Annotated in this window: 46 protein-coding genes and 1 pseudogene (1 of these 47 only partly in view); 22 read left to right on the top strand and 25 right to left on the bottom strand. The window is 65.9% G+C overall.

Translation table 11 applies throughout. The features are described 5' to 3' along the window. Both AC1RQK_RS16160 and pepN read right to left on the bottom strand, forming a co-directional pair. Positions 1 to 14, bottom strand: the 5' portion of a protein-coding gene (locus AC1RQK_RS16160; protein ID WP_416047949.1) for a class 1 fructose-bisphosphatase. Its footprint begins 1003 nt before the window's first position; only the first 14 of its 1017 coding nucleotides appear in the window; its start codon is at positions 12 to 14; its stop codon lies off the left edge, out of view. 134 nt (positions 15 to 148) lie between these two features. Next, the gene (gene pepN / locus AC1RQK_RS16155; RefSeq protein WP_492809835.1) at positions 149 to 2848 is read right to left on the bottom strand and encodes an aminopeptidase N; all 2700 of its coding nucleotides are present in this window, start codon (positions 2846 to 2848) and stop codon (positions 149 to 151) included. A gap of 330 nt (positions 2849 to 3178) precedes the next feature. Here pepN and AC1RQK_RS16150 point away from each other — a divergent pair, with 330 nt between their 5' ends. Continuing rightward, positions 3179 to 3805: a DUF4136 domain-containing protein gene (locus AC1RQK_RS16150; RefSeq protein WP_492809991.1), complete on the top strand. Its 627-nt coding sequence runs from the start codon at positions 3179 to 3181 to the stop codon at positions 3803 to 3805. Positions 3806 to 4067: 262 nt separating this feature from the next. Continuing rightward, entirely contained in the window at positions 4068 to 6389 is a 2322-nt protein-coding gene (locus AC1RQK_RS16145; protein ID WP_492374104.1) for an NADP-dependent malic enzyme, read from the top strand. 133 nt (positions 6390 to 6522) lie between these two features. On the opposite strand, the gene AC1RQK_RS16140 is transcribed toward AC1RQK_RS16145, so the two are convergent. Continuing rightward, on the bottom strand, positions 6523 to 6768 hold the full coding sequence (locus AC1RQK_RS16140; protein ID WP_492374105.1) for a hypothetical protein: 246 nt from the start codon (positions 6766 to 6768) through the stop codon (positions 6523 to 6525). Between the two features lie 344 nt (positions 6769 to 7112). On the opposite strand from AC1RQK_RS16140, the gene AC1RQK_RS16135 reads away from it, so the two are divergent. Continuing rightward, on the top strand, positions 7113 to 8225 hold the full coding sequence (locus AC1RQK_RS16135; RefSeq protein ID WP_492374106.1) for an aromatic ring-hydroxylating dioxygenase subunit alpha: 1113 nt from the start codon (positions 7113 to 7115) through the stop codon (positions 8223 to 8225). 80 nt (positions 8226 to 8305) lie between these two features. Here AC1RQK_RS16135 and AC1RQK_RS16130 read toward each other — a convergent pair whose 3' ends face one another. Then, the gene (locus AC1RQK_RS16130; RefSeq protein ID WP_492809832.1) at positions 8306 to 9865 is read right to left on the bottom strand and encodes an MFS transporter; all 1560 of its coding nucleotides are present in this window, start codon (positions 9863 to 9865) and stop codon (positions 8306 to 8308) included. Between the two features lie 150 nt (positions 9866 to 10015). Between AC1RQK_RS16130 and AC1RQK_RS16125 the strand changes: the two genes are divergently transcribed. Beyond that, positions 10016 to 10897, top strand: coding sequence for a LysR substrate-binding domain-containing protein (locus AC1RQK_RS16125; protein WP_492374108.1), 882 nt, complete (start codon positions 10016 to 10018; stop codon positions 10895 to 10897). 63 nt (positions 10898 to 10960) lie between these two features. Here the strand turns inward: AC1RQK_RS16125 and AC1RQK_RS16120 are convergent. Further along, positions 10961 to 11344, bottom strand: a pseudogene (locus tag AC1RQK_RS16120) (MFS transporter); the annotation flags it as partial. Between AC1RQK_RS16120 and AC1RQK_RS16115 the strand changes: the two are divergent. After that, on the top strand, positions 11231 to 11491 hold the full coding sequence (locus AC1RQK_RS16115) for a hypothetical protein (protein WP_492374133.1): 261 nt from the start codon (positions 11231 to 11233) through the stop codon (positions 11489 to 11491). The pseudogene AC1RQK_RS16120 and the gene AC1RQK_RS16115 overlap by 114 nt on opposite strands. A 95-nt stretch (positions 11492 to 11586) precedes the next feature. Here the strand turns inward: AC1RQK_RS16115 and AC1RQK_RS16110 are convergent, their stop codons facing one another. The 5 genes from AC1RQK_RS16110 to AC1RQK_RS16090 all read right to left on the bottom strand — a co-directional run bounded on the left by AC1RQK_RS16110 (position 11587) and on the right by AC1RQK_RS16090 (position 16735). Next, entirely contained in the window at positions 11587 to 12672 is a 1086-nt protein-coding gene (locus AC1RQK_RS16110; protein WP_492374109.1) for a porin, read from the bottom strand. 200 nt (positions 12673 to 12872) lie between these two features. Continuing rightward, positions 12873 to 13391, bottom strand: a complete 519-nt coding sequence (uraD, locus tag AC1RQK_RS16105) for a 2-oxo-4-hydroxy-4-carboxy-5-ureidoimidazoline decarboxylase (protein WP_309408741.1) — start codon at positions 13389 to 13391, stop codon at positions 12873 to 12875. A gap of 44 nt (positions 13392 to 13435) precedes the next feature. After that, positions 13436 to 14386 carry an allantoinase PuuE gene (puuE, locus tag AC1RQK_RS16100; protein WP_492374132.1) on the bottom strand — a complete coding sequence of 317 codons (951 nt, stop codon included), beginning with the start codon at positions 14384 to 14386 and terminating at the stop codon, positions 13436 to 13438. A gap of 48 nt (positions 14387 to 14434) precedes the next feature. Continuing rightward, positions 14435 to 15841 (bottom strand): nucleobase:cation symporter-2 family protein, encoded by a 1407-nt coding sequence (locus AC1RQK_RS16095; RefSeq protein WP_492809829.1) that lies wholly within the window; start codon positions 15839 to 15841, stop codon positions 14435 to 14437. 150 nt (positions 15842 to 15991) lie between these two features. Beyond that, positions 15992 to 16735 (bottom strand): GntR family transcriptional regulator, encoded by a 744-nt coding sequence (locus AC1RQK_RS16090; RefSeq protein ID WP_174423888.1) that lies wholly within the window; start codon positions 16733 to 16735, stop codon positions 15992 to 15994. 313 nt (positions 16736 to 17048) lie between these two features. Here AC1RQK_RS16090 and uraH point away from each other — a divergent pair, with 313 nt between their 5' ends. Further along, positions 17049 to 17402 carry a hydroxyisourate hydrolase gene (gene uraH / locus AC1RQK_RS16085; protein ID WP_043344662.1) on the top strand — a complete coding sequence of 118 codons (354 nt, stop codon included), beginning with the start codon at positions 17049 to 17051 and terminating at the stop codon, positions 17400 to 17402. A 31-nt stretch (positions 17403 to 17433) separates the two neighbouring features. Next, complete coding sequence (locus tag AC1RQK_RS16080) at positions 17434 to 18639, top strand: urate hydroxylase PuuD (RefSeq protein ID WP_174423889.1); 1206 nt, start codon at positions 17434 to 17436, stop codon at positions 18637 to 18639. 350 nt (positions 18640 to 18989) lie between these two features. Here AC1RQK_RS16080 and AC1RQK_RS16075 read toward each other — a convergent pair whose 3' ends face one another. Beyond that, the gene (locus AC1RQK_RS16075) at positions 18990 to 19607 is read right to left on the bottom strand and encodes a c-type cytochrome (RefSeq protein WP_492374110.1); all 618 of its coding nucleotides are present in this window, start codon (positions 19605 to 19607) and stop codon (positions 18990 to 18992) included. An 18-nt stretch (positions 19608 to 19625) separates the two neighbouring features. Next, complete coding sequence (locus tag AC1RQK_RS16070; RefSeq protein ID WP_492374111.1) at positions 19626 to 21374, bottom strand: pyrroloquinoline quinone-dependent dehydrogenase; 1749 nt, start codon at positions 21372 to 21374, stop codon at positions 19626 to 19628. Between the two features lie 285 nt (positions 21375 to 21659). Here AC1RQK_RS16070 and AC1RQK_RS16065 point away from each other — a divergent pair, with 285 nt between their 5' ends. The 12 genes from AC1RQK_RS16065 (at position 21660) to AC1RQK_RS16010 (ending at position 34808) form a co-directional block, all read left to right on the top strand. Next, positions 21660 to 22328, top strand: coding sequence for an ankyrin repeat domain-containing protein (locus AC1RQK_RS16065; RefSeq protein WP_492374112.1), 669 nt, complete (start codon positions 21660 to 21662; stop codon positions 22326 to 22328). Positions 22329 to 22490: 162 nt separating this feature from the next. Next, a complete protein-coding gene (locus tag AC1RQK_RS16060) occupies positions 22491 to 22871 on the top strand; it encodes a response regulator transcription factor (RefSeq protein WP_492374113.1) in 381 nt (126 codons plus the stop codon). A gap of 163 nt (positions 22872 to 23034) precedes the next feature. Continuing rightward, a complete protein-coding gene (locus AC1RQK_RS16055) occupies positions 23035 to 23595 on the top strand; it encodes a lipid-binding SYLF domain-containing protein (protein ID WP_492374114.1) in 561 nt (186 codons plus the stop codon). 14 nt (positions 23596 to 23609) lie between these two features. Then, on the top strand, positions 23610 to 24083 hold the full coding sequence (locus tag AC1RQK_RS16050) for a glycine zipper domain-containing protein (protein ID WP_492374115.1): 474 nt from the start codon (positions 23610 to 23612) through the stop codon (positions 24081 to 24083). Positions 24084 to 24132: 49 nt separating this feature from the next. Further along, the gene (locus AC1RQK_RS16045) at positions 24133 to 25386 is read left to right on the top strand and encodes an efflux RND transporter periplasmic adaptor subunit (RefSeq protein ID WP_492809824.1); all 1254 of its coding nucleotides are present in this window, start codon (positions 24133 to 24135) and stop codon (positions 25384 to 25386) included. 13 nt (positions 25387 to 25399) lie between these two features. Beyond that, a complete protein-coding gene (locus AC1RQK_RS16040; RefSeq protein WP_492809822.1) occupies positions 25400 to 28636 on the top strand; it encodes an efflux RND transporter permease subunit in 3237 nt (1078 codons plus the stop codon). Between the two features lies 1 nt (position 28637). Next, a complete protein-coding gene (locus tag AC1RQK_RS16035; RefSeq protein WP_492809820.1) occupies positions 28638 to 30116 on the top strand; it encodes an efflux transporter outer membrane subunit in 1479 nt (492 codons plus the stop codon). Then, complete coding sequence (locus tag AC1RQK_RS16030; RefSeq protein ID WP_492809818.1) at positions 30113 to 31375, top strand: paraquat-inducible protein A; 1263 nt, start codon at positions 30113 to 30115, stop codon at positions 31373 to 31375. Before AC1RQK_RS16035 ends, AC1RQK_RS16030 begins: the two co-directional genes overlap by 4 nt. Then, entirely contained in the window at positions 31368 to 32996 is a 1629-nt protein-coding gene (locus tag AC1RQK_RS16025; protein ID WP_492809816.1) for a PqiB family protein, read from the top strand. The genes AC1RQK_RS16030 and AC1RQK_RS16025 overlap by 8 nt, the downstream gene beginning before the upstream one ends. Continuing rightward, positions 32996 to 33592, top strand: coding sequence for a PqiC family protein (locus AC1RQK_RS16020; RefSeq protein ID WP_492809814.1), 597 nt, complete (start codon positions 32996 to 32998; stop codon positions 33590 to 33592). Before AC1RQK_RS16025 ends, AC1RQK_RS16020 begins: the two co-directional genes overlap by 1 nt. Before the next feature lie 73 nt (positions 33593 to 33665). Then, positions 33666 to 34427, top strand: a complete 762-nt coding sequence (locus AC1RQK_RS16015) for a bestrophin-like domain (protein WP_492374122.1) — start codon at positions 33666 to 33668, stop codon at positions 34425 to 34427. 96 nt (positions 34428 to 34523) lie between these two features. Further along, entirely contained in the window at positions 34524 to 34808 is a 285-nt protein-coding gene (locus AC1RQK_RS16010; protein WP_477132932.1) for a hypothetical protein, read from the top strand. Positions 34809 to 34844: 36 nt separating this feature from the next. On the opposite strand, the gene AC1RQK_RS16005 is transcribed toward AC1RQK_RS16010, so the two are convergent. The 4 genes from AC1RQK_RS16005 to AC1RQK_RS15990 form a co-directional block, all read right to left on the bottom strand. Continuing rightward, a complete protein-coding gene (locus AC1RQK_RS16005) occupies positions 34845 to 35516 on the bottom strand; it encodes a response regulator transcription factor (RefSeq protein ID WP_492809811.1) in 672 nt (223 codons plus the stop codon). Then, positions 35513 to 36949 carry a sensor histidine kinase gene (locus AC1RQK_RS16000; RefSeq protein ID WP_492809809.1) on the bottom strand — a complete coding sequence of 479 codons (1437 nt, stop codon included), beginning with the start codon at positions 36947 to 36949 and terminating at the stop codon, positions 35513 to 35515. The genes AC1RQK_RS16005 and AC1RQK_RS16000 overlap by 4 nt, the downstream gene beginning before the upstream one ends. Positions 36950 to 37403: 454 nt before the next feature. Beyond that, the gene (locus tag AC1RQK_RS15995; protein WP_492374126.1) at positions 37404 to 38744 is read right to left on the bottom strand and encodes an ArsB/NhaD family transporter; all 1341 of its coding nucleotides are present in this window, start codon (positions 38742 to 38744) and stop codon (positions 37404 to 37406) included. 62 nt (positions 38745 to 38806) lie between these two features. Further along, positions 38807 to 39856, bottom strand: coding sequence for an amino acid ABC transporter substrate-binding protein (locus AC1RQK_RS15990; RefSeq protein ID WP_492809806.1), 1050 nt, complete (start codon positions 39854 to 39856; stop codon positions 38807 to 38809). Between the two features lie 407 nt (positions 39857 to 40263). Between AC1RQK_RS15990 and AC1RQK_RS15985 the strand changes: the two genes are divergently transcribed. Then, positions 40264 to 41913, top strand: coding sequence for a hypothetical protein (locus AC1RQK_RS15985; RefSeq protein ID WP_492809804.1), 1650 nt, complete (start codon positions 40264 to 40266; stop codon positions 41911 to 41913). A gap of 96 nt (positions 41914 to 42009) precedes the next feature. On the opposite strand, the gene AC1RQK_RS15980 is transcribed toward AC1RQK_RS15985, so the two are convergent. Together AC1RQK_RS15980 and AC1RQK_RS15975 are read right to left on the bottom strand one after the other, a co-directional pair. After that, complete coding sequence (locus AC1RQK_RS15980; protein ID WP_492809802.1) at positions 42010 to 43062, bottom strand: beta-propeller fold lactonase family protein; 1053 nt, start codon at positions 43060 to 43062, stop codon at positions 42010 to 42012. 115 nt (positions 43063 to 43177) lie between these two features. Then, positions 43178 to 45541: a TonB-dependent receptor gene (locus AC1RQK_RS15975; RefSeq protein ID WP_492809800.1), complete on the bottom strand. Its 2364-nt coding sequence runs from the start codon at positions 45539 to 45541 to the stop codon at positions 43178 to 43180. A 231-nt stretch (positions 45542 to 45772) separates the two neighbouring features. Between AC1RQK_RS15975 and AC1RQK_RS15970 the strand changes: the two genes are divergently transcribed. Continuing rightward, positions 45773 to 46564 (top strand): NADPH-dependent F420 reductase, encoded by a 792-nt coding sequence (locus AC1RQK_RS15970; protein WP_492376845.1) that lies wholly within the window; start codon positions 45773 to 45775, stop codon positions 46562 to 46564. Between the two features lie 66 nt (positions 46565 to 46630). Here AC1RQK_RS15970 and AC1RQK_RS15965 read toward each other — a convergent pair whose 3' ends face one another. From AC1RQK_RS15965 to xdhA, 7 genes are all read right to left on the bottom strand, one after another. Next, positions 46631 to 47062: a hypothetical protein gene (locus AC1RQK_RS15965; protein WP_492376844.1), complete on the bottom strand. Its 432-nt coding sequence runs from the start codon at positions 47060 to 47062 to the stop codon at positions 46631 to 46633. A gap of 229 nt (positions 47063 to 47291) precedes the next feature. Continuing rightward, on the bottom strand, positions 47292 to 48392 hold the full coding sequence (locus AC1RQK_RS15960) for a fatty acid desaturase (protein ID WP_492376672.1): 1101 nt from the start codon (positions 48390 to 48392) through the stop codon (positions 47292 to 47294). A 169-nt stretch (positions 48393 to 48561) separates the two neighbouring features. Further along, on the bottom strand, positions 48562 to 49893 hold the full coding sequence (gene guaD / locus AC1RQK_RS15955) for a guanine deaminase (RefSeq protein ID WP_492376673.1): 1332 nt from the start codon (positions 49891 to 49893) through the stop codon (positions 48562 to 48564). Positions 49894 to 49956: 63 nt separating this feature from the next. Continuing rightward, positions 49957 to 51003 carry an adenosine deaminase gene (locus AC1RQK_RS15950; RefSeq protein WP_416047989.1) on the bottom strand — a complete coding sequence of 349 codons (1047 nt, stop codon included), beginning with the start codon at positions 51001 to 51003 and terminating at the stop codon, positions 49957 to 49959. Further along, positions 51000 to 52034: a xanthine dehydrogenase accessory protein XdhC gene (xdhC, locus tag AC1RQK_RS15945; RefSeq protein WP_492376674.1), complete on the bottom strand. Its 1035-nt coding sequence runs from the start codon at positions 52032 to 52034 to the stop codon at positions 51000 to 51002. Before xdhC ends, AC1RQK_RS15950 begins: the two co-directional genes overlap by 4 nt. 143 nt (positions 52035 to 52177) lie before the next feature. After that, a complete protein-coding gene (gene xdhB, locus AC1RQK_RS15940) occupies positions 52178 to 54538 on the bottom strand; it encodes a xanthine dehydrogenase molybdopterin binding subunit (RefSeq protein WP_492809796.1) in 2361 nt (786 codons plus the stop codon). Between the two features lie 12 nt (positions 54539 to 54550). Beyond that, positions 54551 to 56065, bottom strand: a complete 1515-nt coding sequence (gene xdhA, locus AC1RQK_RS15935; protein WP_492376676.1) for a xanthine dehydrogenase small subunit — start codon at positions 56063 to 56065, stop codon at positions 54551 to 54553. Between the two features lie 221 nt (positions 56066 to 56286). Here xdhA and AC1RQK_RS15930 point away from each other — a divergent pair, with 221 nt between their 5' ends. Further along, positions 56287 to 57231: a LysR substrate-binding domain-containing protein gene (locus tag AC1RQK_RS15930; protein WP_492809794.1), complete on the top strand. Its 945-nt coding sequence runs from the start codon at positions 56287 to 56289 to the stop codon at positions 57229 to 57231. The last annotated feature ends 165 nt before the right edge of the window (positions 57232 to 57396 follow it).

Below are 57396 nucleotides of genomic sequence, written 5' to 3'. Positions count from 1 at the left end.
CTGATGCGACTCATGGGGATTCTCCTTGAATGGCCGCAATTCTACATGGGCGCCAGCCCGCCAGGCCAATGCCACCGGCCTGTGGGGTACTGTCGGCGGGGCCGGGGCGCGGTGCTGCCAGCCGCGCCCCGGCCAGCCCGGCGCTGCCTTACGGCGCCAGCGCCTTGCTCACGATCTCGCGCACGTCGCGGGACAGGTCGCTGGCCGCCGCCACCTGCTCCAGCGCGGCGCGCATGCGGTCGCGCAGCGGCAGGGCGTACTTCTGCCAGCGATCCATCACCCGCGCCAGGCGGGACGCCACTTGCGGGTTGATGGCGTCCAGCGCCAGCACCTGCTCGGCCCAGAACGCGTAGCCCGAGCCATCCTCGGCATGGAACTGGGCCGGGTTGGCCGCGCAGAAGCTGAAGATCAGCGAGCGCGCGCGGTTGGGGTTGCGCAGGTTGAAGGCGGGATGCTGCATCAGCGCGCGCACCGTGTCGATGGTGTGCTTGCCCTTGTGGCCGGCGCTTTGCGGCCCTACGGTGCCGCGCTGCGTGCCTTGCAGCGAGAACCATTTGTCGATCACCAGCGGGTCTTGCTCGAAGCGCTGGTAGAAATCGGCCAGCGCGGCCTCGCGGCCGGGGGCAAAGGTGTTGACCATGGCGCTGAGCGCGGCGAAGCGGTCCGTCATGTTGTCGGCGGCCATGTATTGCGCTTCTGCCAGCGCCTGCATGGCGGCGTCACCGCTGTCGGCCAGGTAGCCCAGTGCCAGGTTGCGCAGCGCGCGCTTGCCGGCGGACACCGCATCGGGGCTGTAGGCGCCCGGCGTGGCGTTGGCCTCGTACGCGGCCAGCCAGTCGGCCTTGAGCGCGCGCGCCAGCGCCTCGCGCATGAACTGGCGGGCGCGATGGATGGCCGCCGGATCGGCCACGCCCATGCGCTCGGCGAGGTAAGCCTCGGCCGGCAGCGTCAGGGCCTGCTCGCGGAAGGCGGGGCTGAGCTGCTGGTCGTTGAGCACGGTGCGCAGCGCGGCCACCAGCGCCGGGTCGAGGTGGAGCTCGCGGCCGGCCTGGCTCTGGGCCACCAGTTGCAGCAGCGCGCGCGTGGTCAGGCGCTGGCCGGCCTCCCAGCGGTTGAACGGATCGCTGTCGTGCGCGAGCAGGAAGGTCAGCTGCGCTTCGCTGTACTCGGCGTCGATGATGACTGGCGCGGAGAAGTCGCGCAGCAACGACGCCAGCGGCGGCTCGGCGCCGCGCGGCAGGTTGATGAAGCGGAAGGTCTGCTCGGCCTCGGTGAAATCCAGCACGCGCGTGCTGGCGCCGGGCTGGCTTTCACCCTCGAGCTGCAGCGCAAGGTCGGCGCCGCTGGCGTCGATCAGGCCCAGTGCGAAGGGGATATGGAAGGGCAGCTTGTCCGGCGTGCCGGGGCGCGTCTCGATGCCGACTTTGGGGCTGGTTTGCGACAGCGTCAGCGCCAGGGTGCCGGTGGCCGCGTCCCACGCGGTGCGCACCGCGACCACCGGCGTGCCAGCCTGGCTGTACCAGCGGCCGAACTGCGTCAGGTCGCGGCCATTGGCGTCGGCCATGGCGGCGCGAAAGTCGTCGCAGGTCACGGCCTGGCCGTCGTGGCGCTGGAAGTACAGGTCCATGCCCTTGCGGAAACCGTCGCGGCCTAGCAGGGTCTGGTACATGCGCACGACCTCGGCGCCTTTCTCGTACACCGTCACGGTGTAGAAGTTGTTGATTTCCTCGTAGCTGTCGGGGCGCACCGGATGCGCCATGGGGCCGGCATCCTCGGGGAACTGTACCTGGCGCAGCATGCGCACGTCCTCGATGCGCTTGACCGCGCGCCCGGATTCGGAGCCCATCATGTCGGCTGAGAATTCCTGGTCGCGGAACACCGTCAGGCCTTCCTTGAGCGAGAGCTGGAACCAGTCGCGGCAGGTCACGCGGTTGCCGGTCCAGTTGTGGAAGTACTCATGCCCGACCACGGATTCGATATTGCCGAAATCGGCATCGGTGGCGGTCTCGGCGTTGGCCAGCACGTACTTGGTGTTGAAGATGTTGAGGCCCTTGTTCTCCATCGCGCCCATGTTGAAGTCGCCCACGGCGACGATCATGAAGCGGTCGAGGTCCAGCTCCAGGCCAAAGCGCTGCTCGTCCCAGCGGATCGAGTGGATCAGCGAATCCATGGCATGACGCGTCTTGGGCAGGTCCTGCGGCTCCACCCAGACCTGCAGCAATTTCTCCTTGCCGGAGGCGGACTGGATCCGCTCCTCGATGCATTCCAGCTTGCCGGCCACCAGCGCGAACAGGTAGGCGGGCTTCTTGAACGGGTCTTCCCAGACGGCCTCAAAGCGGCCGTCGGGCAGCTCGCGCTCGCTGATCAGGTTGCCGTTGGACAGCAGCACCGGGTAGGCAGCGCGCTGCGCGCGCAGCGTGACCCGGAAGGTCGACATCACGTCGGGGCGGTCCAGGTAATAGGTAATCTTGCGGAAGCCCTCGGCTTCGCACTGGGTAAAGAAGTTGCCGTTGGAAACGTAGAGGCCGGACAGCGACGTGTTGGCGGCCGGCTGGCAGGCGGTGACGATTTCCAGCGTGCCTTGCGCGGGCAGCTCGGGCAGCGTCAGGCTGTCGGGTGTCTGCTGCGCGCCTTCCAGCGGCTTGCCGTCGAGGCGGACCCCGACGAGCTCCAGTGCCTCGCCCGCCAGCACCAGCGGGCCGGGTGCCTGGCGCGTGAAGCGCAGGATATTGGTGACCACCGTGCGCGCCGGGTCGAGCTCGAGGGTGAGGTCGACGTGCTCAAAAGCGAAGGCCGGCGGAGTATAGTCTTTGCGATGGACGGTAACGGGCGTGTCGGTGCGCAGCATGAAGGAATCCTGTCCTCTGAGGGCCACTTGGGGCGGCATGGTCACCATGGTCACGGCAGGCGGGCAGGGCGGAAGGCGCTGCCGGGCCGCGTGCCACGGCACTGAAGAACCCATTGTAGCCAAGCGCGGGCGCCCCGGCTCGGGCGCGCGGCGCTGGTGGCCGATCGGGACGGAATTCCGCCGGCCCGGCACGGTCAGAGTCACACAACGGACAACGAATCGATGAGGGGCATGATGCCAAAACGATGGCTGGCAACGCTCGGAAAGCTGGTGAAGCTTGGTCAGGATTGGGGCCGGATAGCCGGCGAAGGCTGGCGCGGCAGCCGCCTGATGGCGGGCGCGGCGCTGCTCGGCGTGGCGCTGCTGTCCGGCTGCGCCAGCACCGTCACCACCGAGGTGACGGCCTTCCGCCAGGGCGACTGGCAGAACGATCCGCCGCGCACCTATGCCTTCGATCGCACCGGCGGCCAGCAGACGCAGCTCGAGGACCAGACCTATGAGCAGTGGCTGGCGCAGGCGCTCTCCGGAATCGGCTTCGAGCAGGTGGCCCGGCCACAGGCGCATTACCTGGTCAGCATGGAGTACGACAGCAACTCGCGGCTGATGCGGATCCAGGAGACCAACTACGTCGACCCGTGGGGCCCCGGCTTTTATCCCGGCCCTTACTGGGGGCCTTACTACCGCCCCTGGGGCCCGTACGGCTGGGGTGGCCCGGGCTACTGGCCGCCGGTGACCACGGTGCGCGATGTGCCGGTCACCCAGTCCACGCTGCGCGTATTCTTCAAGGATGCCGCCAGCGGCCGCCGGGTCTACCAGGTCACGGCGAACCACCGCGCAGAGGGGTCGTCCCTGCAGGCGGCGATGCCCTACCTGATCCGCAGCGCCTTCGTGCAGTTCCCGGCGGAGAGCGGCCGGCCACGGCGGGTGATATTGCCGCTGGACCCGAATGACAAGTAGCAGGTGGCAAGCCACAAGCAAGGCATTGCCTGTGCGGTGGTAAAAACTGAATTGCCCGGCGAAAAGCCTTAAATCCCCGGATGCCCCAGTGGGAGGGGCTTCGCGCCGGGCTTGGGTGAGCTAGAATGACGGCTCGATTTTTCGGCCCGAGCCGCCGGAGCCCGTCTTTGAAAGCTGCAATGGAAGATTCCGGCAAGCCACGCCGGATACGACCGGCGCAGCCTCGGCGGGCACTGGCAGGGCCACTTCCTGGACGAGCATAATGACCAGCAAGACCGGCGGTGATGCACCGCAACATGCCCCCAACAGTCCTGAAGCGCAATTGCGCCTGGCCGCGCTGGAATACCACCGCAGCCCGACCAAGGGCAAGATCCAGGTAAACGCGACCAAGGCGCTGTCCAACCAGCGCGACTTGTCCCTGGCCTACTCCCCGGGCGTGGCCTACGCCTGCGAGGAGATCGCCAAGGATCCCGCGATGGCCGCCGAGTACACCTCGCGTGGCAACCTGGTGGCAGTGATCACCAACGGTACCGCCGTGCTCGGCATGGGCGACATCGGTCCTCTGGCCGGCAAGCCGGTGATGGAGGGCAAGGGCTGCCTGTTCAAGAAGTTCGCCGGCATCGACGTGTTCGACATCGAGCTCGATGCGCACGACCCGGACAAGATCGTCGAGATCGTGGCCGCGCTGGAGCCGACGATCGGCGGCGTGAACCTCGAAGACATCAAGGCGCCCGAGTGCTTCTACATCGAGAAGAAGCTGCGCGAACGCATGAACATCCCCGTCTTCCACGATGACCAGCACGGCACCGCCATCATCTCGGGCGCGGCGCTGCTCAACGGCCTGAAGGTGGTCGGCAAGGATATCGCCAAGGTCAAGCTGGCGGTTTCGGGCGCTGGCGCCGCGGCCATCGCCTGCCTGGACACCATGGTGAGCCTGGGCGTGACCCGCTCGAACATCTCGGTGGTCGATTCCAAGGGCGTGATCTATGTGGGCCGCGACGCCAACATGGAACCCAACAAGGCGCGCTACGCGCAAGACACCTCGAACCGCACCCTGGCCGACATCGTCAATGGCGCCGATGTGTTCCTGGGCTGCTCGACCGCCGGCGTGCTGACCGCCGAGATGGTCAAGACCATGGCCGACAAGCCCATCATCCTGGCACTGGCCAACCCTGAGCCGGAAATCCGCCCGGAAGTGGCCAAGGCCGCGCGCCCGGATTGCATCATCGCCACCGGCCGCTCGGACTACCCGAACCAGGTCAACAACGTGCTGTGCTTCCCGTACATCTTCCGCGGCGCGCTGGATTGCGGTGCCACCAAGATCACGGAAGCCATGAAGCTGGCCTGCGTCAAGGCCATCGCCGACCTGGCCGAAGCCGAGCTGAACGACGCCGTTGCTGCCGCCTACGGTGGCCAGGAACTGAAGTTCGGCCCGGACTACATCATCCCGACGCCGTTCGACCAGCGCCTGATCGAGAAGATCGCGCCGGCGGTGGCCAAGGCCGCCGAGGAATCCGGCGTGGCCACCCGTCCGATCAAGGACCTGGAAGCCTACCGCCAGCAGCTCACCCAGTACGTCTACCACACCGGCCTGATCATGAAGCCGGTGTTCACGGCCGCCAAGGCCGCGCCCAAGCGCGTGGTCTATGCCGAGGGCGAAGAAGAGCGCGTGCTGCGCGCGGTGCAGACCGTGGTGGACGAAGGCCTGGCCCGTCCGATCCTGATCGGCCGCCCGCACGTGATCCAGATGCGCATCGACAAGGCCGGCCTGCGCCTGAAGGCCGGCACGGACTTCGAGCTGATCAACCCGGAAGACGACCCGCGCTACCGTGCCTACCACGAGGCCTACCACGCGCTGCGCGGCCGCGACGGCGTCACGCCGGACATGGCCAAGGTGGCGCTGCGCCGCTCCAATACGCTGATCGGCACCATGCTGATGCATATGGGCGACGCCGACGCGATGCTGTGCGGCACCGTGGGCCGCTTCGAAGCCCACCTGGAGCATGTGCGGGACGTGATCGGCCTGGCGCCAGGCGCCAAGGTGTTCGCCGCGATGAACGCGCTGATGCTCGAGAAGTACACGCTGTTCATCACCGACACCTTCGTCAATGACGATCCCACCGCGGAGGAACTCGCCGCCATCACGCAGCTGGCCGCCGAGGAGATCGCGCGTTTTGGCCAGCACCCGAAGGTGGCGCTGATGTCGCACTCGATGTTCGGCTCGTCGGACCGCCCGTCGGCCAGGAAGATGCGCGCGGCCCAGGAGATCCTGGCCCGCGAGGCACCGCACCTGGAAGTGGAGGGCGAGATGCAGGGCGACGCCGCCCTGGTCGAGGACGTGCGCCGCCACTTCCTGCCGGGCACCAAGCTGGCCGGTAGCGCCAACCTGCTGGTCATGCCGACGCTGGATGCAGCCAACATCGCCTTCAACCTGCTCAAGATCACGGGCGGGCAAGGCGTCACCATTGGCCCGATCCTGCTGGGTGCGGCCAAGCCGGTGCACATTCTCAACCCGCAAGCTACCACCCGCCGCATCGTCAACATGACGGCGGTAGCGGTGGCCGAAGCCAACGCGGTGCGCTGATCCGGCGGCGCGGCCGGCTTGCCGGCCGCCACCCAATGAAAACGGGGCTCCTTTGGAGCCCCGTTTTTTTTGACCGGCTTGTGAAGCAGTTCCGCCGGCCCGGAAAACCTGTCCCGCCCTGATCCCGTTGCCGCTATTGCAACATGTTGTACTGCTCGCGCATCACGACGATGATGGACTTGGCTGCTGCCAGCCGGGTTGGCAAATGGTCGTCCTCCTCGCGCGGGAAATCGACTTCCGCGCTCCAGTTGCAACCGGTGTGGTCGGGCTGGTGAACTCGCATGGCGTGCAGTTCGCACTCGCCGCACTCTGGATTGTTGTTGAGGAACTGGTTCAGGATGGCCATCAACTCCGACCGGGTCTTTGCATCACGCCGCATGAGTCACCTCGTCCGTTGCCGTCTTGTTGCCTGGAACCTAAATTTAGGCACGCAGGCGCAGGCCCGCCAATTGAATCGCCCTATTAAGCAGCGACTTTCGATCCCGAAATCCGGTAGTCTATCTCTATCGCACTGCAGCAAATCCATGCTGCGTCGCGGCACCGGCGAAACCAGCGGCGCCCAAACCGGTCGAACCGCCATGGTGCGGCGCGCGCTGCCCAGCAGCGGGCGCGAGGCGTGCAATGCGCCGCCGGTCCGGCGGCGAGGCTCCCCTCGGCGCCAGGGCAATCTCGCGAACCTGGCGACCCCTGGCCATCCTCGCGGCCATCCTCAAGGCAATCCCCATGCTGAAGAATCTCTGGTATGTGCTAGGCCACTCAACGGATGTGCGTGCCGAGCCTGTCACGGTGACCGCGCTGGGCCAGAAGCTGGTGCTGTTTCGCGATAGCGCCGGCCTGGCCTGCGTGCTGTCCGACGTTTGCGCGCATCGGGGTGGCTCGCTCAGCCATGGCCGCGTGGTGGCCGGCGACGTGGCGTGCCCGTACCACGGCTGGCGCTACGACGGCAATGGCATCTGCACGCATATCCCGGCCCAGCCGGGACTGCGGGTGCCCACCCGGGCGCGGGTGGACGCTTACCCGACGGTGGAGCGCTTTGGCTGGGTCTGGGCCTTCCTGGGAGACCTGCCGCCGGCGGAGCGGCCGCCGCTGCCGGATCTGTCCTGGGCCGAGGATCCCCGTTTCCGGCTGGTGCGCGGGCATTTCGACTGGGATGCCAGCTGGGACCGCGTGATGGAGAACGGCCTGGATTTTGCCCACGCGCCATTCGTGCATGGCACGGCTTTCGGCGACCCCGCGCATCCCGAGATCGACGACTTCACGGTAGAGGCAGGCGAGTGGCAGGGCGAGGCGCGCATGCGCATGTACCGCCCGCGGCGCCGCTCATGGCCGGCGTGGCTCGCCCGCGGGGCAGCGGGTGGCCGGGTGCCGGTCTACACCACGCCGGGCTACCACTTCTCCGGGCCGTGCACCACGCTGCGGCTCGAGCCCCGTCCCGGCTGGGAGATCCGCATCGTTTCGGCGCACCTGCCGGTCGACGCCAAACGCACGCGCACCCTGTGGATGATGGGACGTACCTTCATGAAGAGCGCGCTGCTTGACGCGCGCACCCGCCGCAGCAACCTGCGCATCTTCGAGCAGGACCATGCCGTGCTATCCCGGGTTTGCCCCCAGCACACGCCCGACGACTGGCAGGAGGAAGTGTCGGTGCGCTCGGACGGCTTGCAGATCGCCTTTCGCAAGACGCTCAAGGCGCTCGAAGCGCGCGGCTGGGAGATCGACCTGGCCCGCGTGGCCAGCGAGTTCGCGGGGCGCAAGGCGTGCGCGATTCCGTGCCCGGCACGGCGTGAATCGTCGGCCTGGGCCATCGCCGGCGTGCCAACCCGGGGAGGCGGCTGAACGTACCGGGCATCGACCTGCGGCGGCTACCTGACGCAGGGCACGCCGCGCACCTTCCAGCTCGCGATGGCGGCGGACTTCTAAGCGCAGCGGCCCGCGGGATCGGCAACCGCCTGATGCCCTCGTTTGCCGGGGGCGAACATCATCAGGCTGAGCAAGGCGAGGACCCAGGCGCCAATCCCGCCATACAGCATCACCCAGCCAAAGCCATGGACCAGCGCCGCATGCAGCGCGGCGCCGGACGCGTCCAGGGCCGGCAGTTGCGCGAAGGCGTCACCGGGCGCATCCAGGTTGCCCGCGGCAATGCGCTGCGCCAGCGCGCGCAACTGCAACGCATCGAACGCCCCCGGAAAGGCACGCTTCAGATACGCAGAGATCCCTGCGACCAGGATGAATCCCATCAACGCGATATTGACCGCCAGCGAGATCATCCGCGCGCTCATGTCGATGCCGGAGGCCATGCCCGCGCGGCTGCTGGGAACCGAGCCGGTGGTGGTGTTGGTCACCGGCGTGTTGGTGATGCCCAGGCCGATGCCGGCCAGCAGCGAACCCGGCAGCAGGGTGAGCCAGCTCGCCTGCGCCAGGCTGCTGCCGAGCTTCATCAGCATGAAGCCCAGCCCGATCGTGAACAAGCCCAGGGGAATGACCCTGCCGGCCCCGTAGCGCAGCGCAAGCCGCTCTCCCAGCGGCGGAAACAACAGCGTGGGCAGCGTGTAAGCCAGCAAGGACAAACCGGCGGTCACGCTGCCGTAGCCCAGGCCGCCGTGGAAATAAAGCGGCAGGTAAATCATGAATGGCCAGAAGCTGAAGTTCATGCCCATGGAGCCAAGCAGCGCGCCCGAGAAGTCCCGGCTGCGGAACACCGAAACATCGAACATCGGATTCGGATTGTGTTTTTCCGCAAGCAGGAAAGCCACGAAGCTGGCCGCCGTCGCGGCCGTCATGCCGATCGCGGCGGCGCGGGAAACCCCGGCCTCCGGTCCCTGCGTGATCAGGTAGGCCAGGCCGAAAACGGCCAGCGACAGCGTGACGATGCCCGCGATATCGAGCTTGCCCGCCTGCGGATCGCGCGACTCTTCCACGCCCGCGAAGACCAGCGCCAAGGTCAGGATGGCCAGCAGCACGTGCACCAGAAACACCCATTGCCAGCTGGATACGGCAACGATCATGCCGCCAACGATTGGCCCGAAACCCAGGCCGATTCCGAACACGACGCCCCAGGCGCCAAAGGCCTTGCTGCGTTCCTTGCCTTCCTGGAACTGATGCGACAGGATCGCCACCAGGCAGATCAGCATCGCGCCGCCGGCCATGCCCTGGAGGAACCGGCTGGCAATCAGCACGGCGGCGCTTTGCGCCAGGCCGCAGATCAGGGAGGCGATGCCGAACAAGGCAATGCCGAGGACGAACATGCGCTTGCGGCCAAAGCGGTCGGCCAGCGTGCCGGCCGCCATCAGCACAGTGGTGCAGGCGATGGTGTAGGCATTCATGATCCATTGCATGTCCCCGAAGCCGCCGTGCAGGACGTGCTCAAGGGTGGGCAGAATGACCGGCACACTGGAAATCTCCAGGCCGAACATCAGCGCGGCCAGGCAGACGGCGGCCAATGCCATTTGGTTTTTACGGGAATGAGTGAGGCGCATCGATGGTGCTTTCCAGGCGAATCCGGTTGCGGGGAACGGATGGCGTCATGCTCGACGCCGGTCTTGGCGCACATTGTGGGCGAGTCCTCGCCATGATAGAAATGATCTAATTTCTTCCGATTCATTAGCGTTCATCATAAATAAGGGACCATGGATTTCGATCCGACACTGCTGCGGGCCTTTGTCGCCGTCAAGGAAACCGGCGGCTTCACGCGCGCGGCGCAGCGGCTGCACCTGACGCAGTCCGCGGTCAGCCATCAGATCCGGCGGCTCGAAGAGCAGGTGGGCCGGCCGCTGCTGCACCGCACGACACGCACTCTGACCCTGACCGAGGACGGCAACGATTTTCTCCAGCACGCGGAGCAGATCCTGGCCTCGCTCGATGCACTTTCGCGCCGGTTCCAGCCCTCTCCCGTTTGCGGCGTGGTGCGCTTCGGCGTGCCGGAAACCTTCCTGGGCGAGCGGCTGCCGCAACTGCTGTCACGGTTCTCCAGGGCATTCCCCGCCGTGCGTCTCGATGTGAGCGTGGGCACTTACCTGGACTTGCGCGCGATGATCAAGGCCGGCGAACTGGATCTTGCCGTGGTGTTGTCGGCGCCCGGCGGGGAGGGCGGCACGGTGTTGCAGCAGACGCAGTTCGTGTGGGCCGCCGCCCAGGCCTTCGAGATCGCACCGGGTGCGTCGTTGCCGCTCGCGCTGTCGCCCTCGCCGTGCGTCAACCGGCAGGTGGGCGTGGCGGCACTGGAGGGCACCTCCATACCGTGGCACGTGGCGTTTACTTCGCCAAGCCAGGAGGGCATCCGCACCGCGGTACTGGCGGGGCTCGGCGCCTCGGTGCAAATCCGCGGCGACCTGAAGCCGGGGATGAAGGTGGTCGATGGCCAGTACGGCTTGCCGGCGCTGCCTGCAGCGGATTTTGCGCTGATCTGGAGCGATGGCGAGAAGACGCCGGCCGCGCGCGAGTTCGGGCGGTTGCTGGTGAGCCTGCAGGCGCCGCCGCCCAAGCCCGGCCGGCGGCTCAAGAATCCCTAGCGCTCGCAGCGCCGCGCGCTAGGCCACGCCGGGACGCGCCGGGAACCCATGCCCGCGCGAGGCCCACGCAATCAGCAGCCCCACAACCAGCAAGACAAGCAGCGCCCACGGGAACGCGCCGACGCCGGCCACGGCCAGTGCGCGGCCCTTGAGGTGATCCGGCACCATGCGCCGCGCATAGCCCGCGAGCATGCACCAGGTCAGGCCGCCCGCCATGCCGGCCGGGAAGCGCGCCACTAGTGCCATCACGTGGCCGGGCGCCAGCGCGGTAAGCGTATTGAAGACCAGCAGTCCCGCCAGCGCTGCCAGCAGCAATGGCCGGCGGCGCCAGCCTTGCGTGGCCGCGGTGAGCGGGATGGCCGCCACCAGCGAGCCGATGGCGTAGAGGCTTACGAACTGGCCAGCAAGCGCCTCGGATACCCCCAGCCCCTCGCTGATCGGCGCCAGCTGGACGAAGGCACGCTTGTCAGCGTGCTGGACGACTACAACCAGGACCGCACGATGCTGCGCGTGCTGTGGCCGTCCAGTCGCCAGCTGTCGCCCAAGCTCAGGGCCTTCGTGGACTTCATCGCCGGCAACCTGCTGGCAGCCTGAGCACGGCGCGCCGGCGGGGCATAAAAAAACCCGCCACAAGGGCGGGTTGTTGGGCGGGAGGACGGGTATCCGTTCCCGTTGGCAAGGGGAAAGCGTCAGAACTTGTGGCGCAGGCCCACACCAAAGGTGTCGCCGTGCGACAGGTCGGTGATCTTGTCGTAGAAGTAAGCGGCGTAGACGTCGGTGCGCTTGGACAGGTTGTAGTCGTAGGCGACTGCCACCGTGTTGCGCTTGAAGTCCGCGACCGAGTTCTTGGTCTTGTCGTAAGCGTAGGACGCCAGGATATTGCCATTGCCGACCGGCACCGAAACGCCGACCTGGCCGTTGGTGTGCTTGATGTCGCCGTTGACGTTGTTGTTGATGTCCGACTTGATGTACTGGCCTTGCGCGAACAGCTTGACGATCTTGAAGTCGTAGCTCACGCCGCCCTGCACCGCATTCTGCTTGCTGAAGCCGACCAGCAGCGGGCTGGTCGACGCGGTCACGTCACCCGGCGTGCTGTCGAACTTGACTTGCTGGAAGGCCAGCGTGGCAGCGAACGGGCCGTTGAAGTACATCAGGTTGCCGCCCCACTTGTTCTGGCCGGTGGCGCCAGCTTTCTCGCCAAACGAGTAGATCACGTTGGCGGTCAGGCCGCCGAAGTTCGGCGTGGAGTACAGCAGCGAGTTGTTCCAGCCCGAATCGCCGATGATGCCCGGGTCGTTCACGCGGGCCGTGGAGGCGCCGAAATAGGTGTGGAACACCATCGGCGAGAACACGTAGGAGTCGACCAGCGGGTTGAACAGGATGGTCGACACGAAGAAGGGCGTGGTGTTGCGGCCCAGCTTGATGGTGCCCAGCTTGTCGTTCTGCAGGCCCACGAATGCATTGCGGCTGAACATCGAGTCGCCGTTGAAGCGGCCCGAGGAGCCGCTGTCGGTGCGGAAGAAGCCGTTCAGGTCGAAGATGGCCTTGGTGCCGCCGCCGAGGTCTTCGGTGCCCTTGATGCCCCAGTACGAGGTCTGCATGCCGCCCGAATTGGCGACATAGGCGCGGTTGGCGGCACCGACGTTCTTGACGCCGCCGACGAACATGTCGGCCTGGCCGTACAGCGTGACGCTGGATTGCGCCATGGCCGCGCCGCTGAAAAGGGCTGCCGCCATCGCTGCCAGCTTGAGGGCCGGCTTGATCTGCTTATGCATTGTGGGTTTCTCCGTGGTTGATCCGTTGCGTTCTCTGTGTACTGGGTCCCTGACGGGTTCTATTAGCTCTGGTGTTTTTCTTCGTGCCGGGCAGGCGCCGGACCTGGGCTCGGTCCGGGCAATGCCCGTTACAGCAGCGTGGGTAAGTCAGCGGTAAATCAGAGGTATGGCAGGGCTAACGAACCCGCTGCTTTTTTGGCTCAGCCGGATACTAAGTCGTTCAGGCGGAATTGCGCAATGCGGTGGATCTGGTTGATGCAAGTTTGCAACTCCGCGGCCGGTTCGTTGTTCACGCGCCTTGCGAACTCGCCGATGATGCCGGCGCGGTCGTAGCCGCGCACCGCCAGGATGAAGGGGAAGCCGAATTTCTCGTTGTACTGGCGGTTGAGCGACTGCAGTTGCTCGAACTGCGCCGCGGAGCACTGGTCCAGGCCGGCGCCGCTTTGCTCGCGGGTGGATTCGGCGGTCAGCTCGCCGCGCACGGCGGCCTTGCCGGCCAGCTCCGGGTGGGCGCGCACCAGCTTGATCTGGGCGGCATCGCCCGCGCCGTCCACGATGGCGCGCATGGCGTCGGCCAGCGCGGCAGCATGGGCGAAGGGGCGCTGCGTGGCGGCGGCCTGCGCCACCCACGCGGAGTGTTCATAGATGCCGCCGAGCGCCTGGATGAAGTCGGCGGCCGGCATGGCGTTGAGTTGGTCGAGGGTGTAGGTCTGGCTCATGGTTCGGCTTATCGTTCGGCTTATGGTTCGGCTTATGGTTCGGCTTAGGCGTGGTTCTGTGCGGAGTAGGGATGGGTTTCGGCCCAGTGGCGCGCGATATCCACGCGCCGGCAGATCCAGACCTTGTCGTGTCCCTGCACGTAGTCGAGAAAGCGCTGCAGCCCGCGCATGCGGCCCGGGCGGCCCAGCAGGCGGCAGTGCATGCCCACCGACAGCATCTTGGGGCGATCCAGCCCCTGCGGATCGCCCTCGGCGTAGAGCACGTCGAAGGCGTCCTTGAGGTACTGGAAGAACTGCTCGCCGGTGTTGAAGCCTTGCGGCGTGGCAAAGCGCATGTCGTTGGAGTCGAGCGTATAGGGCACCACCAGGTGGGGCTTCTTTTCGCCGCCGGTGACTTCCACCTCGGTCCAGAAGGGCAGGTCGTCGCCGTAGTAGTCCGAGTCGTACAGCAGCCCGCCGTGCTCCACCACCAGGCGGCGCGTGTTGGGGCTGTCGCGGCCGGTGTACCAGCCCAGTGGCAGCGATCCGGTCAGCTCCTTGATGATCTGCATGCCGATGCGCATGTGCTCGCGCTCGGTGGCTTCGTCCATGCCCTGGTAGTGGATCCAGCGCCAGCCATGGCAAGCGATCTCATGGCCGAGCTCGACGAACGCGCGGGTCAGGTCCGGATGGCGCTGCAATGCCATTGACACGCCAAAGATCGTCAGCGGCAGCCCGCGCTGCTCGAACTCGCGCAGGATGCGCCAGACGCCGGCGCGCGAGCCGTACTCGTACACGCCCTCCATGCTCATGTGGCGGTCGGGGTAAGCCGCCGCGCCGATGATCTCGGAGAGGAACTGCTCGGAGCCGGCATCGCCGTGCAGCACGTTGTTTTCGCCGCCCTCTTCGTAGTTGAGGACGAACTGCAGCGCAATGCGCGCGCCGCCCGGCCAGCGGGCGTGCGGCGGCTGGCTGCCGTAACCGATCAGATCGCGTGGATAGTTGTGGCTTGTCATCAGGGTCATGGTTCTTCAGGAAACTGTGCCGGCCGCCGCCGGCTGGACTTATTCCGTGCCGTGCGAGTTGGCCGCGGCGTTGCGCATGGCTTCTTCACGCGACTGGATGCCGTTGAAGAAGACGTTGAGCACGACTGCCACGATGGTGCCCAGCACGATGCCGCTGTGGGTGAACGGGTCGGTCCACTTGGGCAGGTACTGGAAGAAGGTCGGCGCCAGCGTCGGGATCATGCCGAAGCCGATCGAGATGGCGACGATGAACAGGTTGAAACGGTTGCGGTTGAAATCGCACGAGCCCAGGATGCGGATGCCCGTGGCGGCCACCATGCCGAACATCACGATGCCCGCGCCGCCGAGCACGAACTGCGGCACCGAGGCCACGATGTGCGCCATCTTCGGGAACAGGCCCAGGCCGATCAGGATGATGCCGCCGGCCACCGCCACATAGCGCGAGCGCACGCCGGTCACCGTCACCAGGCCCACGTTCTGCGAGAACGAGGTGTAAGGGAAGGTGTTGAACAGGCCGCCAATCACGGTGCCAAGGCCGTCGGCACGCAGGCCGCGGGTCAGGTCCTCGTTGGACAGGCGCTTGCCGGTGATATCGGCCAGCGCGAGGAACATGCCGGTGGATTCCACCAGCGTGATCAGCATCACCACGCACATCGACAGGATGGCGGGAAGGTCGAAGGTCGGGATGCCGAAATGCAGCGGCGTGATCAGCGCGATCGCGCTGGCGTCGTTAAGGCCTTCGAAGGAGACCTTGCCCAGCGCCATCGCCACCAGGGTGCCGATCACGATGCCAAGCAGCACCGCGCAGTTGGAGATCAGGCCGCGGCCATACTTGCTCAGCAACAGGATCGCCACCAGCACCAGCGCCGCGATGCCCAGGTTGCCCAGGTCGCCATAGGCGAGGTTTGGCACATCCTTGACCACGCCGTCGATCACGGCACGGGTGGTGGGCTGGCCGCCGGCCGCCCAGTTGATGCCCACCCGCATCAGCGACACCCCGATCAGCGTGATCACCGTGCCGGTGACGACTGGCGGGAAGAGCCCCAGCATGCGTCCCATCAGCGGCGCCACCAGGATGCCGAATACCCCCGCGGCAATCACCGCGCCGTAGATGCCCAGCAGGCCCACATTGGGGTCGGAGCCGATGGCGATCATCGGCGCCACCGAGGCAAAGGTCACTCCCATCATGACCGGCATGCGGATGCCGAACTTCCAGAAGCCGAAAGCCTGGATCAGCGTGGCCAGGCCCGCCGCGAACAGGTCGGCATTGATCAGGAAGGCGAGCTGGTCCTTGGGCAGCTTGAGCGCGCCGCCGATGATCAGCGGCACCGCGACGGTACCGGCATACATCACCAGCACGTGCTGCAGGCCGAGCGCAAGCAGCCGGCCCGAAGGCAGCCGCTCGTTGGTTTGGTCCGTTGGGACCGTGGTGCTAGCGCTAGTCATGGATGTGTCTCCTCTCCTTTGGATTTGATGGGAACGTTGCCGGGCGGGGTGGCTCTCGGTATGTGACTCCGGCTTCGCGCATCGTCGGGGACGCGTTTCTCATGAGCAGGAATCGGGCCTTGGCCGCAGGTTGGCAACGGGAACAACTTGCTAGGTGGAGTGACCCAGCACGCTGCGAAGATCGAAATTGCCCGGTTCATCGGGCTGCACGCGGTCCGCGCATGCGCCGAGGTGGTGCGCCATACGGCTCTGGGCCAGGGCGGCATCGCCCTGTTCCAGTGCGTCGAGGATCTCTTCGTGTTCATCGAAGGAGCAGGCGTTATTGCCCGGCGCCTCGACGCTGGCGATCATCAGCGTGGTGCGCGACACCAGCCGGCGCATCATGGTGACCAGCAGCGCATTGCCCGAAAGCTCGGCCAGTGCGGTATGGAACTCGGCCGACAGGCGGATCCACTTGGGCCGCTCATTGGTGAGGAAGGCCTGGCGCTCGGCCTCCACCATCTTGCGCAGCGGCGCGATCACGCGCTTGACGTCGCGCATGCCGGCGAGCTTCTCCAGCACCGCGCGCTCCAGCATCTGGCGCAGCTCGAACATGTCGTGCGCCTCGTCGGTGGAGGGGCTGGCGATGAAGGCGCCGCGGTTGGGCTCCAGGTCCACCATGCCGTCGGCGGCAAGGTGCGCCAGCACCTTGCGCACCGTGTGGCGCGCGGTGGCATAGATTTCGCACAGCGAGTGCTCGGTCAGCTTGGTGCGCGGGGGCAGTCGGTGCTCCATGATCGCGTCATAGATCTCGTGATACATGCGCTCCTCGACGGAACCCTTGCGGGCGGGCTTGATTTCGGTCGGGGCGGCGGTGTCATCGGCACCGGCGATCAGCTTGAGACTCTTGGACATCTTGGCACCAGCGTATCGGTGAGGAGGGGAGCAGCGCGCCGTGTAAGCGGGGTGAAGCAGAGTGGCGCGCCCCAAAAATTGTTGACAATTATTTGGTTAGCACGGCAATATTGTCAACAAAACCGAGCTAGGTTTTCGACAAGTCAGGGTAATTCCTGAGTTGCCATCCGGAGTGGTGCGAAGCATTGTCGCCATGCACCAGTCCAGCGCCGGGATGCGTTAGAAATACGTACCGAGCGGGCACCATTCCCACAAATGGTGCTAGTGAAGGCAGCGGCGCCTCTCACAACCCAAAGCCCTAAGGAATAACAGGATGGGACGCTTGACCACACATGTACTCGACACCGCAGCCGGCACGCCCGGCGCCGGCATGTCGATTACCCTGCATAAAATTGTCGACAATCGTAAGGAGACGCTGAAGACAGTCGTCACCAACCACGATGGCCGTTGCGACCAGCCCCTGCTGGATGGCGACACCATGGCGGTCGGGGTGTACGAACTCGAATTCGGCGCCGGCGATTATTTCCGCACCCAGGGCACCAAGCTGCCCGAGCCGGCTTTCCTGGACGTGGTGACGCTGCGTTTCGGCATCGCCGACACCAGCGCGCATTACCACGTGCCGCTGCTGGTCTCCCCCTGGTCGTACTCGACCTACCGTGGCAGCTAAGCGCGGCAACGGGCAATAAAGGAGACAAGACATGGAAGGCTATATTCTCGACTGGGCCAATCTGCTGCTGCGCTGGGTGCACGTCATCACGGCGATCGCGTGGATCGGTTCCTCGTTCTATTTCGTCTGGCTGGACAACAGCCTGACCCGTCCCGACGACCCAGACCTGCAGGAGAAGGGCGTGGGCGGCGAACTGTGGGCGGTGCACGGCGGCGGGTTCTACAACCCGCAGAAATACCTGAGCGCGCCCAAGACGCTGCCGGAGAACCTGCACTGGTTCTACTGGGAGTCGTATTCCACCTGGATGACCGGCTTCGGCCTGCTGGTGGTGCTGTACCTGTTCAACGCCAGCACGTTCCTGATCGACAAGAACGTGATGGACATGTCGCCGGGCGCGGCGATCGGGTTTGCGCTGTCGTATCTTGGCGTGGGCTGGGTGGTGTACGACTGCATCTGCCGCGTGTTCGGCAAGAGCGACCGCACCGTCGGCATCCTGGTGGCGATCTACGTGGCGCTGGCCGCGTTCGTGGCCTGCCACGTGTTCTCGGGCCGCGCGGCTTTCCTGCTGACCGGCGCGATGATCGCGACCATCATGAGCGCCAACGTGCTGGTGTGGATCATCCCGGGGCAGCGCAAGGTGGTTGCCGCGCTGCGCGCGGGCGATCCGGTGGATCCGGTGCATGGCAAGAACGCCAAGCAGCGCAGCGTGCACAACACGTACTTCACGCTGCCGGTGCTGTTCGCCATGCTGTCGAACCACTACAGCATGACCTACAGCTACAAGTACAACTGGGCCGTGCTGGTGCTGATCATGCTGGCCGGCGTGCTGATTCGCCAGTTCTTCATCCTCAAGCACAAGGGCAAGATCAACGTCGCGTGGCCGGCTGCCGGCGTGGCCGTGCTGGCGGTGGTCGCGGTGATGATCGCGCCGGTGCCGCGTGAGGTGGTCGCCAGCAAGGACGGTGCAGCTCCCGCGCAGGTGAGCTTCACCCAGGTGCAGGAAGTCATCAACTCGCGCTGCATCCAGTGCCACGCCGCGGCGCCAAAGATGATGCCGAGCGCCGCCAAGGGTATCAAGCTCGATACCGCCGACGAGATCAAGGCGCATGCGCAGATGATCTACCAGCAGGCGGTGCAGCAAAAGGCCATGCCGCTTGGCAACGTCACGCAGATCACGGATGACGAGCGCGCGCTGCTGGGCCAGTGGTTCGAGGCGGGCGCCAAGACCACTAACTGATTTGATAGAGATCAACGGGCCCGGCCGAGAGGCGGGCCTGTTACCGAGCATCGGTGATCGGCGGTCCGGTGGCTATGTTGTTGATGGCCGGAGGTCCGGACCGACGAGGGTTTGAGCGGGGCGCAAGCCCCGTTTTTTTATTTGAGAGTTGGTAATTGGGGGTTGGTCGCTGTTTCTTTTTGCGGCGTTGGTTTTTGGACCCAAGTGCCGTACGACATCGCCCTTGCTTGGTTGGTTGCTGTTTCTTTGTGCGGCGATGGCTCTTGGGTGCAAAAACCATCGCCGCTCAAACAAACAGCGACCAACCACGCAAGGGCGATGTCGTATGGCCCCCCAGCCTCCCAAAAACCCTACTGCAAATTAGCAATATAACTAGCAAGATTCTGAATATCCGCATCCGACAGCCCGCGAGCCACGCTAGTCATACTCCCCGCATCATTAGTCCGCTTGCGCGAGCGGAAGTCTTCGAGCTGCTTGACGATATACGCATACTGCTGCCCCGCCACACGGGGAATTTCATTCTGCCCGGTAAAGCCGCCGAGATGGCACATGGTGCAGAGCACTTCCTCGGCCTTCTTCCTGCCGGCTTCCACTTTTTGCCCGTCGGCCTTGAACTGCGAGGCGATGGGTTTTTGCGCGGCAAAATACTCGCCCAGGTCGAGCATGTCCTCGCGCGACAGCGGCGCCGCCATCGGCGTCATCATCGGGTCGCTGCGACGGCCTTCCTTGAAATCCTTCAGTTCCAGGTAGATGTAGCGTGCGGTTTGGCCGGCCAGCACCGGATAGAGTGGATTGCTGGCGTTGCCCATCGGGCCATGGCAGGCGACGCACGATTCGGCCTTGCGCCTGCCGGCGTCGGGATCGGCGTGCGCGCTGCTGGCGACGGCTGCCAGCAGCAGGCCCGCCAGAAGCGCCGGCCCCGGCAGCGCTAACCGCCGGGGCCGGGCCAGATAGGACAGGATACGCATCCCTATTGCCCTATTGCCCTACTGCACCGCGAACACCAGCACGCTGTTGCCGCGCTTGAAGTCCAGTTGCGTATTGCCGCCGGCCGCCACCGCGATGTACTGCTTGCCGCCGACCATGTAGGACACCGCTGGCGCATTCACGCCCGCGCCGCACTGGTACTCCCACAGCTTCTTGCCGGTGGCGGCGTCGAAGGCGCGGAACAGGCCGTTGCCTTCACCATTGAAGACCAGCCCGCCGGCTGTCGCGAGCACGCCGCCGATCAGCGGCTGGTCGGTCTTGTAGTCCCACACCACCTTGCCGGTATCGATGTTCACCGCGGAGAGCTTGCCCCACTGCGCCTCCGCAGGGATGGTCTTGAAGGCGCCGCCCAGCCAGAGCTTGCCGCCCGGGTAGGGCGAGGCTTCCACCTGGTAAGTCATCGGCTGGTGCAGGTTGGCGGCATAGGCCATCCGCGTCTTCGGGTTGAAGGCCATCGGCGACCATTCCACGCCGCCATTGGCGCCCGGCAGCATGCGTGCGCCATTGGCCGTGGGCAGGGTCCACATGTCTTCCTGCGGGATCATGGCTTGCGAGAAGCGGATAAGCCGGCCGTCGCGGCGGTCATGCACATAGACGTGGCCGGTCTTGCCGCCGTGGATCACGCCGGGAATCATCTGGCCGTTCTTGTCGCGCACGTCGACCAGGATCGGCGGGCTGGCGGCGTCCAGGTCCCATACGTCATGGGCGATGTACTGCGAGTGCCATTTGTAGGCACCGGTATCCAGGTCCACCGCGACCATCGAATCTGTATAGAGGTTGTCTCCGGGGCGGATGGCGCCATACAGGTCGGGCGACGGATTGCCGACCACGAAGATCGCCATCTTGTTCTTGCGGTCGATCGCCGGCGGCATCCACACGCCGCCGCCGAGCGCCTTGTAGAAATCGCCGCCCTTGTCCGCGAGCTGTTTCTTCTCGGCCGCGATGTCGCGCTTCATGTCGCGCCCGGTGGCATCCTTGGTGGCCCACACGCCTTCATGGCCCTTTTCGGGGATGGTGTAGAAGGTCCACAGCAGCTTGCCGTCGGTGGCGCTATACGCCTTGAGGAAGCCACGGATGCCGTACTCGCCGCCATTGGTGCCGATCAGGATCTTGTCGTCCACCACCACCGGCGCCATGGTTTCCGAGTAGCCCAGTTCGGGATCGGCGATCTGCGTTTCCCACAGCAGCTTGCCGGTCTTGGCGTCCAGCGCGACCAGCTTGGCGTCGAGCGTGCCCATGAAGAGGCGGTCTGCGCTGACTGCCACGCCGCGGTTGTTCGGGCCGCAGCAGAAGGTCGTGATCGGCCCCATCTTGTGCTTGTAGTGCCAGAACTCCTTGCCGGTCACGGCATCGATCGCATAGACGTGGTTATAGGACGTGGTCAGGAACATCACGCCGTTGACCACGATCGGCGCGGTCTCCATGGACTCGAGCACGGCGGTCTGGAACAGGAACGCGGGTTTCAGCTTTGCCACATTCTTGGTGTTGATCTGGCTGCCCGGGTAGTAGCGCGTCTGCACGTAGGAGCCATTCGAATGCACCCAGTCGTTAGCGTTGCTGCCGGCCGCGTCGAGCTGTGCCTGCGTCACCGGCGGGAGGGGCCGGGTCATGGCCGCGCCCGGGGTGGTCGCGCCGCCCTGGATTTCGTCCGCGCCGAAGGCTGCGGGAATGAGCGCGGCGGCCGCGGCGGCCAGTGCAAGCAACAGCAAGGGGAGGGTCACCCGGGCATGGCTGCGGGATGAGAGCATGGGAAGCTCCTTTTTTGAATTCTTCGTGCCCCGGCTTTCCCAGGGCGAAAGGGCGTGCTTGTCGCACACTGTGGCGGCCCGGGTCACAAGCAGTATAGGCAAGAGTGCAGGCAAAACAACCCGCATCGCGGCGCGCGTCAAACTGGTGTTCGCCGCACTGCAGCATGCCTGTGGACGCTCCTTGAAATTGCGCGTCCTAACCTCCACACTTAGCTCCACACCTAGCCAGCAACGATGTCGCGATAAGGCTGGCAACGTAGTCAACGGCAGCGGCGGGGGACGGACATGAACGGACGCACTGGGTGGCGCGCGCGGCTTGCCGCTGCGTTGCTATGCGGCATCGGAACGCTGTGCCTGCCGGCCAGGGCCGATGACGACATCAGCCTCAATGCCCGCCTGCTCGCGGCCGCCCGGGCCGGCGACGCGGCGGCGGTGAGCGCGGCGCTGCAGCAGGGCGCGGCGGTGAATGCGCGCAACCGCATCGGCGATACGCCGCTGCTCACCGCGGCCAAACGCGGGCTGACCGAGATGGCGCGCACGCTGGTCGAGCATGGCGCCGACGTCAGCCAGGCCAACGTGCAGGGCGTGACGCCGCTGATGGCCGCGGCCTTCGGCGGCTTTGATGAGATTGTGGCGATGCTGCTGGCGCGCCATGCGGAGCTGGCCGCCACGGATCGCGTCGACAAGACCGCCATGATCTACGCGGCCGGCGAGGGTCATGCCGGCGTGGTGCGGCAACTGCTGGACGCTGGCGTGGACGTCAACACCCTCTACGCCAACGGGCTCACCGCGCTGATGTGGGCGGCCGGCTACGACAAGGTCGATACGGTGCGCCTGCTGCTGTCCAGAGGCGCCCGGCCCGAGCTGCGCGACAACCGCGGGCTGACCGCGCGGGAGATCGCCGATCAGGCTGGCGCGAAGACCGTGGCCGGCTTGTTGAGCGCGCAGCATTGAAGACCCGGATTGCGGCCGCCACGGTACACGCTGTTGCGGCGTCTCCCCCTCTCCCCCGCCTGTTAGACCAAAGTCCCATATCTGCAGTCAGGCAACTGTCATACGCTCAACCTAGCGTCGAATCAGGCTGGGTGCTGCGCTGCCTGTGTGGGGAATGTCGCCATGAGCAAAGTCAAGCCGTTCGTCGCAGTGGTGGATGACGACGAATCGGTGCGCCGTGCCATCAAACGGCTCCTGCGCTCTGTCGGCCTGTCAGCGGACACGTTCAAGAGCGGTGACGAGTTCCTGGACATGTTCGATTCCATACCGGCATATCGTCCGGACTGCATCGTGCTCGATATCCAGATGCCGGGCCTGAACGGGCTTGAGGTGCAACGCCGGCTTGCGGGCAGCGGCATTCCCGTGATCTTCATCACGGCACACGACGAGATCGGCACTCGCGAGCGGGCCTTGGCCGCTGGCGCGGCGGCCTATCTGCGCAAGCCGTTCGACGACGAGATTCTCATCCGGGTCGTGCGTGCGGCCATCCATCCACCTCCGTAGTGCGGCAGCCACCGCGGCGGTCTAGCGGCTATTGGACCAAGGTCCCATTGTTTTAGCCGGTCTCGGATATCACTATGGATCAGACCCCGGAAGAATGCTCGGTGGGCCTGCGCTTTACACAGCGTCGTCAGTGTCGTTAATTCTCATGCTTGGAGCACGCATCATGATCAAGACCCTTCGGTTCATCCTCGCGATTCCCCTGTTGCTGGTCGCGGTGGCCTGCTCTACCCAGCAGACTTCAACCGTAGGGAACAATCCACAGCTCGAAGCTAGTGCGCGCGGTGCACTGCAAAAGCTCAATGATACGAATCCCAAGACCAAGGATCTCCTGGCCCGGTCCAAGGGGGTTCTTGTCTTCCCCGACATCATGAAAGCGGGCCTTATCGTGGGCGCGCAAGGTGGCAACGGGGTGATGTTTGGCCCGGATGGCACGGTGCTGGGCTACTACAACGCCTCGGCGGTTTCGTATGGCCTGCAGGCAGGTGCCCAGACCTTTTCGGAGGCCATGTTCTTCATGACCGACTCGGCTCTCACCGATCTCAACGATCGTAACGGGTTGTCGGTCGGTGTCGGGCCGAGCGTTGTGGTGGTCGATGAAGGCATGGGAAAATCCCTGACCACCACCACGCTGAGTTCGGACGTCTACGCTTTCATCTACGGGCAGCAGGGGCTGATGGCCGGCCTGGGCGTGCAAGGCCAGAAGATCACCAAGCTCAGCCGCTGACCTGGCAGACGACCATGCAACGCACGCTGCGAATCGTAATTGGCCTGATGGTGTGCGCGCTGGCGTTAGCCGCCGGCGCGCAGCAACCCATCATCTATCCCGCCAAGGGGCAGAGCCCGCAGAAGCAGAGTTCGGACACCGCCGCGTGCCAGCAGTGGGCCAAGCAGACCACGGGCGTGGATCCGGTCGCCATCGCGCAGAGAGCCGGCCAGCCTGCAGCGCCGCCACAGCAAGGCGGACGCCTCAGGGGCGCGGCCGGTGGCGCAGCGGCCGGTGCGGCGATTGGCGCGATTGCCGGCGATGCAGGCAAGGGCGCCGCGATCGGCGCGGTCACCGGCACAGCGGCCGGCGGCGTGCGCCAGCGCCGCAAGAACGAGGCCGCGGCCGAGCAGCAGCAGGCGGGGCAGCAACAGGTCTCCCAGGAAATGGCGACATTCAATCGGGCGGTGGGGGCGTGCATGACCGGTCGCGGATACACCGTTCAGTAGAGAACGCAGCAGATGTAGAAGAAAGGCGCGGTCAGCTGGGGATCCAGACATGGCAACGAAACTGATTTCACCTCTGCGGATTGCAGCCGTCGGGCGCGTGCGCAGCCGCGCCTGGTTGCGGTTCGCGTTTGCCGGTGCAGCGTTGTTGCTGCTTGCCGCTTGCCACAAACCGGCGAACGAGTTGCCGCGCGCGACCACCGAGGTGACGGTCATGACCGTGTCGCAGCGCGACACGCCGGTCGACTTCGAATTTACCGCCCAGACGCAAAGCTCGCGCGAGGTCGAGATTCGCGCTCGCGTCGACGGCTTCCTGGAAAAGCGCGTCTATACCGAGGGGCAACTGGTGCATGCCGGGCAGGTGCTCTTCATGATGGACGCCGCGCCATTCGAAGCGGTGCTGCAGTCGGCCAAGGGCCAGCTTGCACAGCAGGAGGCCAGGCTCACCGTGACCAAGGCCAATCTTGCCCGCGTGATTCCGCTTGCCGCTCAGAACGCCCTCAGCCGGAAGGATCTTGACAACGCAACGGGCAACGAGAAGGAGGCGGAGGCCGCCGTGATCGCGGCCAAGGGCCAGGTCCGGACCGCCGAGCTTAACCTGAGCTACACCACGATCAAGTCCCCGCTCACCGGCTTGTCGAGCTTTGCGCGGCAGCAGGACGGCAGCTACGTGACCGCGGCGGCAACGGGCTTGCTGACCTACATCTACCAGCTTGACCCCATGTGGGTGAACTTCAGCATTTCCGAGAATGAGTTGCTGACATACCGGGGCCAGGTGGAGAAAGGCCAGTTGCGGTTTCCGGCGAACAACGATTTCGAGGTGGCTGTCGTGCTTGCCGACGGCAGCGTGTTCCCGGCTCGCGGGCATATCAACTTCACCAACCCCGCGTTCAACACACAGACCGGCACCTTCCTCGTGCGGGCCTCGTTCGCCAACCCGCAAGGCACCCTGCGCCCCGGACAGTTCGTGCGCGCGCGGGTTTCGGGCGCGGTGCGCCCGAATGCGGTCCTGGTGCCGCGCCGCGCGGTATTGCAGGGATCGAAGAGCCATTTCGTCTGGACCGTCGACAAGGATGCGAAAGGCCATCAGCGGGTGGTCGAAGTCGGAGAGTGGCACGGCGATGACTGGTTCATCACCGAGGGCCTGAAGCCCGGAGAGCGGATCGTCGTCGACGGCGCCATTCGCGTGGTTGCCGACACGCCGCTGAAGATAACCCAGGCGCCGGCCAAGAGTGCCGCCGCTGAACCGCGCAGCGAAGAGCAGAGCCTCTCGCAGCGCCAGTCTGCCCCTGGCGCAACGAACTGACCGGGCAGGCCACATGAACATCTCCCACTTCTGCATCGAACGGCCGATCTTTGCGTCGGTCATCTCGATCGTGATCACGCTTGGCGGCGCGCTGGCGATGCTAAGCCTGCCCATCGCGCAGTATCCCGACATCACGCCACCGCAGATCACGATTTCGGCGACATACCCAGGCGCCACCGGCGACGTGGTTGCCAATAATGTCGCCGCGCCGATCGAGCAGCAGGTCAACGGCGCGGACAACATGATCTACATGAACTCGTCGAGTTCATCGACCGGCAACTTCACGCTCAATGTCTTCTTCCAGATCGGCACCAATCCGGAGCTGGCACAGGTCGATGTGCAGAACCGCGTGAACCTGGCGCTGCCGCAACTGCCGTCGTCGGTGCAGGCGCAGGGCATTCAGGTGCAGAAGAAATCTTCGGCGTTCATGATGGTCATCGCCATCTATTCGCCCACCGATCGCTACGATTCGACCTACATCGCCAACTACGCCAACATCTACGTGCTCGATGGGCTCAAGCGCGTGCCCGGAGCGAACCAGTCCAGCATCTTCGGCAACCCCGACTACGCCATGCGCATCTGGCTCAAGCCTGACCGCATGGCGCAGCTCGGCATCACGGCCTCCGACGTGCAGAAGGCCGTCGCCAACCAGAACCAGCAGTTCGCGGTCGGCAGCATCGGCCAGTCGCCAACCGGCGCGGCGGTGGAGCAATCCTTTGCCGTCACCACCACTGGCCGCCTGAGCGATCCGGCCGAGTTCGAGAACATCATCCTGCGCGCGGCAAACGGCGAGGCGGCGATCGTGCGCCTCAAGGACATCGGCCGTGCCGAACTCGGCCGCAAGGACTACTCGATCCGCAGCAAGTTCCAGGGCAAACCGGCAACGGTCATCGCCGTCTACCAGCAGCCGGGCGCCAATGCGCTCGATGTGTCCAGCCAGGTACGCAAGACGCTGGCGGAGATGAAGAAATCGTTTCCCGAAGGCCTTGAGTACAGCATCGCGATGGACACGACCGAGTTCACTCGCGCGTCGATCTCGGACGTTATCCATACGTTCTTCGAAGCCCTCGTGCTGGTCGTGATCGTGGTCTTTGTTTTCCTGCAGAGCCTGCGCGCCACGTTGATCCCGGTGCTGGCGGTGCCGGTGTCGATCGTCGGCACCTTCATGGGCATGCTCATGCTCGGATTCTCGATCAACATGCTGACGCTGTTCGGCATGGTGCTGGCCATCGGCATCGTGGTGGACGATGCCATTGTCGTGATCGAGAACGTCGAGCGAAACATGAACGTCCACAAGCTGCGCCCGAAGGACGCCGCCAAACGGGCCATGGACGAGGTCTCGGGGCCGGTGGTGGCGATCGTGCTGGTCATGTGCGCGGTGTTCGTGCCGGTTGCCTTCCTTGGCGGCATCACCGGGCAGCTGTACAAGCAGTTCGCCATCACCATTGCGATCTCGGTGGTGTTCTCCGGACTGGTCGCGCTCACGCTGTCGCCGGCGCTGGCGGCATTGTTGCTCAAGCCCGGGCACCACGAAAAGAAAGGCTTCTTCAAGTGGTTCGAAAATGCCTTTGCGCGGATGACCGCTGGCTATACGCGCATGGTGAAGCTGATCATCAAGCGCTTCGTGGTGGCGCTGCTGCTGTTCGCCGGCATGATCGTGCTTGCGGTGTTCATGATGCGCTCGATCCCGACCTCGTTCCTGCCGCCGGAGGACCAGGGCTATTTGCTCGGCGCGGTGATCATGCCGGACGCGGCGAGCCTGGATCGCACCGGGGCCGTGTCCCAGCACGTCACCGACTACTTCATGAAGCAGCCGGCCGTGAGCAGCGTCACGGTGGTCGATGGCTTCAGCTTGCTGGATAGCCAGAACAAGAACAACGCGGGAGCCTTCTTTATCGGCTTCAAGAGTTTCGACGAGCGCTATAAATTTGCCAACATCAAGACGCAGAACGCCCGTGCCGTGCTGATCGGCGCGTACGAGAACCTGTCCCAGGTCAAGGAGGGGATCATCCTGCCGGTCAATCCGCCGTCGATCCCGGGGCTCGGCACGACTGGCGGCACCGAGATGTGGATCCAGAGCAAGGGGGATGCCAGCATTCCCCAACTCGCAGGCGTGGTGAACGACTTCATGGCCAAGGCGAAGCAGCGGCCGGAACTCGCTCGCGTCACCTCGACCTTCAATGCGGCGTCCCAGCAACTGCTGGTCAGCGTGGACCGCGACAAGGCGGAGACCCTGGGCGTGCCGATCGAGGAGGTGTACAGCGCCATGCAGACCATGTTCGGCTCGCTGTACGTGTCGCAGTTCAACCGCTCGAGCCGGCTGTGGCAGGTCATCCTGCAAGCCGAGCCCTCGTACCGGCTCAAGCCCGGGGATCTGGATCAGATCTTCGTGCGCAGCAAGACCAACAGCATGGTCCCGCTCAAGGCCGTGATGAGCACCAGGTTCGTCACCGGTCCGGACCTGGTGACGCGCTTCAATAACTTCCCGGCGGTCAAGATTACCGCTAACGCCGCACCGGGCTACAGCTCCGGACAGGTTCTGTCCACGCTGGAATCGGTGGCTGACGAGGTGATGCCGCCCGACTACGGCGTGGGGTGGAGCGGCGAAGCCTATGAAGCCAGGCAGGCTGGCGGTACTTCGGGGCTGGTGTTCGTGTTCGGCCTGATCATGGTGTTCCTGATCCTCGCCGCGCAATATGAGAAGTGGAGCTTGCCGGTCGGTGTGCTGATGGCGGTGCCGTTCGCACTGTTTGGCGCGTTGCTGGCCATCTTGCTGCGCGGCCTCGAGAACGATGTCTATTTTCAGATCGGCCTGACGATGCTGGTCGCGCTGGCCGCCAAGAACGCCATCCTGATCTTTGAGTTCGCGGTGCTCAACCGCGAGGCGGGGGCGTCGGTCTACGATTCCGCCGTCACGGCGGCGGCCGAGCGGCTGCGCCCGATCGTGATGACCTCGCTGGCCTTCATCCTCGGCTGCGTGCCGCTGGCCATTGCGCTCGGCGCGTCGGCCAACAGCCGGCACTCGATCGGCACCGGCGTCATCGGCGGCATGCTCGGCGCGACGGCGATCGCGGTGTTCTTCATCCCGATGTTCTACTACGCGCTGGAGTCGATGTCGGAGCGCTCCGGCGGGGGCAAGAAGACCCCGGGCCCGCAGGGCGGTGCGCCCGGCGAGCCGCCGTCGGGCCCCACCGGCGCGGGCCCGGGTGCTCCGGCGGCTACGCCGTCTGCCAGGCACGAGGGCGAATGACATGCGAACTTCGGCGCTTTCGCTTATCGCCTTGCTGACGCTCGGCGGCTGCCTGCTCGGGCCGAATTACCAGCGCCCGGCCGTTGACGCGCCACCTGCCTTCCGCTTTGCCGAGGCCGAAGCCAAGGATGTCGTCAATACGACGTGGTGGGTACAGTTCCAGGATCCCGTGCTCAACGACCTGATTACGATAGCGCTGGCCGAGAACAAGGACGTGAAGATTGCAGCGGCGCGCGTCGACCAGTTCCTCGGGCAGTTCCAGAGCACTCGCTCGCAGCTGTTCCCGCAAGTCTCGGCGCTCGCCAACGCACAGCGCGAGCGCGTGCCGGTCGGCTCCGCGCTATTGCCGCCCGGTGTCGGGCCGGTCATCAACCAGTACCAGGCGACACTCTCGGCCTCGTGGGAGCTCGATGTCTTCGGCAAGGTGCGCCGCCAGACGGAATCCGCGCGCGCGAGCTTGCTGGCGAGCGAGGAGGGCCGGCGTGCGACCATCCTGACGCTGGTGGCTGCCGTTGCGTCGTCGTATGTGAACCTGCTGTCGCTGGACCGGCAAATGGAAATTGCCAAGGCAACCGTGGCCAGCCGGGCAGATTCCGTGCACGTCTTCCAGCTGCGCTATAGCGGCGGGGAGGTGTCGCAGATGGAGCTGGCGCAGAGCCAGTCGGAGTACGAGTCCTCGCTCGCGACCATCCCGCAGATCGAACTCCAGATCGCGCAACAGGAGGACGCACTGTCGATCCTGCTGGGGCAGAATCCCCAGCCGATCCTGCGTGGCCGGGGACTGGACGACCTGGCCTTGCCCATGGTGCCGGCTGGCCTGCCATCCGAATTGCTCACGCGCCGCCCGGACCTGCGCCAGGCCGAGCAGGACCTGATCGCCGCCAACGCACTGATCGGCGCGGCGCGCGCGCTCTACTTCCCGTCGATCTCGCTGACCGGCGTGTTCGGCACGGCAAGCGGCCAGTTCTCGTCGCTCTTCACCGGCCCGGCCCGGCTGTGGTCATACGCCGGCGCGGTGACGGTGCCGATCTTCACCGCGGGTAATATCGGCGGACAGGTCAGGCAGGCCGAGGCGCAGCAGCAACAAGCGCTGTTCGCCTATCAAAAGGCGATTCAGGTCGCGTTCCAGGAGGTCGAGGACGCGCTGGTGTCGCTGCAGAAGACGCGCGAGAGGCTCGTCGTGCAGGGCCGCCAGGTCGAGGCGCTGCGAACCTACGCGCGGCTCGCGCGGCTGCGCTACGAGGGCGGATACACCAGCTACATTGAAGTGCTGGACGCCGAGCGTAGCCTGTTCAACGCGCAACTGAGCTATGCGCAGGCGCAGGGAACGGTGTTCGCCTCCAGCGTTGCGCTATACAAGGCGATGGGGGGCGGCTGGGTGATCGACGCTGAGCGCATGACCCCGGTGGCGTACGGTGACGGCGGCGCGCCCATACGGCAAGGGGAGTCCGTCTCCAGCTCCAGCCAGCCACGGCCATGACAACCGCGCGCCTGATCGCCTGCCACGAGTGCGACCTGTTGCAGCGCGAGGCGGCGCTGCCGCCCGGCGGCATTGCGCGTTGCCGCCGCTGTGGCGCGGAGCTCTACCGGAGCCGGCCGGAAAGCGTGGATCGCGCGCTTGCCTTCACGCTCGCGGCAATGGTGCTGTTCTGCGTCGCCAATGCGTACCCGGTGGTGGGGCTGTCGGTGAACGGGGACCTGGTCCAGAGCACGCTCCTCGGCGCGGTCCGGATACTGTACCGCGACGGCATGTGGCCGCTGGCCGGCCTCGTGTTCGTCACCACGCTCATGATGCCGCTGCTGCGGATGGCGGCGATGGTGTACCTGTTGCTGCCGCTGCGCCTGCAACGGCTCCCGCGCCGGCCCGACGTAGCGTTTCGCATCCTGGAGATGGCGGCGCCGTGGGGCATGACCGAGGTCCTGATCCTCGGCATGCTGGTGGCGCTGGTCAAGCTCGCCCATATCGCTACCGTGGTGCCCGGCGTCGCGCTGTGGGCGTTCGGCGGGGTGATGCTCTTGCTTGCCGCCGCCACCGCCGCGTTCGATCCTCGCGACCTGTGGGCGCGGATGGAGGCGGCATCGAGCGTGCACGGAGCGGGCGGTGTGACTACCGCGTCGGCTGCCACGGCGGCCCGGGCGGGGCTTCTCGTTTGCCACGGCTGCGGGATGCTGTCGAAACCGCCCCCGCACGCCCATGAAGGCAGCTGCCCGCGGTGCGGTGCGCACCTGCACTTTCGCAAGCCGGCCAGCATCGCGCGCACCTGGGCGTTCCTGATTGCCGCGATGATCCTTTACATTCCGGCCAATGCGTTGCCCGTGATGGACACAAGCTCGCTGTTTGGCGCGCAGCAGGACACGATCCTGAGCGGCGTGGTCTATCTCTGGACCTCGGACGCCAAGCTGTTGGCCGCCGTCGTGTTCATTGCCAGTATCGCCGTGCCGATGCTCAAGATCATCGCGCTGCTGTTTCTCGTCATCTCGGTCCAGTTCCACTCGCCGTGGCTGCTTGAGAGGAAGACGCGCATCTATCGGTTGGTGGAGCTGGTAGGGCGCTGGTCGATGCTCGACATCTACGTCATCACGCTCCTGGTGGCACTTGTGCAGTTCAGCGCGCTGGCGACGATCAAGGCCGGCCCGGCCGCGGTGGCGTTCGGCGCGGTGGTTGTGCTGACGATGTTCGCCGCGATGTCGTTCGATCCGCGCTTGATCTGGGACGCCACGGAGAAAGATCATGATTGAGCCGCCCGAACGGCGCGACGAGCCGGGCTCGCCCAATTTCCCCGAGGCGGTGGTCAAGCCGCGCTCGCGCTGGCGCCTGCAGCTGGTCTGGCTGGTGCCGCTGGTTGCGGTGTTGATCGGCGGCTGGCTCGCGGTGCAGGCTGTCTTGCAGAAGGGCCCGACCATTACCATCAGTTTCAAGACGGGCGAGGGGATCGAGGCAGGCAAGACCAAGATCAAGTACAAGGACGTGGACATCGGCGTGGTCAAGAGCGTCGCGCTGTCCAAGGACCACGGCGGTGTGGTTGCGAGGGCCGAACTGGCCAAGGACGCCACCTCCTTGCTGGTCGACGACACTCGCTTCTGGGTGGTGCGGCCGCGCGTTTCCGGTGGCACCGTGTCCGGCCTCGGTACGCTGCTGTCCGGCTCGTTCATCGGCACGGATGTCGGCACGCAGGCCAAGGCGCGGCGTGACTTCGTCGGCCTTGAGAACCCTCCCGCCGTCGCTAAGGACGTCCCCGGGCGGGAGTTCGTGCTCAAGAGCGAGGACATGGGCTCGCTCGATGTGGGCACGCCTGTTTTCTTCAGGCGCCTGCAGGTCGGCCAGATTACGGCTTACACCCTCGACGCGGATGGCAATGGGGTCACGCTGCGCGTCTTCATCAATGCACCCTACGACAAGTATGTGCGGGCCGACACGCGCTTCTGGCATGCCAGTGGCATCGATGTGTCGCTCGACACGAGTGGCGTGAAGGTCAATACGCAATCGATGGTCGCGATTCTGATCGGCGGCGTTGCGTTTCAATCGCCTCAGGATTCGGCGGACGGCCCGCCGGCCGAGGCCAACACGGAATTCGGTCTGTTCCACGACCGCGCGGAGGCGATGAAGCGTCATGACAGGTTTGCCGATACCTACGTGCTGATCTTCAAGGAGTCGGTGCGAGGGCTGGCGGTCGGTGCGCCAGTCGACTTCCGCGGCATCGTGGTGGGGGAGGTAACGGGGATCTACACGCGCTTCGACCGGGAGAAGAAAGAGTTCAGCATTCCGGTCGAGATACGAATCTATCCGGAGCGCTTCACCTCCCGCTATGAGTCGGGCACGAAGGGAGGCAGGCTGACGGACGAGCCTCATAAGCTGGCGCAGTTCCTGATCGAGCATGGTCTGCGCGGCCAGTTGAGAACCGGCAACCTGCTCACCGGGCAACTCTACGTTGCATTGGATTTCTTCCCGGCGGCGCCCAAGGCCAAGATGGACTGGGATGCCAAGCCGCCCGAGTTGCCGACCGTGCCCGGTGGCCTGCAATCGCTCCAGGACTCGGTGACGGCGCTGATTGCCAAGCTCAACAAGGTGCCGCTCGAGGGCATTGGCAATGATCTGCGCAAATCCCTGCAGCAAGCGGATGGGCTGCTCAAGACACTCAACGCCGACGTGGCTCCGGAGGCGCGCGCCGCCATGGTCTCCGCGCGCGCGGCGCTAGAGTCAGCCAACAACGCGCTCGCGCCCGACTCCGCGCTGACGCAAAGCACGGCGGAGACAATGCGCGAGCTGTCGCGCACGGCGGCATCGCTCAGGGCGCTTGCGGACTACCTCGAGAGCCATCCCGAAGCGTTGCTTCGCGGCAAGACGGAGGACAAAAAGTGATGCGCCCCATTCGTTTAATGGCCGCGGCACTTGGGTTGGCGGTGCTTGGCGGTTGCGCGAGCTCGCCTCGGTCAACCTACTATACGTTGACACCCGCGCGGGCGCAGGAACGCGCGGACGCCGATGTCCCCGTGGCCATCGCGATCGGGCCTGTGGCGGTGCCGGAGATGGTCGACCGTCCGCAACTGGTACTGCGCGTTAGTGCGACCCAGGTCAGGCTTGACGAGTTCGCCCGCTGGGCGGAGCCGCTGAAGCGGCAGATCCCGGCCGTGCTCGGCGCAGACCTGGCCCAGTTCTTCCCGGGAGCGCTGGTGTCCAGCTATCCGCAGTGGGCCGATCCGGGGACGGCATACCTGGTGTCTGTCGACGTCCAGAGGTTCGACTCGACCCCCGGCGATGCGGCCGTCATCTCGGTAGTGTGGTCCGTACGGCCGCCAAAGCAGGGGCCACTGGTGAGCGGGCGCAGCGACGAGCGGGAGCCCGCCGGCGCCGCAGGGTATGACGCCCTCGTCGACGCGCACAGCCGGGCGCTGGCGGCTGTCAGCCGCGACATTGCTGGCGCGATACGTGCGGCACGCACGGCACGTTCACAGTGACGGCGCAGCGCGGCTGGGGTGGAGGCTGGCGCTTGAGCCTGGCTCGCCGTATCGCGGCAACAGGGGGTGAGACATGAACCACCTCGTCATCGCCTTGATCGTGTTCGCCTGTGTTTTCGGCAGTTCACTGCTCGGCATGTGGGCGCGCGCCATGCTGCCTGAACACCACCTCAGCGATCAGTCCATCAGCGTGGTCAAGATGGCGACAGGCCTGATCGCCACGATGGCGGCGCTGGTGCTGGGGCTGCTGGTGTCGTCGGCGAAAGGCACGTTCGACACCGTGAGCAGCGAGCTTGTGCAGAATTCCGCCAGCGTCATCCAGCTCGATCGGGTACTGGCCAAATATGGGCCGGACGCGCAGGAGGTTCGCGTTTTACTCAAGCGTGTCTATGCCGAGAAAATCCAGATACTCGACTCCGGGGACGAGGCGCAGCTGGCAAAGCTTGGCAATGCCGAGTCTGTCAGCCAGCTGGAAGGCTTTCAGCGCAAGCTGGAGGCGCTTGCGCCGCGCGACGACGCGCAGCGCGAGCTGAAGGCGAAGGCCCTGCAGATTGTCGATAGCGTGTTCGCTGCGCGCTGGCTCGCGTTGCTGCAGACAAAATCCTCGATCCCGATCTCCCTGCTGATCGTGCTGGTGCTGTGGCTGTCCATCGTATTCGGCACGTTCGGGCTGTTCGCCGAGCGCAACGGGACCATCGTCGCCGCGTTGATGATGTGCGCCTTGTCGACTTCCGGGGCGATCTTCCTGATCGAGGAAATGAGCACGCCGCTCTATGGGCTGGTCAGCGTGTCGCTTGCATCCATGCACGACGCGTTCGCCCATCTTGGCCGGTAGCGCAGGAGGCGCCGCGCTCCGCGCGCTGCTGACCTACTCTTGAGCAGAGGACGCGCCGGCGCGAGGCGTCTGTGCCGGCCATAACAAGGAGTCGTGATGAAGATGCTAGCCATGTTGGCATGCGTAATGCTGTGCGCGAACGCCTATGCCGAATGCACCACCAACGCGCGCGGGGCTGTGGTTTGCAACAACGGAGAGTCTGCCGCCGGGTATAACCGGAACACGGGTAACGGCTTTACGTCGGAGAAGAATCAGAACGGCGTGACAACGACGCAGACCACCAAGGGCGGAGAGGCCAAGACCAAGGATGGCAAGGGGGTCTATACAAGCCCGAGCGGAAAGACCTGCGCCAGGACGGCCCGCCATCAGGGCTGCAATTGAAGCGCTGCGGTTGGCGTCAGGCTCTCCCGGGCTATGTTATGGCGCAGCGGCAGCGGCAGCGGCTGCACCCTGCGGTGGGTGAAGGAGCGGATGGGGGATGCCGACCTTGTCGCTGATGCGCACAAGCTCGGCCAGGGAGCGCGCCTCCATCTTTCTCATCACGCGGGCCCGGTGGACCTTGATGGTCTTTTCCGCCGTGCCCAGCTCACAAGCCATCTGCTTGTTCAGGCGGCCTTCGACGACCAGCGTGAGCACTTCGCGCTCGCGCGGCGTGAGGCGGTCAATGCGGCTGTAGATCGCTTCGATCTCGATGCGGCTCGCGCGTGCTTGCGACGCGCGCCCCAGCGCGGCTTCGATCGCGTTCAGCAGCTCGCTGTCGCTGACCGGCTTGACCAGGAAGTCCGTCGCGCCCGCTTTCATGGCGCGCACGCTTGCCGGGATATCGCCGTGTCCGCTGAGGAAGACGATCGGCAGCGGCCAGCCCGCGCTGCTGAGCTGGCGCTGCAACTCCAGGCCGTTCAGGTCGGGCAGTTGCAAGTCGAGCACCAGGCAGGCGTTGCTCTCGGCAGACAAGACGCTGTCGAGGAACGCCCGCGCCGTGCCGAATCCTTCGGCGCGGTAGCCTGCGCAGCCAATCAGGCGCATCAGCGCCCGGCGCACCGCGTCGTCGTCATCCACCACGAAGACGGTTGGTGTGGGGTTGTTCATGGGTGTTCCCCCGAATGGACGGGCTCTGTTTTGGCTGCGACCGGCAACGTGAAATAGAAAGTGGCACCTTGGTCGCTATTGTTCTGCGCCCAGATGCGTCCGCCGTGCATTTCAACGATGGAGCGGCTGATGGACAGCCCGAGGCCAAGCCCTTCACGCTTTGAGGTGAAGAATGGCTTGAAGACCTGGTCGAGTTTGTCCGCGCTCAGGCCGGGGCCACGGTCCCGCACCGCCACGCGCACCATGCTGGCGCCTTCGCACGTGGCGTCAACCATGACCACGCGGTCCCGCGCCGGGCGGGACTCGCTTGCGTGGAAGGCGTTGAGCAACAGATTCAGTACCACCTGCTGCACCTGGACGCTATCGCCCTGGACGCGCGGCAGCGTGGGCTCGGTGTGCTGGACCACGCGGATTCCGCGTACGATCGCATCGCTGTGCACCAGCAGCGCCACGTCGCCAATGACGCGCTCAAGACTGATGGGCGCGGCTTCGAGGTCGCCCTTCTTGACCAGCCTGCGAATCCTGCGGATCACTTCGCTCGCGCGGTGGTTGTCCTCGACGATATCCTGCAAGATCTCACGCACTTCGGCCAGGTTGACAGGCTGCGTCGACATAAAGCGTTGAGCGGCCTGCGCGTTGCTCAAGATGGCCGTAAGCGGCTGATTCAACTCGTGCGCGAGCGAACTCGCCAGCTCACCCAGCGTGGAGACACGCGTCAGATGGGCAAGCTCTTGCCGGTTACGCTGTAGTTCGTAGCGCTCGGTCCGGTCGATGACGACGGTCAGCAGGAGCGGCTCCCTGTCGAACGAGGCATCGTTGGCGGTGATTTCCGCCGGGAACTCAGTGCCATCCTTGCGTCGCGCGAACTGGTCATGCGTGCCGCCTGCCGGCCGGGACAAGCGCACGGTCCCGCTGTCGCCCTGCAATCCTGGAACGAGCGCGTCCGCAGACGCGCCGATCAGTTCCTCCTGGCGATAGCCGAAGAGCTTTTCCGCGCCAGCATTGGCCAACAGGATCTGGCCGCGCGGATTGGTCATCAGAATGGCAAATGGCAACAAGGCCAGCAGGCCGCGCACGCTTTCATCATGCTGCAATGCTCGCGCGGAGCCGCGGAACCCGTCAGATGTATCGCCTCGGGGATCAAGGGGCCCATCCCGTGGCTCCGGGCGTATGGCGGTGCGCTGGACGCGGCCAGGGGAGAGCATGGCAAGGCGTGCGCCAATGGGGCGCCAGCCCTGACGCCAGCCCTGACGCCAGGACTGGCGAAATCTCGGACCCTTGGCGGGGTGTGGCTGCGCTGCGGGGGAGTCCTCCGCCGGGTAGCGCCACGTTGCACCGTTGGCCCGCGCGCGCCGGAATTGCAGCAGCAGCAACAACAACAGCAGCGCGATGAACGCTGCCTCGAGGAGGGCAGCAGTGCGGATGATGGTCATGGCGCCGTGCTCCCTGTCAATGGTTCGCAGGCAGGCATGCGAACCCGGCGCCGTCGGCAAGCCGGCGAGCGATTGAGCCATTCAGCGTGCATGCGGTGGCATTGGGCAGCTGCGCCGTGGCAGCGAGATGCTCGCCACCGCCTACATGCGCTGGGCTGATCAGCGGACCCGTCTTAAGTGCTTCCTCGCGCTCCCGCGCCCAGGTGGGTAAAGCGTCACTGGCGGGACGGGCGGCCCCACGATCATGTGGCATGGAGGCAAAAAAAGTGTAGGCGCTGGCGTTGCTTTGTAAAAGACATAAGTCGCGATTGTGGAACTTACCATGCGCGGATTCGCGCAAGCGGGGCAGCCTTGCCGGCGGCGCGATCCCGCGATGGAAATGGGACCAAGGTCCCATTGCCGGGGGGCGGTGCGCGGGCATTGGACCATGGTCCCGTATCGCATATCGGCGCCCTCAGCGCATCCAACGCGACAACACGATGACATAGATCGCCGACGCGGTGAGTTGGGCCGCCGTGACTGGCAGTCCATAGCGCATGAACGTGGCGAACGTGACGGGCTTGCCGTGGCGCGCGCAGATGCCAGCGCACACGATGTTGGCCGATGCGCCGATGAGAGTGGCGTTGCCACCGAGCGTTGCCCCGAACATCATGCCGACGAACACCGGAATCGTGGTTGCTGGCCACTGAGTGAAAAGCGCGCCAAGCGCGGCGTCGGGGACGACCTCCGCCGCCACCAGGTAGCCCTTGATCATCAGGATCGACGCGGCTGCCACCGGGACGTTTGCCAGCAGGCTTGAGAGCAGGCCGATGACTGCAATCATCACCAGGGCAACGAGCGTCAGTTGGGTGCCGAACGACCCGTGCAGCTTCAGCGCCATGACTTGCAGCAGGCCGGTCTTGGTCACCGCCTGCACCAGGCAGAAGATGCACCCCAGGAACAACAGCGTCTTCCAGTCGACGTCCCGCAGCACGTCGTCGGTTGGCTCGAAGCGGGCTTCATACCCCACCAGCAGCGCCAGGGCGCTGGCGATCAGCGCGGCCATGGGCGGCACGAGCCGCGTGGGCAGGTGCTCGCCGAAAACGAACAGCCCCACCATCGTCAAGAGGACGGCAAGCGAGAGCCCCGCATAGACGGGGCGCTCGAGCCGTCTGTGTGGCTGGCGCTGCGGCAAGGCACGCCGCATCCGCCACAGGTCCGGCATCAGCAGCGGCAACAGCGGGACGATGACAAGCAGGGCGACCACGCCGCCCAGGCTGACGCGGCGCAGGTACTCGCCGAATGTCATGCCGATCGCGCTGCCGACGAGGAATGTCGCCGGGTCGCCGACCAGCGTGAGCAGGCCGGCAGAATTGCTCACGATGGCGGTCAGCACCATCGGCCCGACAAAGTCCACCTCCAGGGCGATGGCCACGCGGATGATGATAGGGGCGAGCAGGATCACCGTGGTCGCGTTCGGCAAGAAGGCGCACAAGGGTGCAACCATCGCGATCAGCAACAACAGGAAGCGCTTGCCGCTGCCGCCCGTGGCGCTCAGGTACAGGTCGCCGAGGCGGTCGAACAGGCCCGTGGTGGACAGGATGCGCGCCACCACCATGCCACCAAACAGCAAGCCGATGGGGCCGCCGGAGGTGCGGGTGGCGCTCAGCAGATCCTGTTCGTTGAGGATCCCCAGCGCGATCAGCACGCACACGCCGATCAGGGCTGCCACCGCCATGTCCAGCAGGTTCAAGGCGATGACCAGGATCACAGCCCCGAAGACGCCAAGGACGATATAGATCTGCAGCTCACTCATGCGGCGACCTCCGCGGCCCGTTGCATCGATAGCACCTATCCCACCTATCCCACCTATCGTATCTACCGCATGGGCGGCGCGTACATCAGGCCGCCCTGCGTCCATGGCCGGTTGAGGCCGCGCTCCAGCTTGAGCGGGCTTTGCGCGCCAAGATTGCGCTCGAACATCTCACCGTAGTTGCCCACGCTTTGCACCGCGCGCACGGCCCAGCCCGGCGCGACGCCGAGCGCCTTGCTGGCGTCGTCGCCGGGCTCGAGGGAGGCGCCCAGCAACGGATCGCGCATGCGCTCGCGCACGTTGGATTGCGTGATCCCGTTTTCTTCAGCGGCAACGAGCGAGAAAAGTACCCAGCGGACCAGTGTCAGCCACTGCTGGTCGTCGTTGCGCACGACCGGTCCGAGCGGCTCCTCCGAGATCCGCTCGGGCAGGATGACGTAGGCTTGCGATCCGCCCCGGCCCCGCAGGCGTACGGCTGCGAGGTGCGAGGCATCCGCGGTATAGGCGAGGCAGCGTCCCGCAAAGAAGGCGTCGGCCACTTCGGTTGCGGAGTCCACGGCGAGCGGGCTCACGCTCAACCGTTTCGCCGCGAAATAGGCGGCCAGATGTTCCTCGCTCGATGTCCCTTTCTCGACGCAGACGGTGGCGCGGTCAAGCGCGTCAATTGACTTCGGCGCGCCCTGCTGCGGCACCATGAAGGCCTGGCCATCATAAAAGAGGATGCCGGCGAACTGCACGCCCAGCGTGCTCTCACGCGCGAGGGTCCACGTGGTGTTGCGGCTGATCAGGTCCACCACGCCGGTGCGCAGGGCCGGAAACCTGGCTGAAGCCTTCAGCGCTACGAAGGTGACTTTGTCGGCCCGGCCCAGCGCCGCCGCCGCTACGGCGCGGCAGAAATCGACGTCAAGGCCAGACCAGCGTCCCGCCGCGTCCTTCGCCGAAAACCCCGCAATGCCCTCGCTGACACCGCAGCGCAGCGTGCCACGCGACCTGGCCTGCGCCAGCGTATCGCCATCCGCGGCATGGGCCGGCAAGGCGGCGGCAGCGAGCAATGGCAACGTACCCAGCCACAGTCGTTTGACGATGCGTCCGACGATGCGCCGAAGGTGGATCATGCTTGCCCCCAAGCCAGGCGCGGCAGCGCGCCGCCGCTGCCGACAGATTCACTCTGGCAGCGATCCCCTGGTGCGTCAATTGGCCTTTCGTCGTACGGGCGAGGGAGATTGGTGGGGGCACCACGTCTCGCCAATATGCAATATAGGAGACTTGGAATGAGGCGCCTGACGATCACCGGCATTCCTGCTGTTGAGGAACGCGATCGGCAAGGGTCTGAGCGCTTTTCTGTTTTGCGTGGACCAAAAGGGCGGCTACGCTATTAGGAGTCCCCGGAGAATTCGCAAACCTTCGACCTACGCTCGTCTGATCTGCGGTGTGGTCCGCCATGCCGGCGGCGGCGAGCCAGCCACCACGGATGGCGGCAAATGACGGGCCGCACCGCCTGGCCCAGCCCAAGGAGACGCCAATGATGAAGGCAATAAGACAGTTTTCTCGCCTCGGCGCGCTGATGGCCGTGCTGGCTCTGCCGTCCTTTGCAAATGCTCAGACAGCCCAAACTACCCTGGGCAACGAGAAATTCGGCACGGTTCATTTTCCGACCTCGTGCAACCCGGCGGCCCAGCGGCAGTTCGAGCACGCGCTGGCAATGCTGCACTCCTTTTACTATCCAAATACCGTTTCGGCATTCAAATCCGTACTTGAGGACGATCCACAATGCGCCATTGCCTATTGGGGCATTGCGATGAGCCAACGTCCCAATCCATTGCTAACACCCTTCGACGAGACTAGCCTGAAAAACGGGCTGGAAGCGTCGCAAAGGGGCCTGGCGCTTGGTCCGAAGACGGAACGGGAAGCCGACTGGCTGCGCGCGATTGATCTGTTCTACAAGGACTACCGCACGGTCAGCCAGCAGCAGCGCACGCTGGCGTACGAGCAAGCGATGGCGAAGCTTTCCGCCAAGTATCCACGAGATACCGAGGCCGCCATTTTCTATGCACTCGCCCTCAACGAGGGCGCATCGCACAGTGACAAAACCTACGCCAAGCAGCTTAAGGCAGGCGCCATTCTGGAGAGGATTTATCGCGCGCAACCAGACCATCCAGGCGTTGCCCACTATCTGATTCACAGCTACGACTGTACAGCGCTTGCGCAGCGCGGCCTGCCCTTCGCCGAGAAGTATGCGTCGATTGCCCCCGACGCACCCCACGCGCTCCACATGCCTTCGCATACCTATTCGATGCTGGGGATGTGGCCGGAGTCCGTGAAATCGAACGAGGCCGCCCTGGTTGTCATGGTCGGGGATGCCGCCAAAGCCTGGCCCGGGGCGACGCATCCAAACGCCCCGCACTCGTGGGACTTCATGGAGTACGCGTACCTGCAAATGGGAATGGATCGGCTCGCTTCCAGCGTGCGGGACCAGGCAGAGGCGGCACGGAAGTTCCCCTTTGAGCGGCCCGCTCTGTACACGGCGCTTGCCGCCATCCCTGCGCGCTATGCGCTGGAGCGCGGTGCATGGCAGGAAGCCGCAGCGCTGCAACCGCGAGGCAGCAGCTATGCGCAGGCCGAGGCGATCACGTATTTCACGCGGGCACTTGGCGCCGCACGCAGCGGCGATCCGCAAGCCGCGCAGACCGACATCGAGAAGCTGCGCGAACTCCGCGCGAACCTCGAGAAGTCAAAGCAAGCCTACTGGGTCGAGCAGGGCGATGCTCAAATCCTCGCTGCAAGCGCCTGGGTCGAGTTGGACATGGGCAGGAATGACGAAGCCGTGAGCCATATGCGGCAGGCGGCTAAGCTCGAAGACGCGAGCGAGAAGGATGTGGCCATGGAAAACCGTCTGTATCCGATGCGCGAGCTCCTGGGCGATATGCTGCTGGGACTGAATCAGCCTGGCGCTGCATTGCAGGAATATGAGACTTCCCTGAAGTCCACCCCGAACCGGCTGCGAGGACTGTATGGCGCGGCAAAGTCAGCGCAGATGATGCACAACGATGCGAAGGCAGCCAACTACTTCAAAAGGCTGGTCTTGCTGACGGCCAACGCCGATGCCACCAGGGCTGAGATCAAGGAGGCCAGAGGCTATCGCGACAACGCGAAACCGAGAGGATCGTATTGACAGTTCCGTTTTTGTTAATGGCTTGCACGATCCCAGGCTCTGCGACAGGCATCGCCGAACGCACAATGTCCCCGGCGCCGGCGCGCGCCGGTGGATTCAAGGCGCATCGAGCGTTCCCGGGCTCTTCGGGTAGGTGACAATGCCCCAGCTCAGCGCCACGCCGGCCACTTCACGCAGCGGCTGGTAGGTCCGCGCGTCCACCACATAGACAGCGTTCGAGCGGCCACAGGCGATCAGCAGCCGCGCGTCGTCGGGGGTGAAGCTGAAGTGCCAGCAGCGTTTGCCGGTGGCGATGTTGGCGATGTTCTCATAGCTGTCGGCATCGAATACCTGGATGGTGTCCGCCCGCGACGCGGCCACGAACAGGCGTTTGCCAGCGCGGTCGAAGGCGGCCCCGTAGGGCCCGCTGCGCGTCGGCACCTTGCGCAGGATGTGGTAGTCGGCCGCATCGAGCACCAGGAACGCGTTGGCTGACTCCAGCGTGACGATATAGCGCTGTCCGTCGGGGCTCACCTTGATGCCGCGCGGGCGCGATCCGGGCGGCGTCTTGATCAGGTTGAGGCGGCGGCCGCTGGCGCGCTCGTAGACCGATACCGTATCGTCGCCCTCATTGGTGACCAGCAGCAGGCGCGCGTCCGGCGAGAATTCGATGCCTTCGGTCTCCAGGCCGCTGGGGATCGCGCGCGTGACGCGCCAGTCCTTGAGGTCGATCACGGCGATCTGCGCCGGGACCGGCGCGTCGTCGCCAGTCTTGCCCGGCTCGCCGGGCTCATAGGTGACGAAAGCCTGCCCGCCGGACACGCGCACGAATTCCGGGTTCTTGCCGATCGGGATGCGCTTGGCCAGTTGGCCATCGCGTGTGTCGATGACGGTAAGGTCGCCGGTTCCCTTGTTGGCGGCCAGCAGGTATCGTCCATCCGCACTGATGGCGATGCCGCGCGGACCCTTGCCGCCGGTGTCGAGGGTGTTTGTGATGTCGAGCCGGTCGAGGTCGATCACCGCGATGCCGCCGCTCTCGCTCGACACATAGGCCTTGGCCGCCTGAGCGCCTCGCGGCGCCGGGCCTGGCGCGCAAGCGGCGCAGGCCAGCGCGGCGCATAGCGCCAGCATGATCCGGCCAGATTGGCCATTGCCCTGTCTTGTCGCCATGCACGCCTCCCGCTTGCGTTGCTTGTCGCTGTTCCCGGCCCGATGCCGTCCGGCTGCTTTCCATTCTTGGTGACGGCGCGGCAACTGCCAAGGATTTCCCGCATGCCTGCGGCCGCTAGCGTCCGCCCCATTCATAGCGCACGCCCACCAGGAAGAGGCGCGGGGCGCCCGGTGCGACGAAGCGCTCGATCGGCACCGCCGCGCCGGGCTGCAGCAGCGTGCCGCCCGGAAACACGTTCAGGCCCGCCTGCCCATAGGTTTCATAACGGCGGTCGAACACATTGTCGACGCGCGCGTAGAGCTGCCAGCGTGCATCGACCTGCCAGCTCGCCCGCAGGTTGAACAGCACGAAGCCGGCGGTGCGCGCCAGGCGCGGATCCTGAGCGCTCAGCGCGCCGTCCTCATTGCCGGCCACCGGGCGCGACGACGATACGACCATGACGCCGCCGAGCGTGACCGACGCGGTTGCACGCCAGTCACCGCTGAGCTTGAAGCTGTGCAGCGGCACGCCCGCCATGCGCGTGCCGGGGCGCACGTTGACGGGCGCCGCGAACGGCGTCTGGATCTGGCCGTCCGCCTGGTAGGTGGCTTGCAGGTAGCTGTAGCTGGCGCGCAGCATCACCGGGCCCAGGCGCTGGCGCAGCCCGAGTTCCAGCCCCTGGCTGCGGGTCTTGGGGAAGTTGGTGAAGTAGCCGAGCGGGCTGACCGGCGAGCGCTGGAACAGGATGTCGTCGCGGTTGTCGCTGCGGTACAGCGCGAGCGTGAGGTCGGTGGCATCGCTGGCCTTCCAGCGCCCGCCGAACTCCACCGTGCGCGATACCACCTGGCGCAGGTACGGATCCGCCTGCAGGCCGGTGGGCAGCTGGCAGGCGTTGGCCGGATCCGCGCAGCCCAGCTCGATGGCGGTCGGCATGCGCGTGCCTTGCGAGGCCGAGGCAAAGACCGTGAGGCCGCTGCGCAACTGGTGCGAGAGCCCAAGCGAAGGATTGAGCTTCGAGAACGTGAAGCGTTCGTCGGATGCATTCGGCAAGGTCAGCACCGTGTGCGTGCTCGAGGTGTTCCAGCGCGCGCTCGCGGTGAGGTAGCCGTGCGGCAGCAGCTTGACGGTATCGGAGGCATACAAGCTGACGGTGCTGGTGCGTCCATCGAGCGAGGCGTTGGTGCCGGGCGTGGCGCCGGGGTCCGCCACCGCCACGCGATCGTCGCTGAAGCCGGCGGGCTGCGTGTCCTGGCGATACGATGCGCGGCTCAGCGCAAAGGCGGCGCCCAGTACTGCGTCGTGGACGTTGCCCGTATGGGACCACTGCCCGGACAGCCCGTAGTCATGCGTGTTGACGGTCGAGGTGTTGAGCACCGCGCCGGCCGGCGCGGCGCCTGGCTCGCAACCCGCATTGCCGGCGTTGCCCTGGCAGCCAAGCAAGGTGTCGAGGTAGTCGTCGCTGACGTCCCCGGTGCTGGCCTTTGCGTGCCCCAGGCGAGCATAAGCCGTCAGCGCGATCTGGTCCTCGGCGTTGAGCTGGTGCGTGCCGTTGAGCGTGACCTGCAGCGAGCGCGTGCGGGTGAGGTCGGGCGCGGTGTAGATGGCATTGCGCTGGCTGCCGTAAATGCTGTCTGGCAGCAGGCCATTGCCGGACAGGCTGCTGCTGCTGCCCAGCACGCTCACGCTCCATTGCGTATCGGTGGTCGAGCGGCCGACCTTGGCGAACAGGTTGCCCAGGCTGCTGCCGGATAGCTGGCGCCAGCCGTCCTCGCGAAAGCCCGTGCCCGCCACGAAGGCGTGCCAGCCATCGCCAAGCATCTTTCCCCCGCTCACGTCGAGCCGTGCGCGGCCGTGGCTGCCGAGGCTCAGGTCGGCCTCCACGCCGGGATGCGTTTCGCCGGACTTGGTGGTCAGCGCCAGCGCGCCGCCAAGCGCGTTGAGGCCGTAGAGCGGATTGCTGCCGGGCACCAGCGTGATGGTGCTGATGGCGGCCTCGGGGATCGCCGTCCAGTCGACCACATCGCCCAGCGCGCCATTCTGGCGTACGCCGTCCAGGTAGAGCGCGATGCCCTGCGCCGCGCCCAGGGTGGAGGACAGGCGGTAGCCGCGATAGAGAATGTCCTTCTGGAACGGGTTGCCCTGTACGTCGTTGATCACCACGCTGTCCATGGTCTCGCCGAGGAACGAGGACAGGTTGCCAGACTTGGCGCGCTCCATGTCGGCGTCCGTCGCGGTTTGCACATTGCCGGGAAACGCCTCGCGCGGGATGGAGAACGACGGCAGCGGCGCGGGCGCGACCACGGTGACCTCGCGCAGGTTGTGGACCTCGTCGCCAGGCGCTGGCTGCGGCGTCTGGGCGGCCACGCCCGCCGGTGCGCCTGCAGCCAGCGCCGCCAGGGCCACCCGCGCCGCCCGCGCCACCTGTGCGCATGCGGCTGCCCTACGCTGCGCGGCCGGCGCGAGCCTTGAGCGGCGCGGACAGGGGAGGGCGGGGGCCATTACCGTCTCCGTGGGGACAAGGACGCAAGGGCGGGGGATCGCGGGTGATGCAAGTGCTACTTACTGTAGTGCACAGGGTGGCAAGCGCCAAATCGATCACGCGGCGGCAACGGGGCGGCGGCGCGCGCTGCATTTTTCGCCTAGAGTTTGAAGGCGTGCCAAGTGCACCGCACCCGCTTGCTGTGTTGCAGCACCACGATGTTTGATGGTCATCGGATCGAGGAGTCCGCCATGCCGTTTCCAGAGCGCATCGAAACCATCAGCCGGCAGCGCCGCCTGCTCACCGGCAGCGTGAGCCTGGCGTTGCTGGCGATGTGGCTGGGGATCTCGCCCTCGCGCTTGCGCGCGCAGGCTAGCCGGGACAGCGCCCTCGTGCCCATCGGCGTGATTGGCTCGGGCCGCATCGGCAGCACGGTAGGCGGCCTGTGGGTGAAGGCAGGCCATCCCGTCCTGTTCTCCTCGCGCCACCCGGATGAACTCAAGCCGCTGGTCGAAAAACTTGGCCCGCTTGCCCGCGCGGGCACGGTGGCCGAGGCGCTGGCGTTTTCCAACGTGATTTTTCTTGCCGTCCCTTACAAGGCGTTGCCTGAGATATCGGCGGAGTATGGCAAGGCCTTTGCCGGCAAAGTGGTGGTGGATGCGACCAACGCCGTGCGTGCGCGCGATGGCGCTGTTGCCGAAGAGGCGATGCGCAAGGGCATCGGCATCACCACCGCAAAGTACCTGCGCGGCGCGCGTATCGTGCGCGCTTTCAATTTCATGGGCGCCACCAACTTCGCCAATCAGAACCACCGGGCCGAGGGCCTGATCGCGGTGCCGATCGCCGCCGATGATCCGAAGGCCCTGCGCATCGGCGAGCAACTGGTGCGCGATGCAGGCTTCGAGCCGGTGGTGGTCGGCCGGCTTGCCACGGCCGACAGCTTCGCCCCGGGCGGGCCGCTGTTCCATCAGATCGGCTCGGCCGACGCCATGCGCGCGCGCATGGCGGAGCAGGGCGGGAAGATGGTGGCGACGCCTAAGTAATCATGCCGGCGCCACCGGGCCTCAGGTCTGAGCCATGCCGCCATGGGCGGCGGGCCCGTGCGGGGCTTAGCCGTGCCAGGCGCCCTTCATCCAGACCCAGCCGCCACCCTCGAAGCGCCAGACCCAATGCCCGGGCACCCAGTAGGCATGCTGCGCGGGCGGGGCAACCGTGATCTGTTCCACGATCACGGGCGGCATCACCGGCACCGCCTGCTGGACCCAGCGGCCGTGCACCCAGAACCAGTCGTTGCCTTCCCACTTCCAGTGGCCCGGCACCCAGTTCCAGCCGTAGGCAGGCGCGGGGCCGCGGTCTTCGTGCACCGGCGGCGGCATGTTGCGGACCATCTGGTGGGGTGGCGCAGGCGCCGGCTGGCGTACTACCACGCGCTCGGTCACGCAGCCGGCAAGGCTGCCGAGCACCGCCAGCGAGGCGAGCGCCGGCAGGGCGGCGCGGAGCAGGCGGCGGCGTGCCGGCGCATGGGGTTTGCTGATTGCCATTTGTCTTTGTCCTGTTTGTCCTGTCGGCGCTGATTTGCGCTCGGGCGTTGTCCAAGGGGCGGCCCCGGGTCGGGATGCGCAATGACCTTGGGACCGATACCTTGCTTAACGAGGCAAGCGCCGCTGTGCGGGACAAGCGCGCGGAAAGACTTTGTAATTGAGTATTACGCGTCCCAAAAGACAAACCGCAGCCAGGGCGGCTGCGGCAGGTGGTGGGGGTGGTGGTGGGTTATGCCGGCACTGGCGCGTTGGCGCTGGTCTGCCGGCCGCGGAAGTCCGTCCAGCAGAGTGCCTTGAAGTCGTACAGCTTGCAGCGGCGCGCGGTATGGAAATACCAGCGCCAGGTGAAGTTCTGGATGATGATGCGGCCCGGCAGCGCATGCTCCAGCAGCGCCTGGGCGCGCTTGAGGCGGTACAGCGGCACGCTCATGTCCACGTGGTGCGCGGTGTGCTCCATGATGTGGTGCAGCGCCGCGCCGATGCCATAGCGAAAGCGCAGGTGCACGGTGGTGGAGACGAAGGGCTGGGCACGCGCCCACATGGCCTTGGTGTCGTACCAGGCCACGCTGGTGTGGGTGTGGTGCACGTAGAGCACGAAGCCCACGGTGAAATTCCAGACCAGGAACGGCAGCCCGAAGCCCAGCCCGACCAGCAGCGCCACCGACTGCCCGGTGGCGATGGCCAGCCACGCCAGCGCACCGATCCAGGCCACGCCGAAGAGCGCCACCAGCGTGCAGTCCCACATGAAGACGGCGCGGCGCGTGGGCATCTGGCGGCGGCTGGGGAAGAACATCTTGAACCACCAGATCTCGACCAGGTAGTACAGGCCCGCGCCAAAGCCGGTGCGGTAGACCCGCTCCAGCGCACGGCGCCAGCGCGGCAGGGCCTGGAATTCCTCGAGCGAGTAAGGCTGCCAGACGAAGTCGAAGCCCTTGAGGTTGGAGTAACCGTGGTGAACCACGTTATGGCCCACTTCCCACAGGCTGTAAGGCGTGAGCGACGGCAGGAAGGTCAGCCGGCCCAGCCATTTGTTCAGGCCACGCCGGGGCGTCAGGCTCTGGTGGCAGGCATCGTGGCCGATGATGAACAGGCGGGCGATGATCAGCCCCGTTGCCACGCTGGCGGCCAGCTTGGCGAGCCAGTGGGAGAACAGCACCACCCCGGCCAGCGCGGCCAGGAACAGCGCGGTGTCCAGCGCGAACAGCGCCAGCGCGCGCGGCGTGCTGCGCGCGCCAAGCGGGATCAGCCAGCCGCGGATGATCTTGCGCGAGGGCAGGGGGACGTCAGGGGAAATCGGCTCCGGAAAGGAAGCTTGCTGCGTGGCAATCATGCAAAAACCTTCAGTTGTCGAACGCGGGGTCGGGCTGGGCCCGAGACTGGCGGTGCACGGCCACAGGGCGGCCGATGATGTGACAGCTTAGAAGTATTGCATGACAGGGGTGTTGATCCGGGTCAAGCCCGCGAGGCCGGACCCGGTGCCACCTTGTTAAAAGTGATGATTAGTGCGCGGCGGAGGCTGGCGCGCTCGCCGGCTCGCCCATCACATACACCTCGCCGATGACGCGGTCGTCACCCAGCATGGCGAAGGCGAACAACTGCTCTTCCAGCGTTTCCGAGCGCTCGCTGCGGCGCGCGATCAGCGGCGTGGCCTGCGGATCGAGCACGATGAAGTCAGCCTCGCAGCCCGGGGTGAAGCTGCCCACGCGCTCGCTCCAGCCCAGTGCGTCGGCGGCGGCGCGGGTGGCCAGGTAGAACATGCGCAGCGCGGTGAGGTGGTAGCCGCCCATGCGCGCCACCTTGTGGGCGGCGTTCATGGTACGCAGCATCGAGAACGAGGTGCCTCCGCCCACGTCGGTGGCGAGCGTCACATTGAGGCGGTGCGCATCCGACTGGTGGAAGTCATAGAAGCCGCTGCCCAGGAACAGGTTGGAGGTGGGGCAGTGCGCCACCGCCGCGCCACTGTCGGCCAGCCGCTTGCGGTCGTCCTGGTCGAGGTAGATGGCGTGGCCGTACAGCGCGCCCGGGCGCAGCAGGCCGTAGTGATCGTAGATGTCCAGATAGCTGCGGGCTTGCGGGAACAGCTCGGCCACCCATTTCACTTCGTCGCGGTTTTCCGCCACGTGGGTCTGGATGAAGGCGTCCGGGTAGGCCTTGGCCAACTCGCCGCAGGCTTGCAGCTGCGCTTCGCTGGAGGTGGGCGCGAAGCGCGGCGTAATGGCGTACGACAGGCGGTTCTTGCCGTGCCAGCGCGAGATCAGGTCGGCCGAATCGCGCGCGCCGGACTCGGCGGTGTCGCGCAGGAATTCGGGGCAGTTGCGGTCCATCATCACCTTGCCGGTGACCAGGCGCAGGTTGCGGCGGTCGGCTTCGGCAAACAGCGCATCGGCCGAGGCCGTATGCACGGTGCTCCAGGCCACGGCGCTGGTGGTGCCATTGCGCAGCAACTCGTCGGCGAAGAAGCCGGCCACGGCCGCCGCATATTCCGGCTCGGCAAAGCGGCGCTCCTCGGGGAAGGTATAGGTCTCCAGCCAGTGCAGCAGGCCGGGCGAGGGCGAGGCGATGATGTCGGTCTGCGGGTAGTGCACGTGCGTGTCGATAAAGCCCGGCACGATCAGCTTGCCGCGGCGGTCGATCACTTCGGCGCCAGCCGGGATCTGGTCGGCCAGGTCGGCATGGTTGCCAACCGCGGCGACATGCCCGGCGGTGACGATCAGCACCCCGTCTTCCCAATACTGATACGCGTCGTCATGAAACTGGGGGTCGCGCAGGAAGTGCAGCACGCGGCCACGGATGGCGCGGGTGATGGACTGGGTGGGGGGCGTGGTCGTCATATCGATGTCTCGTCATGCGCCGGCGCGCGCATGGCGCGCCGGCATCTTGGTGTGAGCCGCGCTTCAGGCCGTGGAGGCCGCGGCGGGCAAGGGGGATTGCCAGAAGTGGTCGACTTCGGCGAGGAAGGCAGTCTTTTGCGAGGCGGGCAGGAACGACGCCTCGAAACTGTTGCGCGCCAGCTTGTGGCCATCGGCCGCGGTCAGCGGCAAGGCTTCGAAAGTGGCTTCCCAGTTCGCGTTCATATAGCCGCCGAAATAGGCGGGGTCGTCCGAGTGCAGCGTGACCAGCACGCCGGCTTCCAGCAGGCGGTGCAGGGAGTGGTCGCGCAGGTCGGGGTAGACCTTGAGCTTCTGGTTGGACAGCGGGCATACCGTGAGCGCCACGCGCTCGCGGGCCAGCCGCTCGACCAGTGCCGGGTCGTCGATGGCGCGCACGCCGTGATCGATGCGCTCCACCTTGAGGATGTCGAGCGCGTCGGTCACGTATTGCGCCGGGCCTTCCTCGCCGGCATGCGCCACCAGGTGCAGGCCGAGCTCGCGGGCGCGGGCAAACACGCGGGCGAACTTCTCCGGCGGGTTGCCCTGCTCGGAGGAATCCAGCCCGATGCCGACGAAGCGGTCGCGGTAAGGCAGCGCGGCTTCCAGCGTGGCGAAAGCGTCTTCCTCGGAGAGGTGGCGCAGGAAGCAAAGGATCAGGCTGCTGGAGAAGTCGTACTGCGTGCGGGCCTGGGCGAGCGCGTCGGAAATGCCGTCGATCACCACATGGATCGGCACGCCGCGCTCGGTATGGGTCTGCGGGTCGAAGAAGATCTCGGCGTGGCGCACGTTGTCGGCGACGGCACGCTGCACGTAGGCCATCGTCATGTCGAAGAAATCGTCCTCGGTCAGCAGCACGCTGGCGCCGGCGTAATAGATGTCGAGGAAGGATTGCAGGTCGGTGAAGGCGTAGGCCTCGCGCAGGGCTTCCACGCTGGCGTACGGCAACTTGACCTTGTTGTGCTGGGCCAGCCGGAAGATCAGCTCAGGCTCGAGCGTGCCTTCAATGTGGACGTGCAGTTCCGCCTTGGGCGTCTGGCGGATACGGTCTGCGAGCGCGGCATCGAGCGTCATGGGGTTCCTTTTGCGGTCTTGGTTTGCGTCGAGCTCGTCGCTTTGCCGCCGCGGCTGGCGACGAGCGCGCCCAGATGGGCGAGGCGCTGGTCGCGAACCTGCAGCAACTGGGCGACGATGGCAACCGCAATCATAGCCGGAGCCTTGTCCGTGATGCCGCAGACGCCCATCGGGCACGTCATTTCCGCAAAGCGGGAAGGGTCAATCCCGTGCTCCGCCATGCGGTGCTCGAAGCGCGCGCGCTTGGTCTTGGAACCGATCAGGCCGAAGTAGGCGAAGTCGTCGCGCCGCAGGATGCGCTCGCACAGCGTCTGGTCCAGCGCGTGGCTGTGCGTCATCACCAGGAAGTAGCTGCCGGCCGGCGCATGGTCGACCACGGCTTCGGGGATGTCGCTGGCTTCCGGGGTGACGTTGTCGGGCAGGTCGGCGGGGAACAAGGTGTCGCGCTCATCCACCCAGTGCACTTGGCACGGCAGGTTGGCCAGCACCTTGACCAGCGCATGGCCCACGTGGCCGGCGCCGAACAGCACCACGTGCAGCGCGTCCGGCACCAGGGTGTCGGTCCAGCCGCCGTCCGCCTGCAAGGCCACCGAGGGCAGCAGCGCTGGCGCTGCGGCGTGTTGCACCGCGCCGGTGCGCGGCACCGTGCGCATCAGCGCGCGTCCGGTGCCGAACGCGGCCTGCACCGCGTCCAGCCACGGCAGGTCGGCTTCGCCCAACACCTCGAAGGCGAGCAGCACCACGCCGCCGCAGCATTGTCCCAGCGCCGGGCCCAGCGGGATGCGCACGATCTGCCGCATCGCGTCGCGCTCGGCCAGCATGGTGCGGGCGATCTCCATGCCGCGCCACTCGAGATGGCCGCCGCCGATGGTGCCGACCAGTTCGTTGGCGGTCACCAGCATGCGCACGCCCGCCTCGCGCGGGGCGGAGCCTTTCACCTCGGCGATGGTGACCATCGCCACCGGCACGCCCGCGCGCACCCAGCGGGTGGCGTCGGCGAAGCGGAAGGGTTTGAGGGGCGCGTCCTGCATGGTGATGCCTTTTTAGGTTGATGCTCTGGGTGAAGCTTGTTACTTCAGCTTGTTACTTCAGCTTGTTACTTCGTTACTTCATTTCGGTCTTCAGCGAAGATGGCCCGTGGGAGAGGGCGGGCGCATCCGCAAGCCGCTGTCTCCTACTGCACCACCCGCACCGCCCGCACCGCGTCCACCGCATCCAGGATTGCCTCGCTGGTCGCGGGCGCCACCAGCGGCGGGTTCACCTTGTAGTCCGCGACGCTGGCCACCGCGTCGCGGATCGCGAAGAACACCGAGAACGGCAGCAGCAGCGGCGGCTCGCCCACGGCCTTGGACCGATGGATGCTGTCTTCCGCATTGTCGTTCTCGAACAGCCGCACGTAGAAGTCTTCCGGGCAGTCGTTGACGGTCGGGATCTTGTAGGTGGAGGACGCATGCGTCATCAGCTTGCCGTCCTTGTTCCACCACAGTTCCTCGGTGGTCAGCCAGCCCATGCCCTGGATAAACCCACCCTCTACCTGGCCGATGTCGATGGCCGGGTTGAGCGAGCGGCCGGCGTCGTGCAGCACGTCGGCGCGCAGCAGGCGCCATTCGCCGGTGAGCGTGTCCACCAGCACTTCCGAGCACGCCGCGCCATAGGCGAAGTAATAGAACGGCCGCCCTTGCAGCTTGGACTGGTCCCAGTACAGCTTGGGCGTGGTGTAGAAGCCATCGGACCACAGCTGCACGCGTGCCACGTAGGCTTGCCGTGCCAGGTCGCTGAAGTCCAGGCGGAGTTCGCCCGCGACCACCAGGTCGTCGCCGAACTGCACGCTGTTGGCGTCCACGCCGGCCTGGCGCGCGGCAAACGCCGCCAGCCGCTCGCGGATCTGCCGCGCGGCGTCCTGCGCGGCCTTGCCGTTCAGGTCTGTGCCGGTGGAGGCGGCGGTGGCCGAGGTGTTGGCCACCTTGCTGGTATCGGTCGCGGTTACGCGCACGCGTTCGAGCCGGATACCAAGCTCATGCGCCACCACCATCGCCACCTTGGTGTTCAGGCCCTGGCCCATCTCGGTGCCGCCGTGGTTCACCAGCACCGAGCCGTCGTTGTACACGTGCACCAGCGCGCCGGCCTGGTTGAAGTGGGCCACGTTGAAGGAAATGCCGAACTTCACCGGGGTGATGGCGATGCCCTTCTTGAGCACCGGGCTGGTGGCGTTGAACGCGCGCGTGGCCTCGCGGCGCGCGCGGTAGGCGCTGGTCGCTTCGAGTTCGTCGAGCAGTTCGTGGATGACGTTGTCTTCCACGGTCTGGCCGTAAGGCGTGACGTTGCGCTCGGTCTTGCCGTACAGGTTGGCGCGGCGCACGTCGAGCGCATCGCGGCCCACGGTGCGTGCCACGTTGTCGAGGATGTACTCCATGGCAAAGGCACCCTGCGGGCCGCCGAAGCCACGAAAGGCAGTGTTGCTCTGCGTGTTGGTCTTGCCGCAGTAACCGTCGATCTGCACGTTCGGCAGCCAGTAGGCGTTGTCGAAATGGCAGATGGCGCGGGTCATCACCGGGCCGGACAGGTCGGCCGAGAAGCCGGCGCGCGAAACCATTTCCACCGACACGCCCTCGAGGCGGCCGTCGGCATCGTGGCCGACTTCGTAGTCGAAGACGAAGTCGTGGCGCTTGCCGGTGATCATCATGTCGTCATCGCGGTCCGGGCGCAGCTTGACCGGGCACAGCAGCTTCCAGGCAGCCAGCGCGGCACAGCAGGCGAACATGGCCGATTGCGATTCCTTGCCGCCGAAGCCGCCGCCCATGCGGCGGCACTCCACCAGCACCTGGTGCGCGTGCCAGCCCAGCATATGCGCCACCGCATGCTGCATTTCGGTGGGATGCTGGGTCGAGCACCACACATGCATACCGTCGTTTTCCTTGGGCGCGGCGTAAGCGATCTGGCCTTCCAGGTAGAACTGCTCCTGGCCGCCCAGGCGGATATTGCCCTTGTCCCGATGCACGGCGGCGGCGATATGGCTGGCCGGCTCGCCGCGCGTGAGGTGCATCGGCGGCAGCACATAGCTGCCGGCCTGGTGCGCGGCCTCGGGCGACAGCACCGGCGCCAGGTCTTCGTACTCGATCGCACCCAGGCGGGCGGCACGGCGCGCGGCATCGTGCGAGGTGGCCACCACCACGAAGATCGGCTGGCCGATGAACTGCACAAGGCCGTTGGCCAGGATCGGGTCGTCGTGGATGATCGGGCCGCATTCGTTGGCGGCGGGAATGTCCTCGGCGGTCAGCACCGCCACCACGCCCGGCGCGGCGCGCACCTTGTCGAGCGAGATCGACTTGACGCGAGCATGGGCGCGTGTGCTCATGCCGAGCGCGGCATGCAGCGTGCCTGCCAGCTCGGGGATGTCGTCGGTGTAGGTTGCCGTGCCGGCCACGTGCAGGTGGGCTGATTCGTGCGGGCGCGAGACGCCCACTTGCTGCGTCGAAATGGCGGTCCTGGCTTCGCTCGCGGCGTCGAGCAGGAAGGGTTCGGTTTGCTTGTTCATGCCGATCTCTCCTTACGCGGTAGCGGTGGCGGTGGCCGCGCCCGCGCCGATGGCGCGGACATTGACGGCGGCGGCGGGCAGCGCGTCGGCGCGCGTTTCCAGCCAGAAGCGGTACAGCAGGTTGGCGGCGCCGCGGCTGCGGTACGCGGCGGTGGCGCGCATATCGGACAACGGCGTGAAGTCCCGCGCCAGCGCGCTCATGGCTGCGCGGGCGCTGGCTTCGGTCCAGGGCTGGCCGATCAGCGCGGCTTCCGTCAGTGCCCCGCGCTTGGGCGTGGCAGCCATGCCGCCGAAGGCCACGCGCGCATGGCGGATCACGCCGTTTTCCAGTGTCAGCGCAAAGGCCGCGCAGACAGCGGAAATGTCTTCGTCAAAGCGTTTTGACAGCTTGTAGGTACGGAAGTGCTCCGGCCCGGCCAGCGGCACGCGCAGCGCCGCGACGAACTCGCCTTCGGCCATGGCGGTCTTCTGGTAGGCCAGGTAGAGGTCTTCCAGCGCAAGGGTGCGGCGCACGTCGCCGCGCTGCAGCACCACTTCGGTGCCAAGTGCGATCAGCGCGGGCATGGAGTCGCCGATCGGCGAGCCGTTGGCGATATTGCCGCCCAGCGTGCCGGCATTGCGGATCGGCAGGGAAGCGAAACGCTTCCACAATTCCTCCAGCTCGGGATGGACGTCGTTCAGCGCGGCGTAGGCGCGCTCCAGCGAGACCGCCGCGCCGATTTCCAGGGCGCCATCGATTTCGCGGATGCCGTTCAGGTCAGCCACCTGGCCCACGTATAGCAGGTTGCCCAGTTCGCGGAACTGCTTGGTCACCCACAGCCCCACGTCGGTGCTGCCGGCCAGGATGCGCACGCCGGGCTCGGCGGCCTTGATGGCGGCAAAAGCCGAGGCGGTGCGGGGCGCGTAGAAGTGCTGGCCTTCGGCGCTGTAGTGGAAGGTGTCGTCGCGCTGCAGCGCGCGCAGCGTGTCGGCGATCTGGCGCGGGTCCAGCTTGCTGGCCTGCGGCGCAGGCAGCGCCATCATGCGCTGGCCAGCTTCGATGATGGGGCGGTAGCCGGTGCAGCGGCACAGGTTGCCGGTCAGGGCGTCGCAGATGGCCTCGCGCGCCGGGGCGCGGCCGGTGCCGGCGTCCTCGGATTTTTGCTGGTACAGCGCCCACAGCGACATCACAAAGCCGGGGGTGCAGAAACCGCACTGGGAGCCATGGCACTCCACCATCGCCTGCTGCACCGGGTGCAGCGCGCCGTCGGCCTGGCGCAAGTCTTCCACAGTGATCAGCGCGCGGCCGTCCAGCGTGGGCAGGAACTGGATGCAGGCATTGACCGCCTTGAACTCGACCTGGCCGTTTTCGCCCAGCTCGCCCAGCACCACGGTGCATGCCCCGCAATCGCCTTCGGCGCAGCCCTCCTTGGTGCCCGTGCAGCGCGCGTCCTCGCGCAGGTACTGCAGCACGGTGCGGGTAACGGGGGCGTCTGCGACCTCCGTGACCTTGCCCCGGTGGTAAAAGCGGATGGTTTGCGTCTCCATGGTGTCTTCTCTCTTTGTGGATGGGGCCAAACATAGCACTGACGCCGATGATGCAATATTCGGCCCAGGTGATATGCCCCATCAAGCGGGGAGAGCGTTCTGGCGGCCGGCGAGGGCGGCGGCCACCGGATTTGACCAATGACGGGGTGCGTGACATACACTATGCGCCGTTCCCATTCCCCACGCCACCGGCCGCAAAGCGCGCCAGGCGCCCCCTCGCCATGCACGGACGCGACCATCTCGACACCTATTTGCTGCGGGTGCTGCACACTCTGCTCACCGAGCAGAGCGTGACCCGCACCGCGGTCCGCCTCGGCCAGTCGCAGCCCGCCATCAGCAATACGCTCAAGCGGCTAAGGGAAATCACGGGGGATGCCATCCTGGTGCGCGGCAAGAGCGGCATGGTGCCGACCGAGCGCGGCCGCGAGCTGCTGCAGCTGGCCGAACAGAGCCTGGCGGCCATGGACCGCATCGCCCGGCCGCCCCAGCATTTCGACCCGGCCACCACGACCCGTACCTTTCACCTGGGCGCGCCGGACTACCTGGACGCCTTCTTCCTGCCCAACATCGTCGAGCGCGTGCGCCGGCTGGCGCCCGGCGCCAAGCTGTTCGTGCACCCGATGACGTCATCGAGCGACTTCCTCGACAGCCTGGAGCAAGGGCAACTCGACATCGTGGTCGGCAACTGGCTGTCGCCACCGGAGCATCTGCATATTTCGTCGCTGTTCGACGATGAGGTGGTGTGCATGCTGGGGGCGCAGCATCCGCTGGCGCGCAAGGGGCTGACCCTCAAGCACTACCTGGAGATGCCGCACCTGGCGCCGGCGCCCTATGCCTCGATGCAGCGCAGCATGATCGACCAGGCGCTGGCTGAGCAGGGGTACAAGCGCAATATCCAGGTCACGTTGCCGTATTTCGGGCTGGTGCCGTATGTGTTGATGAAGACCGATATGGTGTTCACCACGGGGCGGCAGTTTGCCGCGCATTATGCGCAGTACCTGCCGCTGAAGATGGTGCCTTCGCCGGTGGCGTTTCCGCGGATGCGGTTTTATCAGCTGTGGCATGAGCGGTGTCATGCTGCGCCGGATGTGATGTGGATGCGGAGGATGATTGCGGAGGTGGCGGGGGAGTTGCCGGTTTTGCCGCAGTTGGTGAGGGAGGGGTAAGGGGGTGTTTGTGCGCAAGGGCAGAACCGTTGGCTCTTGCTCTTTTCGTTGGTGATTTTTGTTGCGGCGTTGGTTTTTGGACCCAAGAGCCATACGACATCCCCCTGCGGGGGCTGCCGGTCACTTTTCTTTGACCGGCAAAGAGGGTGGAGACAAAACAAAGAA

The sequence above is a fragment of the Cupriavidus sp. GW822-FHT02D05 genome, from assembly GCF_058802485.1.
The sequence above is the reverse complement of the archived record's forward strand: the minus strand, read 5'-3'. Positions and strand labels throughout refer to the sequence as shown.

Excerpts from the sequence above, each read along its gene's own strand:
- AC1RQK_RS16065 (WP_492374112.1), top strand. The coding sequence starts at position 21,660 with ATGAACGGACGCACTGGGTGGCGCGCGCGGCTTGCCGCTGCGTTGCTA.
- AC1RQK_RS16135 (WP_492374106.1), top strand. The coding sequence starts at position 7,113 with ATGCTGAAGAATCTCTGGTATGTGCTAGGCCACTCAACGGATGTGCGT.
- uraH (WP_043344662.1), top strand. The coding sequence starts at position 17,049 with ATGGGACGCTTGACCACACATGTACTCGACACCGCAGCCGGCACGCCC.
- AC1RQK_RS16000 (WP_492809809.1), bottom strand. The coding sequence starts at position 36,949 with ATGACCATCATCCGCACTGCTGCCCTCCTCGAGGCAGCGTTCATCGCG.
- AC1RQK_RS15975 (WP_492809800.1), bottom strand. The coding sequence starts at position 45,541 with ATGGCCCCCGCCCTCCCCTGTCCGCGCCGCTCAAGGCTCGCGCCGGCC.
- AC1RQK_RS16125 (WP_492374108.1), top strand. The coding sequence starts at position 10,016 with ATGGATTTCGATCCGACACTGCTGCGGGCCTTTGTCGCCGTCAAGGAA.
- AC1RQK_RS16060 (WP_492374113.1), top strand. The coding sequence starts at position 22,491 with ATGAGCAAAGTCAAGCCGTTCGTCGCAGTGGTGGATGACGACGAATCG.
- xdhC (WP_492376674.1), bottom strand. The coding sequence starts at position 52,034 with ATGCAGGACGCGCCCCTCAAACCCTTCCGCTTCGCCGACGCCACCCGC.
- AC1RQK_RS16040 (WP_492809822.1), top strand. The coding sequence starts at position 25,400 with ATGAACATCTCCCACTTCTGCATCGAACGGCCGATCTTTGCGTCGGTC.
- AC1RQK_RS16090 (WP_174423888.1), bottom strand. The coding sequence starts at position 16,735 with ATGTCCAAGAGTCTCAAGCTGATCGCCGGTGCCGATGACACCGCCGCC.
- AC1RQK_RS16035 (WP_492809820.1), top strand. The coding sequence starts at position 28,638 with ATGCGAACTTCGGCGCTTTCGCTTATCGCCTTGCTGACGCTCGGCGGC.
- AC1RQK_RS16050 (WP_492374115.1), top strand. The coding sequence starts at position 23,610 with ATGCAACGCACGCTGCGAATCGTAATTGGCCTGATGGTGTGCGCGCTG.
- uraD (WP_309408741.1), bottom strand. The coding sequence starts at position 13,391 with ATGAGCCAGACCTACACCCTCGACCAACTCAACGCCATGCCGGCCGCC.
- puuE (WP_492374132.1), bottom strand. The coding sequence starts at position 14,386 with ATGACAAGCCACAACTATCCACGCGATCTGATCGGTTACGGCAGCCAG.
- AC1RQK_RS16140 (WP_492374105.1), bottom strand. The coding sequence starts at position 6,768 with ATGCGGCGTGATGCAAAGACCCGGTCGGAGTTGATGGCCATCCTGAAC.
- AC1RQK_RS16095 (WP_492809829.1), bottom strand. The coding sequence starts at position 15,841 with ATGACTAGCGCTAGCACCACGGTCCCAACGGACCAAACCAACGAGCGG.
- AC1RQK_RS15970 (WP_492376845.1), top strand. The coding sequence starts at position 45,773 with ATGCCGTTTCCAGAGCGCATCGAAACCATCAGCCGGCAGCGCCGCCTG.
- AC1RQK_RS16015 (WP_492374122.1), top strand. The coding sequence starts at position 33,666 with ATGAACCACCTCGTCATCGCCTTGATCGTGTTCGCCTGTGTTTTCGGC.
- AC1RQK_RS16130 (WP_492809832.1), bottom strand. The coding sequence starts at position 9,865 with ATGCGCCTCACTCATTCCCGTAAAAACCAAATGGCATTGGCCGCCGTC.
- AC1RQK_RS16055 (WP_492374114.1), top strand. The coding sequence starts at position 23,035 with ATGATCAAGACCCTTCGGTTCATCCTCGCGATTCCCCTGTTGCTGGTC.
- AC1RQK_RS16075 (WP_492374110.1), bottom strand. The coding sequence starts at position 19,607 with ATGCGTATCCTGTCCTATCTGGCCCGGCCCCGGCGGTTAGCGCTGCCG.
- AC1RQK_RS15985 (WP_492809804.1), top strand. The coding sequence starts at position 40,264 with ATGATGAAGGCAATAAGACAGTTTTCTCGCCTCGGCGCGCTGATGGCC.
- xdhB (WP_492809796.1), bottom strand. The coding sequence starts at position 54,538 with ATGAACAAGCAAACCGAACCCTTCCTGCTCGACGCCGCGAGCGAAGCC.
- AC1RQK_RS15965 (WP_492376844.1), bottom strand. The coding sequence starts at position 47,062 with ATGGCAATCAGCAAACCCCATGCGCCGGCACGCCGCCGCCTGCTCCGC.
- AC1RQK_RS15960 (WP_492376672.1), bottom strand. The coding sequence starts at position 48,392 with ATGATTGCCACGCAGCAAGCTTCCTTTCCGGAGCCGATTTCCCCTGAC.
- AC1RQK_RS15980 (WP_492809802.1), bottom strand. The coding sequence starts at position 43,062 with ATGGCGACAAGACAGGGCAATGGCCAATCTGGCCGGATCATGCTGGCG.
- AC1RQK_RS15990 (WP_492809806.1), bottom strand. The coding sequence starts at position 39,856 with ATGATCCACCTTCGGCGCATCGTCGGACGCATCGTCAAACGACTGTGG.
- AC1RQK_RS16005 (WP_492809811.1), bottom strand. The coding sequence starts at position 35,516 with ATGAACAACCCCACACCAACCGTCTTCGTGGTGGATGACGACGACGCG.
- xdhA (WP_492376676.1), bottom strand. The coding sequence starts at position 56,065 with ATGGAGACGCAAACCATCCGCTTTTACCACCGGGGCAAGGTCACGGAG.
- AC1RQK_RS16020 (WP_492809814.1), top strand. The coding sequence starts at position 32,996 with ATGCGCCCCATTCGTTTAATGGCCGCGGCACTTGGGTTGGCGGTGCTT.
- AC1RQK_RS16025 (WP_492809816.1), top strand. The coding sequence starts at position 31,368 with ATGATTGAGCCGCCCGAACGGCGCGACGAGCCGGGCTCGCCCAATTTC.
- AC1RQK_RS15950 (WP_416047989.1), bottom strand. The coding sequence starts at position 51,003 with ATGACGCTCGATGCCGCGCTCGCAGACCGTATCCGCCAGACGCCCAAG.
- AC1RQK_RS16150 (WP_492809991.1), top strand. The coding sequence starts at position 3,179 with ATGGCGGGCGCGGCGCTGCTCGGCGTGGCGCTGCTGTCCGGCTGCGCC.
- AC1RQK_RS16145 (WP_492374104.1), top strand. The coding sequence starts at position 4,068 with ATGACCAGCAAGACCGGCGGTGATGCACCGCAACATGCCCCCAACAGT.
- pepN (WP_492809835.1), bottom strand. The coding sequence starts at position 2,848 with ATGCTGCGCACCGACACGCCCGTTACCGTCCATCGCAAAGACTATACT.
- AC1RQK_RS16110 (WP_492374109.1), bottom strand. The coding sequence starts at position 12,672 with ATGCATAAGCAGATCAAGCCGGCCCTCAAGCTGGCAGCGATGGCGGCA.
- AC1RQK_RS16010 (WP_477132932.1), top strand. The coding sequence starts at position 34,524 with ATGAAGATGCTAGCCATGTTGGCATGCGTAATGCTGTGCGCGAACGCC.
- AC1RQK_RS16045 (WP_492809824.1), top strand. The coding sequence starts at position 24,133 with ATGGCAACGAAACTGATTTCACCTCTGCGGATTGCAGCCGTCGGGCGC.
- guaD (WP_492376673.1), bottom strand. The coding sequence starts at position 49,893 with ATGACGACCACGCCCCCCACCCAGTCCATCACCCGCGCCATCCGTGGC.
- AC1RQK_RS15930 (WP_492809794.1), top strand. The coding sequence starts at position 56,287 with ATGCACGGACGCGACCATCTCGACACCTATTTGCTGCGGGTGCTGCAC.
- AC1RQK_RS16030 (WP_492809818.1), top strand. The coding sequence starts at position 30,113 with ATGACAACCGCGCGCCTGATCGCCTGCCACGAGTGCGACCTGTTGCAG.
- AC1RQK_RS16080 (WP_174423889.1), top strand. The coding sequence starts at position 17,434 with ATGGAAGGCTATATTCTCGACTGGGCCAATCTGCTGCTGCGCTGGGTG.
- AC1RQK_RS15995 (WP_492374126.1), bottom strand. The coding sequence starts at position 38,744 with ATGAGTGAGCTGCAGATCTATATCGTCCTTGGCGTCTTCGGGGCTGTG.
- AC1RQK_RS16070 (WP_492374111.1), bottom strand. The coding sequence starts at position 21,374 with ATGCTCTCATCCCGCAGCCATGCCCGGGTGACCCTCCCCTTGCTGTTG.